Source organism: Enterovibrio baiacu, from assembly GCF_004120195.1.
In the GTDB taxonomy this organism is placed as follows: Bacteria; Pseudomonadota; Gammaproteobacteria; order Enterobacterales; family Vibrionaceae; genus Enterovibrio; species Enterovibrio baiacui.
In genome coordinates this window covers 57,672-100,452 of the sequence record NZ_SCHN01000020.1, presented here as the reverse complement: position 1 = coordinate 100,452, position 42,781 = coordinate 57,672, and the positions used below count along the sequence as shown (strand labels likewise).

Annotated in this window: 40 protein-coding genes (1 of these 40 running past the window's edge); 21 read left to right on the top strand and 19 right to left on the bottom strand. The window is 48.1% G+C overall.

Annotated elements, in window-relative coordinates; translation table 11 throughout:
- Nucleotides 1–229: 229 nt before the first annotated feature.
- On the bottom strand, nt 230–715 hold the full coding sequence (locus EQP46_RS20110) for a zinc ribbon-containing protein (protein WP_129495334.1): 486 nt from the start codon (nt 713–715) through the stop codon (nt 230–232).
- A 107-nt stretch (nt 716–822) separates the two neighbouring features.
- Here EQP46_RS20110 and leuS point away from each other — a divergent pair, with 107 nt between their 5' ends.
- The 12 genes from leuS (at nt 823) to lipA (ending at nt 13,423) form a co-directional block, all read left to right on the top strand.
- Complete coding sequence (gene leuS / locus EQP46_RS20105; protein WP_129495333.1) at nt 823–3,396, top strand: leucine--tRNA ligase; 2,574 nt, start codon at nt 823–825, stop codon at nt 3,394–3,396.
- Nucleotides 3,397–3,440: 44 nt separating this feature from the next.
- Complete coding sequence (locus EQP46_RS20100; RefSeq protein ID WP_129495332.1) at nt 3,441–4,142, top strand: LPS-assembly lipoprotein LptE; 702 nt, start codon at nt 3,441–3,443, stop codon at nt 4,140–4,142.
- Nucleotides 4,139–5,167, top strand: coding sequence for a DNA polymerase III subunit delta (gene holA / locus EQP46_RS20095; protein WP_129495331.1), 1,029 nt, complete (start codon nt 4,139–4,141; stop codon nt 5,165–5,167). The genes EQP46_RS20100 and holA overlap by 4 nt, the downstream gene beginning before the upstream one ends.
- A 131-nt stretch (nt 5,168–5,298) precedes the next feature.
- Nucleotides 5,299–5,616 carry a ribosome silencing factor gene (rsfS, locus tag EQP46_RS20090; RefSeq protein ID WP_129495337.1) on the top strand — a complete coding sequence of 106 codons (318 nt, stop codon included), beginning with the start codon at nt 5,299–5,301 and terminating at the stop codon, nt 5,614–5,616.
- A gap of 4 nt (nt 5,617–5,620) precedes the next feature.
- Nucleotides 5,621–6,091 (top strand): 23S rRNA (pseudouridine(1915)-N(3))-methyltransferase RlmH, encoded by a 471-nt coding sequence (rlmH, locus tag EQP46_RS20085; protein ID WP_129495330.1) that lies wholly within the window; start codon nt 5,621–5,623, stop codon nt 6,089–6,091.
- 3 nt (nt 6,092–6,094) lie between these two features.
- On the top strand, nt 6,095–7,972 hold the full coding sequence (gene mrdA / locus EQP46_RS20080) for a penicillin-binding protein 2 (protein WP_129495329.1): 1,878 nt from the start codon (nt 6,095–6,097) through the stop codon (nt 7,970–7,972).
- Entirely contained in the window at nt 7,969–9,090 is a 1,122-nt protein-coding gene (mrdB, locus tag EQP46_RS20075; RefSeq protein WP_129495328.1) for a peptidoglycan glycosyltransferase MrdB, read from the top strand. Before mrdA ends, mrdB begins: the two co-directional genes overlap by 4 nt.
- The gene (locus EQP46_RS20070) at nt 9,090–9,887 is read left to right on the top strand and encodes a septal ring lytic transglycosylase RlpA family protein (protein WP_129495327.1); all 798 of its coding nucleotides are present in this window, start codon (nt 9,090–9,092) and stop codon (nt 9,885–9,887) included. Before mrdB ends, EQP46_RS20070 begins: the two co-directional genes overlap by 1 nt.
- A 109-nt stretch (nt 9,888–9,996) precedes the next feature.
- Nucleotides 9,997–11,169, top strand: coding sequence for a serine hydrolase (locus EQP46_RS20065; protein ID WP_129495326.1), 1,173 nt, complete (start codon nt 9,997–9,999; stop codon nt 11,167–11,169).
- A gap of 219 nt (nt 11,170–11,388) precedes the next feature.
- Nucleotides 11,389–11,658, top strand: coding sequence for a DUF493 family protein YbeD (gene ybeD, locus EQP46_RS20060; protein ID WP_017011312.1), 270 nt, complete (start codon nt 11,389–11,391; stop codon nt 11,656–11,658).
- Between the two features lie 149 nt (nt 11,659–11,807).
- Entirely contained in the window at nt 11,808–12,461 is a 654-nt protein-coding gene (gene lipB, locus EQP46_RS20055; RefSeq protein WP_129495325.1) for a lipoyl(octanoyl) transferase LipB, read from the top strand.
- Entirely contained in the window at nt 12,458–13,423 is a 966-nt protein-coding gene (gene lipA, locus EQP46_RS20050; RefSeq protein ID WP_129495324.1) for a lipoyl synthase, read from the top strand. The genes lipB and lipA overlap by 4 nt, the downstream gene beginning before the upstream one ends.
- A 200-nt stretch (nt 13,424–13,623) precedes the next feature.
- Here lipA and EQP46_RS24130 read toward each other — a convergent pair whose 3' ends face one another.
- Complete coding sequence (locus tag EQP46_RS24130; protein ID WP_161972878.1) at nt 13,624–15,606, bottom strand: PIN-like domain-containing protein; 1,983 nt, start codon at nt 15,604–15,606, stop codon at nt 13,624–13,626.
- A gap of 402 nt (nt 15,607–16,008) precedes the next feature.
- Between EQP46_RS24130 and EQP46_RS20040 the strand changes: the two genes are divergently transcribed.
- Together EQP46_RS20040 and EQP46_RS20035 are read left to right on the top strand one after the other, a co-directional pair.
- Nucleotides 16,009–17,550 (top strand): YjjI family glycine radical enzyme, encoded by a 1,542-nt coding sequence (locus EQP46_RS20040; RefSeq protein WP_129495323.1) that lies wholly within the window; start codon nt 16,009–16,011, stop codon nt 17,548–17,550.
- 17 nt (nt 17,551–17,567) lie between these two features.
- The gene (locus EQP46_RS20035) at nt 17,568–18,449 is read left to right on the top strand and encodes a YjjW family glycine radical enzyme activase (RefSeq protein WP_129495322.1); all 882 of its coding nucleotides are present in this window, start codon (nt 17,568–17,570) and stop codon (nt 18,447–18,449) included.
- Here EQP46_RS20035 and EQP46_RS20030 read toward each other — a convergent pair.
- The 7 genes from EQP46_RS20030 to EQP46_RS20000 all read right to left on the bottom strand — a co-directional run bounded on the left by EQP46_RS20030 (nt 18,446) and on the right by EQP46_RS20000 (nt 26,006).
- Nucleotides 18,446–19,369: a LysR family transcriptional regulator gene (locus EQP46_RS20030; RefSeq protein ID WP_129495321.1), complete on the bottom strand. Its 924-nt coding sequence runs from the start codon at nt 19,367–19,369 to the stop codon at nt 18,446–18,448. The two genes, EQP46_RS20035 and EQP46_RS20030, sit on opposite strands and share 4 nt — an antisense overlap.
- 133 nt (nt 19,370–19,502) lie before the next feature.
- Entirely contained in the window at nt 19,503–20,771 is a 1,269-nt protein-coding gene (locus EQP46_RS20025; protein WP_129495320.1) for a glutamate-5-semialdehyde dehydrogenase, read from the bottom strand.
- A gap of 52 nt (nt 20,772–20,823) precedes the next feature.
- Nucleotides 20,824–21,981, bottom strand: a complete 1,158-nt coding sequence (gene proB, locus EQP46_RS20020) for a glutamate 5-kinase (RefSeq protein WP_129495319.1) — start codon at nt 21,979–21,981, stop codon at nt 20,824–20,826.
- Nucleotides 21,982–22,086: 105 nt separating this feature from the next.
- On the bottom strand, nt 22,087–22,491 hold the full coding sequence (gene crl / locus EQP46_RS20015) for a sigma factor-binding protein Crl (protein ID WP_129495318.1): 405 nt from the start codon (nt 22,489–22,491) through the stop codon (nt 22,087–22,089).
- Between the two features lie 225 nt (nt 22,492–22,716).
- Complete coding sequence (frsA, locus tag EQP46_RS20010) at nt 22,717–23,970, bottom strand: esterase FrsA (protein ID WP_129495317.1); 1,254 nt, start codon at nt 23,968–23,970, stop codon at nt 22,717–22,719.
- 225 nt (nt 23,971–24,195) lie between these two features.
- Entirely contained in the window at nt 24,196–24,654 is a 459-nt protein-coding gene (gpt, locus tag EQP46_RS20005; RefSeq protein WP_129495316.1) for a xanthine phosphoribosyltransferase, read from the bottom strand.
- A 65-nt stretch (nt 24,655–24,719) separates the two neighbouring features.
- Nucleotides 24,720–26,006 carry an NCS2 family permease gene (locus tag EQP46_RS20000; RefSeq protein WP_129495315.1) on the bottom strand — a complete coding sequence of 429 codons (1,287 nt, stop codon included), beginning with the start codon at nt 26,004–26,006 and terminating at the stop codon, nt 24,720–24,722.
- Nucleotides 26,007–26,929: 923 nt separating this feature from the next.
- On the opposite strand from EQP46_RS20000, the gene EQP46_RS19995 reads away from it, so the two are divergent.
- Nucleotides 26,930–28,390 (top strand): aminoacyl-histidine dipeptidase, encoded by a 1,461-nt coding sequence (locus EQP46_RS19995; RefSeq protein WP_129495314.1) that lies wholly within the window; start codon nt 26,930–26,932, stop codon nt 28,388–28,390.
- 48 nt (nt 28,391–28,438) lie between these two features.
- Here the strand turns inward: EQP46_RS19995 and dinB are convergent, their stop codons facing one another.
- From dinB to bolA, 10 genes are all read right to left on the bottom strand, one after another.
- Nucleotides 28,439–29,500, bottom strand: coding sequence for a DNA polymerase IV (dinB, locus tag EQP46_RS19990; protein ID WP_129495313.1), 1,062 nt, complete (start codon nt 29,498–29,500; stop codon nt 28,439–28,441).
- Nucleotides 29,501–29,674: 174 nt separating this feature from the next.
- Nucleotides 29,675–29,896: a (Na+)-NQR maturation NqrM gene (gene nqrM / locus EQP46_RS19985; protein ID WP_129495312.1), complete on the bottom strand. Its 222-nt coding sequence runs from the start codon at nt 29,894–29,896 to the stop codon at nt 29,675–29,677.
- Between the two features lie 10 nt (nt 29,897–29,906).
- Entirely contained in the window at nt 29,907–30,923 is a 1,017-nt protein-coding gene (locus tag EQP46_RS19980) for an FAD:protein FMN transferase (RefSeq protein ID WP_129495311.1), read from the bottom strand.
- Nucleotides 30,924–31,175: 252 nt separating this feature from the next.
- Nucleotides 31,176–32,399 carry an NADH:ubiquinone reductase (Na(+)-transporting) subunit F gene (nqrF, locus tag EQP46_RS19975; protein WP_129495310.1) on the bottom strand — a complete coding sequence of 408 codons (1,224 nt, stop codon included), beginning with the start codon at nt 32,397–32,399 and terminating at the stop codon, nt 31,176–31,178.
- 31 nt (nt 32,400–32,430) lie between these two features.
- Nucleotides 32,431–33,027 carry an NADH:ubiquinone reductase (Na(+)-transporting) subunit E gene (nqrE, locus tag EQP46_RS19970; protein WP_129495309.1) on the bottom strand — a complete coding sequence of 199 codons (597 nt, stop codon included), beginning with the start codon at nt 33,025–33,027 and terminating at the stop codon, nt 32,431–32,433.
- Nucleotides 33,028–33,034: 7 nt separating this feature from the next.
- Nucleotides 33,035–33,667, bottom strand: a complete 633-nt coding sequence (locus EQP46_RS19965; RefSeq protein WP_017011331.1) for an NADH:ubiquinone reductase (Na(+)-transporting) subunit D — start codon at nt 33,665–33,667, stop codon at nt 33,035–33,037.
- On the bottom strand, nt 33,660–34,442 hold the full coding sequence (locus EQP46_RS19960; protein ID WP_129495308.1) for a Na(+)-translocating NADH-quinone reductase subunit C: 783 nt from the start codon (nt 34,440–34,442) through the stop codon (nt 33,660–33,662). Before EQP46_RS19960 ends, EQP46_RS19965 begins: the two co-directional genes overlap by 8 nt.
- A complete protein-coding gene (locus tag EQP46_RS19955) occupies nt 34,429–35,673 on the bottom strand; it encodes an NADH:ubiquinone reductase (Na(+)-transporting) subunit B (RefSeq protein ID WP_129495307.1) in 1,245 nt (414 codons plus the stop codon). The genes EQP46_RS19960 and EQP46_RS19955 overlap by 14 nt, the downstream gene beginning before the upstream one ends.
- A gap of 3 nt (nt 35,674–35,676) precedes the next feature.
- Nucleotides 35,677–37,017 (bottom strand): Na(+)-translocating NADH-quinone reductase subunit A, encoded by a 1,341-nt coding sequence (locus tag EQP46_RS19950; protein WP_129495306.1) that lies wholly within the window; start codon nt 37,015–37,017, stop codon nt 35,677–35,679.
- A 503-nt stretch (nt 37,018–37,520) separates the two neighbouring features.
- Nucleotides 37,521–37,841, bottom strand: a complete 321-nt coding sequence (gene bolA, locus EQP46_RS19945) for a transcriptional regulator BolA (RefSeq protein WP_129495305.1) — start codon at nt 37,839–37,841, stop codon at nt 37,521–37,523.
- 146 nt (nt 37,842–37,987) lie between these two features.
- Here bolA and EQP46_RS19940 point away from each other — a divergent pair, with 146 nt between their 5' ends.
- From EQP46_RS19940 to EQP46_RS19915, 6 genes are all read left to right on the top strand, one after another.
- On the top strand, nt 37,988–39,115 hold the full coding sequence (locus tag EQP46_RS19940) for a methyltransferase (RefSeq protein ID WP_129495304.1): 1,128 nt from the start codon (nt 37,988–37,990) through the stop codon (nt 39,113–39,115).
- Nucleotides 39,116–39,143: 28 nt separating this feature from the next.
- Entirely contained in the window at nt 39,144–39,716 is a 573-nt protein-coding gene (locus tag EQP46_RS19935; protein WP_129495303.1) for a YajG family lipoprotein, read from the top strand.
- Nucleotides 39,716–40,285, top strand: coding sequence for a peptidylprolyl isomerase (locus EQP46_RS19930; RefSeq protein ID WP_129495302.1), 570 nt, complete (start codon nt 39,716–39,718; stop codon nt 40,283–40,285). The genes EQP46_RS19935 and EQP46_RS19930 overlap by 1 nt, the downstream gene beginning before the upstream one ends.
- Before the next feature lie 14 nt (nt 40,286–40,299).
- Nucleotides 40,300–40,665, top strand: coding sequence for a hypothetical protein (locus EQP46_RS19925; protein WP_017011339.1), 366 nt, complete (start codon nt 40,300–40,302; stop codon nt 40,663–40,665).
- A gap of 48 nt (nt 40,666–40,713) precedes the next feature.
- Nucleotides 40,714–42,102 (top strand): AmpG family muropeptide MFS transporter, encoded by a 1,389-nt coding sequence (locus EQP46_RS19920; RefSeq protein ID WP_129495301.1) that lies wholly within the window; start codon nt 40,714–40,716, stop codon nt 42,100–42,102.
- Between the two features lie 262 nt (nt 42,103–42,364).
- Nucleotides 42,365–42,781, top strand: the 5' portion of a protein-coding gene (locus EQP46_RS19915; RefSeq protein ID WP_129495300.1) for an outer membrane protein OmpK. It continues 369 nt past the right edge of the window; only the first 417 of its 786 coding nucleotides appear in the window; the start codon lies at nt 42,365–42,367; the stop codon falls past the right edge of the window.

Genomic DNA, 42,781 nt, shown 5'->3' with positions numbered 1-42,781 from the left:
GTACTGGGTACTGGGTACTGGGTACTGGGTACTGGGTACTGGGTACTGGGTACTGCAATATTTTTTCAGGTTCAAAGGCGCGGTCAAGCTTTTCGCTTTAGCGCTTTAGCGCTTTGCTTTTCCTAGGGCCTAGGACCTGCTCTTTCCAGTCTCTGCTCTTCCTGCTCTTCCTGCTCTTCCTGCTCTTCCTGCTCTTCCTGCTCTTCCTGCTCTTCCTGCCCTCCCAGCTCTAAGCCGGATACGCCTTGCGACTAAAATGCTTACTGCCGCATTTTATGCAATCGGTAAGCACCCCAACATGGCTATGTTCAGTCTGATTACCGCATTTTTCACAAATCAAAATTCCCAGACCGACCACTTCGCCTGACTGATAAACGCCGTGATGTTGAATGTCTTTCAGCACCTCGCGCCACTCCAGTTGGGTCTTATCGGTGATTTCTGCGAGTTGCTCCCACAAGGTGTTGGCAATGAGGCTTTTGAACAGCTCACCGTCATCTGCACGGTCTTCAGACGCATTATATTGCTCGCTGAACTCCTGCACATCGCGCTTAAAATACGCTTCGATCAGGGCCAATTCATCCTTCGTCATGTCCGATGCGGCTTCAAAATAACGCTCTGATAAATCTACCCAACGTTGTAGCTCTTCGGGGCTGTGCTTTAAAGCGTCGCTAACCCGTTGAACGATCAACTTGTACTCTGCTTTTTGCTCTGACATAGGCCACCTCTGCATTCAACTGTTGTTGCGCCTTCTACCTTTAGTTATTCTATGTCGATTATTCAGATTCATTTTATACCTATCTCACAATTTCCCGGATGTCATCGATGCAAGAACAATACCGTCCTCAGGACATAGAGCCTAAAGTTCAGGCTGATTGGGACAACAACAAAACCTTCGTGGTTCAAGAAGACCCGAACAAGGAAAAGTTCTACTGCCTATCCATGTTCCCGTACCCAAGCGGCCGACTGCACATGGGTCACGTGCGTAACTACACCATCGGTGATGTGATCTCTCGCTACCAGCGTTTGCAAGGCAAGAATGTCATGCAGCCAATCGGCTGGGATGCATTTGGTCTGCCTGCTGAAAACGCCGCTGTTAAAAACAAAACAGCGCCAGCGCCTTGGACGTACGAGAATATTGAGTATATGAAGAACCAGCTAAAACTGCTGGGCTTCGGTTACGATTGGGATCGCGAATTCGCGACCTGTACGCCTGAATACTACCGCTGGGAACAAGAGTTCTTCACCAAGCTTTACGAAAAAGGCCTGGTATACAAGAAGACTTCTTCTGTTAACTGGTGTCCAAACGACCAAACGGTTCTTGCGAACGAACAGGTTGAAGACGGCTGCTGCTGGCGTTGTGATACCCCAGTAGAGCAAAAAGAAATTCCACAGTGGTTCATTAAAATCACTGCGTACGCACAAGAGCTACTTGACGACCTAGACACCCTAGAAGGTTGGCCTGACATGGTGAAAACCATGCAACGCAACTGGATTGGTCGTTCAGAAGGTGTTGAGTTGTCATTCAAAGTGGCAGGCAACCCAGATCTAGAAGTGTACACCACGCGTCCTGACACCCTAATGGGTGTGACGTACGTGGGCATTGCAGCGGGTCACCCTCTTGCCGCACAAGCAGCAGAGACCAACCCTGAGCTAGCAGCGTTTATCGATGAATGCCGTAACACCAAGGTGGCAGAAGCTGAGCTTGCGACCATGGAGAAAAAAGGCATGGATACTGGCCTTAAGGCTATCCATCCTTTAAACGGCCGTGAAGTGCCTGTGTTCGTCGCAAACTTCGTATTGATGGATTACGGCACAGGTGCCGTGATGGCCGTTCCTGGTCATGACCAGCGCGATTTTGAGTTTGCAACCAAGTACGGCTTGGAGATCGCACCAGTGATCTTGGCTGAAGACGGCAATGCACCGGATATTTCTGAAGCAGCACACACTGAAAAAGGTGTTCTGTTCAACTCAGGCGAATTCGACGGTTTGGCGTTTGAAGACGCGTTTGACGCAATCGCGGCAAAACTTGAGTCTGAAGGCAAAGGCCACAAAACCGTTAACTTCCGTCTGCGTGACTGGGGTGTATCTCGTCAACGCTACTGGGGTTCTCCAATCCCAATGGTGACCACTGAAGATGGCCAAGTACACCCTGTACCTGCTGACCAACTGCCAGTGATCCTGCCAGAAGACGTTGTCATGGACGGCGTAACCAGCCCGATCAAAGCGGACAAAACGTGGGCAGAAACGACCTTCAACGGTCAACCTGCGTTGCGTGAAACCGACACCTTCGACACCTTCATGGAGTCTTCTTGGTACTACGCGCGTTACTGTTCACCAAAAGCGGACCAAATGCTGGATTCAGATGCCGCTAACTACTGGTTGCCGGTTGACCAATACGTGGGCGGTATCGAGCACGCAGTAATGCACCTGTTGTACTCTCGCTTCTTCCACAAACTTCTGCGTGACGCAGGCATGGTTGAAAGTGACGAGCCGTTCAAACAACTCCTTTGCCAAGGCATGGTGTTGGCAGATGCGTACTACTACAACAACGAGAAAGGCGCAAAAGTGTGGGTTTCTCCAACGGAAGTAACCGTTGAGCGTGACGAAAAAGGCCGCATCACTAGCGCTGTTGATACTGAAGGTAACAACCTTGTTCACTCAGGCATGACCAAAATGTCTAAGTCGAAAAACAACGGTATCGACCCGCAAGAGATGGTTGACAAGTACGGTGCTGACACCGTTCGCTTGTTCATGATGTTTGCCTCTCCTGCTGACATGACACTTGAATGGCAAGAATCAGGCGTAGAAGGTGCTAACCGCTTCCTGAAACGTATCTGGAAATTGGTATTCGACCACACGTCAAAAGGCGCAGTTGCAGCACTGGATGCTTCTTCACTGAACGCAGATCAGAAAACGCTACGTCGTGAAGTTCACAAGACCATTGCAAAAGTGAGCGATGACATTGGCCGCCGTCAAACCTTCAACACGGCGATTGCCGCGGTGATGGAACTGATGAACCGCCTGTCAAAAGCGCCACAAGAGACCGACACTGACCGCGCTATCCTTGATGAAGCGTTGAAAGCGGTTGTTGTGATGCTTTACCCAATCACGCCGCACATCAGCAACGAGTTGTGGGTAGCACTGGGCGAAACCGACGTAGACCACGCGGTATGGCCAACGGCTGACCAAAACGCAATGATTGAAGATGAAAAGCTGATCATTGTTCAAGTTAACGGCAAGCTTCGTGCGAAAATCACCGTTGCAGCAGATGCAGCAAAAGATGACGTTGAAGCCATGGCGCAAAACGACGAGCACGTTGTTAAGTTCACCGAAGGGAAAACCATTCGTAAGGTGATCTACGTGCCGGGCAAACTGGTTAATATCGTTGCAAGCTAATTGCTTTGCCAACGCCCTTGACCGAAAAGAAAGGGAGTAATTCGGTGACCTCGATCTTTCGTTCTCTCCGAACCCTGCTAGTTGTGGTGGCCGCTTTGGCCACCGCATCTTGCGGATTCCATCTCCGTGGCAGCTACAACCTGCCTGACGAGATTCAGAAGCTTTCAATCACGAGCTTCGATAAATACGGGGCGCTCACCCGTGAAATGAAAACCCAACTTCGCTTGCACGATATCGACATTATCGCGCCTGCAGAACGCATTTCTAATCTTCGCCTAAATGGTGAGTCCTACGGTGAAAGCACCTTGTCGCTTTACCAAAACAGCCGTGTGGCAGAAAAGCAATTTGCTTACTCTGTCAGCTATACGGTGACGGTTCCAGACAAGGGCAATTACAATTTCTCGACATCCCTAAGTCGCACCTACCTTGATAACCCATTGACCGCACTTGCGAAATCTGTGGAAGAAGAGATGCTGGCGCAAGAGATGCGTGTAGAAGCGACAAAGCAGATCATGCGACAGCTTGCTCGTCTGAATGCACATATCGAAGAATTTGAACGCAAAGAAGCGGAAGAGAAAGCACTGCGTGAGCTTTACCAAGGCTTCAGCGAAGAAAAACCCTCCGTCTCTATCGAAACGCGTTTCGATGGTAAAGATGAGCCTCAAGGTAAGCCGTTATCGAGCTATTCAACAACGCAATCAGACGACACAGCCGAAGATAGCGTTGAGGGTGACACCACCCCATGAGGATCTACCCAGAACAACTGACACAACGCCTTTCACAAGGCTTGTGTCAGACTTACTTGCTGTTCGGCAATGAACCCCTGCTCAAGCAAGAGTCTATTCAATCCATACTCAACACCTCGCTTCAGCAAGGTTTCGAAGAGAAACACCGTTTTTCTGTCGATAACCAACTGAATTGGCAAGAGGTCTACGACGTTTGCCAGGCTTTAAGCTTGTTTGCCAGTCGTCAGGTATTGATTCTCACCTTGCCAGACTCTGCGCTGACGGCCGCCCAAGCTAACGCCCTCAAGGCGCTTGAGCCCTTCTTGCATCAAGACATTTTGCTCATCTTAGACGGCCCAAGGCTGAACAAGAAGCAAGAGTCCGCGCAGTGGTTCACGCTGTTCCAAAAAAACGGCTTATATATTCCGTGCAATACGCCAGATGCAAGGCAGCTTCCACGTTTTATTGAGGCGCGTTGTCGTGAGCTTGGTTTGAAGCCAGACCACGAATCTGTGATGCTGCTTGCCCAGTGGCACGAAGGTAACTTATTGGCGTTATCGCAAAGCCTGATGAAGCTTCAACTGCTTTATCCTGACGGAGAGCTCACGCTTATTCGTCTTCAAGAGGCTTTGTCACGACACAACCATTACACCCCTTTCCAACTGACTGACGCCCTCATTGAAGGCAAAGCAAAACGCGCCGTGCGCATTGTGCGTCAGCTTCAAGCTGAAGGCGTGGAGATAACCTTGCTGTTGCGTGTCATTCAAAAGGAGCTGGTTCAGCTTTGTAAGATGCAAGAATACGGCGCATCAGGCATGAGCCTTAATAACCTTTTTGACCATTTCAGAGTGTGGCAAAACAGACGCCCAATTCTGACTGCCGCTTTGCACCGTCTGCCGCAGCCTCAGTTAATGCTGTTGCTTCATCGGCTCGCAGAGATCGAGGTAATGGTGAAAACTGATTTTGACAGCCAGCCTTGGCCAGCACTTTCCGCGTTCGCGATTGAGATATGTGGTCATCCTGTGATGCGTGAACCTGTCAACTAAACGTCAAATCCCAACACGCTGTATTTTATTCCAATTCGCTAGTGTTATAATTTTTCGATCCACAGCCCCAGATTTGGGTGAATCACGAAAACGCCCCACCGGCGATCCGCGACAAGATTAAGGGGAAAGCATTGCTTCCGGAACAACTTCAACACTTTGTTGTCGATAAAGCAGATGACATGAAAGCCGTCGACATCGTTACGCTTGATGTTCGTGAAAAAAGTAGCATCACTGATTTTATGGTGTTGTGCACGGGCAACTCAAAACGCCATGTTGCCTCTATCGCTGAACATGTGGCTGATGAAGCCCATGCTGCGAACATCAATACCTTGGGAATGGAAGGCCAGAACGAAGGGGAATGGGTTGTCTTAGACCTCGGTGATGTGATGCTTCACATCATGCAAGATGAGCAACGCCAAACCTATGAGCTAGAAAAACTGTGGAACTGATTCGATGAAACTGCAATTGATCGCGGTAGGCACCAAGATGCCGAAATGGATCGAAGAAGGCTATAAAGAATATAGCCGTCGATTCCCAAAAGACATGCCGCTTGAGCTGATCGAAATCACCGCAGGTAAACGCGGAAAGAACGCAGACATCGCACGCATTCTTCAAAAAGAAGGAGAAGCGATGTTGGCCGCTGTGCCAAAAGGAAACCGCATTGTCACGCTAGACATTCCTGGGAAACGTTGGGACACCGAACAGTTAGCAGAACAGCTTGAAAGCTGGAAGCTCGACGCACGTGATGTATCTATCCTTATTGGTGGTCCTGAAGGTCTCGCACCAGCATGTAAAGCAGCGGCGGATCAAAGTTGGTCACTCTCTCCTTTGACGCTTCCTCACCCGCTGGTTAGGGTTGTAATGGCAGAAAGCTTATATCGCGCCTGGAGCATTACGGCGAACCACCCTTACCACCGAGAATAATTAATGAAGCACAAGCGTAGTCCAATACGCGATCATCAGGCCGAATCTTCTCTGTTTTTCCGCCGAGCCGTTGTGGCTTTCGGCGGCATCTTTGCGCTTGTCGGTATTTTGCTCTTCAACCTCTACAACATCCAAGTAGAGGACCATGATGATTACATTACCCGTTCAAATGATAACCGTATCAAGGTGGTGCCTGTCGCCCCTAACCGCGGTTTGATTTACGACCGAAAAGGCAAACTGCTTGCCGAAAACCGCCCTGTCTACGCGCTTGAAATCACCCCTGAGCAGGTCAAAGACATTCCCGAAACCATTGCGCGCTTGCAAGAGTTCATGCCGATAAGTGAACGGGAAATTGCCTCATTCGAACGCGATAAAAAACGGACTCGACGATTCAATGCCGTTGCGCTAAAAAACCAACTCACAGAAGAAGAAGTGGCGGTTTTTTCTGCCAACCAACACAAATTCCCTGGCGTTGAAATCAAAGGCTACCTAAAGCGTTATTACCCTTATGGCGACGCCCTCACCCATGTCATGGGCTATGTGGCCAAAATCAACGACAAAGACATCGCACGCCTAGAGCGCGAAGAACGCATCAATAACTACAAAGCGACACGCGACATCGGCAAGCTGGGTATCGAACGCTTTTATGAGAGTGAACTGCACGGCACTGCGGGCTACCAAGAGGTAGAGGTAAATAGCCGTGGCCGTGTGATCCGCACCCTGAAATATGTGCCACCAGAGCCAGGTAAAGATTTGGTGCTGAATCTCGATATCGATTTGCAGCTCTACATTCGTGGCATTTTGGGTGAACGACGCGGTGCAGTGGTGGTGCTCGATCCGAAAGATTCTGCCGTACTGGCGATGGTGTCGACCCCAAGTTATGACCCTAACTTGTTTGTTCATGGTATTTCGGGCCCTGACTACCGCGCTTTGCTGAACGACAAAAACCGTCCTTTGGTTAACCGTGCAACGCTAGGTATTTACCCGCCCGCCTCCACCGTCAAACCTTTCATTGCTGTTGCGGCACTGGAAGAAAAAGTGGTCACCACAAACACCACACGAAACGACCCTGGCTACTGGCGACTGCCTAACTCCAAAACCCGTCCATTCCGTGATTGGCTGGCGTGGGGGCATGGTCGTGTCAACCTCAAGCAGTCCATAGAAGAATCGGTGGATACCTTCTTCTATCAAATCGCCTATGACATGGGGATCGATCGCATCTCGAGCTGGATGAGCCGCTTTGGTTTCGGTGATTACACGGGCATCGATATTCACGAAGAAAGCAAAGCAAACATGCCAACCCGTGAATGGAAAATGGCGCGCTACCGCAAGCCTTGGTATCAAGGGGACACCATCCCTGTCGGTATCGGTCAGGGCTATTGGACGGCGACCCCAATGCAAATCGCAAAAGCCACCACAGTGTTGGTGAACAAGGGCAAGGTAAATCCACCGCACCTTCTCATGCGAACCATCAGTGAAGGCGTGCAGGAGCAAGCGACATTCTCCCCTTACCCGCCGATTGAAAACGTCAAAGACAAATATTGGACAACAGCCCTTGAAGGCATGAAGTTGGTCAACCACGGCAAAAAAGGCACCGCGCGTCGCGCATTTGCAAATATGCCTTACGTCACAGGTGGCAAATCGGGCACAGCGCAAGTCTTTGGATTGGGCGAAGATGAAGAATACAACGCCGATGAATTGGCGGAACACCTTCGAGATCATGCACTTTACACGGGTTTTGCACCGTTCGAAGACCCTGTAGCGGTCGTGTCCATGGTGCTTGAAAATGCCGGTGGAGGTTCAAGCCAAGGTGGCCCAATCGCACGACGCATCTTTGACCATCTCTTGCTCGAAAAAGACAACGAGGAGAAAACCCAGTGAGCCTTTTAGCCTCATCAGGACAGAAAAAGACGATCCTTGATCGTCTTCATCTCGATGCCCCTTTGTTATTGGGTATTCTGGCACTGATGGGCTTTGGCTTGATTGTGATGTGGAGTGCAAGCGGACAAAACGTTGCCATGATGGAGCGGCAAGTTTTTCGTATGTTCCTCTCACTGGGCGTGATGTTTGTGCTCGCGCAAGTGTCTCCTCGGCACTATGAGTTTTGGGCGCCCTATTTGTACATTACGGGCATTATTATGCTCTTTGCGGTGCTGTTTTTTGGTGAAACGGCCAAAGGCGCACAGCGCTGGTTGAACCTCGGCGTCATTACCTTTCAGCCCTCAGAGCTCATCAAACTCGCCGTACCACTCATGGTGGCTCGGTTTATTGGTAAAGAACCTCTGCCACCGCGATTTAGGAACCTTGCGATAGGTTTGGTGCTGGTCTTTGTACCGACGATACTTATCGCCAAACAACCAGATTTGGGCACGTCGATTCTTATCGCTGCATCCGGCATTTTTGTGCTGTTTTTATCCGGCATTAGCTGGCGAATCATTTTTGCAGCAGGTGCCTTGGTAGCAGCCTTCATTCCTGTATTGTGGTTCTTCTTAATGCGCGAATACCAACGCACACGTGTTCGCACCTTGTTTGACCCAGAATCCGATCCGCTTGGCGCTGGCTATCACATCATCCAATCCAAGATTGCAATTGGCTCAGGTGGTATCAGCGGAAAGGGTTGGCTGCTCGGCACCCAATCTCAACTGGAATTCTTACCCGAACGCCACACAGACTTCATCTTCGCCGTGATTGCCGAAGAATGGGGCCTGATTGGTGTTGCCTGCTTACTGGCACTGTATCTGTTCATCATTGGCCGCGGTTTAATGCTTGCTAGCCGCGCACAAACAGCGTTTGGCCGCATGATGGCAGGCAGCATCGTGCTCAGTTTCTTTGTCTATGTCTTTGTGAACATTGGCATGGTAAGCGGGATCTTACCCGTTGTTGGCGTTCCATTGCCCCTTGTGAGTTACGGGGGCACGTCGATGGTGACGCTAATGGCAGGCTTCGGCATTCTCATGTCGATCCATACACATAGAAAAATGCTTTCTAAGGCTCTGTAATGAAAAAATACCTAGTTATCACCGCGATTTTGCTTTCAGGCTGTGCGTCTGAAGATGGGCGATACAGCCTATCCGATGACCAAGCGCCCAAAACCGCACCAACGCTGGCACATATCGAAGATGCACAGCCTCGTTACGAGCCCTATAGCCGCGCAGGAAACAGCAACTACACTGTTCTCGGTAAAGATTATGAGGTGCTTAAAGCGCCTGAAGCATTCTCTGAAACCGGTATAGCATCATGGTACGGCGAGAAGTTTCACGGCCACAAAACATCGAACGGCGAAATATACGACATGTACTCCATGTCCGCTGCACATAAAACATTACCGATCCCAAGTTACGTCGAGGTTGAAAACACCAGCAATGGTAAAAAAGCCATTGTCCGCGTGAACGACCGTGGCCCTTTCCATGAAGGTCGCGTGATTGATCTAAGCTATGCGGCTGCATCAAAATTAGACGTACTAAAAACAGGAACCGCACCTGTAAAAGTGACCTTACTCAAAGTTGACAAACCTACTGACGATACAGAGTGGCAAGGAGCACGATTAAACCGTTACTTTGTACAACTGGTGGCGATTTCTGACCAAGTAAAAGCCACGAAAGCGGCAGAAACATTTTCAAAGCAATTTGATTTGCCGACAGACATTCGCCAATCAGGAAACGTGTACCGCGTTCGTTTAGGTCCATTTTACGACTACGACAAAACACAGAATGCCGCCATGAAAGCGCGCGAGCAGCAAATAAATGAAGCATTTATCGTTGCAGAGCCGATTGCAGGTGAACTGTCGCAAAAATAGAATGTCACTAATTAGTAAGTTGTTGTAACCCTGTCTGACACTTAATCAGCCGATCTGATATAGTGTTGCCAGTTTTGACTAGAGAAATACCAAGTAAGTACCTAAAACTATGAATAAATCATCCTCTTTGTTGCGCTCTTTAGTCTTATCGACTGCCGTTTTAGCATCCGCATCAGCGGTGGCTGCGCCTTCCGTTGTCCCTGATGCCCCGCAGATTGCTGCGAAAGGCTATGTATTGATGGACTACAACTCGGGCAAAGTATTGGCCGAGAATAACGCTTACGAGCGTTTGAACCCTGCAAGCTTGACCAAGATGATGACCAGCTATGTCATCGGCCAAGAAGTAGAGCGTGGCAACATCAGCCTCGAAGACGAAGTTGTTATCAGTAAAAATGCATGGGCGAAAAACTTCCCAGGCAGTTCAAAAATGTTCATCGAAGTGGGCACAACCGTTTCTGTTGCCGACTTGAACCGCGGCATCATTATCCAATCGGGTAACGATGCGTGTGTCGCGATGGCTGAACACGTTGCGGGGTCTGAAGACTCATTTGTTGACCTGATGAATGGTTGGGCGAAAACGCTGGGCATGAAAGATACCCACTACGCCAACTCACACGGTCTTGACCATGATGATCTTTACTCAACGCCTTATGACCTTGCGCTGCTAGGCCAAGCGTTGATTCGTGATGTGCCTGATGAGTACCGCATCTACGAAGAGAAATCATTCACCTACAACGGCATCACCCAATACAACCGTAACGGTCTGCTTTGGGACAAGAGCATGAACGTTGATGGCATCAAAACCGGCCATACCGACAAAGCGGGCTACAACCTTGTCAGCTCTGCGACTGAAGGCAAGATGCGCCTGATCGCCGTAGTGATGGGCACCAACAGTGCCAATGCACGTAAAGCTGAAAGTAAAAAACTGCTTAACTACGGTTTCCGCTTCTTCGAAACCGTTGCACCGCACAAAGCGAACGAAACATTCGTGACTGAAAAAGTCTGGATGGGCGACACTGACCAAGTTGCACTGGGTGTATCTGAAGACACATACGTAACACTGCCACGCGGTAAAGCACGTGACCTAGAAGCAAGCTTTGTTCTAGAGAAAACACTTGAAGCACCTATCGCCAAAGGCGACGTTGTGGGTAAGCTTTACTACCAAGTTGATGGCGAAGACATCGCAGAATACCCACTGGTTGCGTTGAATGACGTACAAGAAGGTGGTTTGTTTAGCCGCTTGATGGACTACATCATCATGTTCTTCAAGAGCTTGTTCTAAGCGTATTCAGTAAGAACCCTAGCAATTTCAAAAGGCAGCCAGCGGCTGCCTTTTTATTTTGATTCTTCGCCCCCATATAAAAAGAAATCACGGGGTTTTACATCATCTTGTTTTCTGTTAACAGGACGATTACTATGCTCCCCAATTCACAAATCGTGATCATAAGCACAAAAGATAGACGCCCTGAGTGAGCATTTGGCGTCAAGCCTGGAGTAAATAATGCAAGAGCAACCAAAACTAAAAGACCTGCTGGAGTTCCCATGTAAATTCACTTACAAAGTGATGGGCTACGCCAAACCAGAACTTACAGATCTGGTTTTGGAAGTTATCCAGCGTCACGCACCGGGTGACTACACCCCAAGCGTAAAACCAAGCGGCAAAGGCACATACAACGCGGTATCTGTCTCTATTACTGCCACTTCTATCGAACAAGTTGAAACGCTGTATAAAGAACTGGGTGACATTGAAATTGTACGCATGGTTCTCTAACCAGCTGTTACCATTCTGAAATACCCTTACTGACGGCGGCTGTTAATTCAGCCGCTGCTCATTATAATGCTAGAGAGAAGACCGAATCATTCGGCTGATCTCAGACGCAGTCCACATCTTTACCAATTCAACGCGAAGCAGGTGCCAATTTGCAGCAGAACCGTCTTATCATCAGACAACTTGGGTTGCAGCCATACGAACCTATCTTGCAGGCTATGCATACGTTCACTGACGAACGCGACAGTGATACATGCGATGAAATTTGGTTGGTAGAGCATGAGCCTGTGTTTACACAAGGCCAAGCGGGCAAAGCAGAACATTTATTGGCAACGGGTGACATTCCCGTTGTGCAAAGTGATCGTGGTGGACAAGTAACGTACCATGGTCCCGGTCAGCAAGTGGCATATATACTGCTCGACCTAAAACGAAACAAAATGGGCGTGCGCGAGCTGGTGACGCATATCGAAAACATCGTTATCGATACGCTTGCTCACTTTGACATCGAATCAAACGCACGTCCTGATGCACCAGGCGTCTATGTGAAAGACACGAAAATATGCTCACTGGGTCTTCGTATCCGTCGAGGATGTTCTTTCCATGGCCTCGCGCTCAATGTAAATATGGATCTTACCCCGTTCTTGCGTATCAACCCATGTGGCTACGCAGGTATGGCGATGACGCAAACTGTCGATCTTGGTGGCCCAGCCTCTTTGGCTGAGTTAAACCCAGTGTTAGTAGATAAACTGACTTCGCACCTCGGTTACGATCAGGTCGAGTCCCTAACAGAAAGCAATCAATTATGAGCAAACCGATCCAGATGGAACGCGGCGTAAAATACCGCGATGCAGACAAAATGGCGCTCATCCCGGTCAAGAACATGCCGACCGAGCAAAAAGAGATGCTGCGCAAGCCAGAGTGGATGAAAATCAAACTTCCGGCCGACAGTAAACGCATTCAAGACATTAAGTCTGCGTTGCGTAAAAACAATCTGCACTCGGTGTGCGAAGAAGCGTCTTGCCCTAACCTGGCAGAATGTTTTAACCATGGCACCGCGACATTCATGATTCTGGGTGCGATTTGTACCCGTCGTTGCCCGTTCTGCGATGTGGCACATGGCCGTCCAAACGCCGCAGATGAAAATGAGCCTGCGAAACTGGCGAAAACCATCAGCGACATGAAGCTGAAGTACGTGGTAGTGACCTCTGTTGACCGTGACGACTTGCGTGACGGTGGTGCGAAGCACTTTGCTGACTGTACCCGCGAAATTCGTGCCCTGAACCCAGAAATCCGTATCGAAACCTTGGTGCCTGATTTCCGTGGCCGTATGGACACTGCGCTTGAGCTTCTGAAAGACAACCCGCCAGACGTGTTCAACCACAACCTTGAAACTGCGCCGCGCCTCTACCGTAAAGCGCGCCCAGGTGCGAACTACAAGTGGTCACTGGAACTGCTGAAGAAATTCGGTGAAATGCACCCTAACGTCCCGACCAAATCTGGCGTCATGATGGGCTTGGGCGAAACCAAAGAAGAAATCATTCAAGTCCTGAAAGACTTGCGTGAACACGGCGTGACCATGCTGACCTTGGGTCAGTACTTGGCACCAAGCCGTCACCACCTTCCGGTAGAGCGCTACGTGCCACCTGAAGAGTTCGACGAGCTGCGTGATATCGCATTGGAACTGGGCTTCACACACGCTGCGTGTGGACCGTTCGTGCGTTCTTCTTACCATGCTGACCTGCAAGCGCAGGGCGTGGAAATTAAGTAAGCGCTGACGAAAAGCTGAACACGAAAACGCCGAGCATTGCTCGGCGTTTTTTTGTTTCTGGTCTGTGGACAAGAGGTAAGGTGTCGTGTCGCTTTAAATAGCATTTGGACATTTTCATGTTAGCGATTGTTATCGAAGTAAATAAATCAGGTAAGCCATGAAGAATATCACTACTGTTCACCATGGCTTTAGATTATCTATCAGTTCAAAGCACATCGGGGATCAAGCAGTTTTCCCTCAGGTAGATTAAGGTATTTATCACCAATTTTTTCATTGATTTTCAACGTTAACGCCCACTCTGGTATAGCGAGTGTCGATGAAACTTCGGCTCTGATCTTTGACGCATTGTAGTTTGGGGTAAACCACAGAGGTTCATCGTCATCAACCACTAGTTCTTTACCCTGGAACATTACTGAATCAAGTATAAAGCTAGATTCCTCACCTTGGCTCATGCTGACGTTAATTGTAATCTCACTCTTTGGTTCCCCTTGGTCGCCAGGTATAAACAACAATTGTTCTTCATGATCTTGTAAATGGTATCTGATAAAACTTTTAGCTTGTTCAAAGTCATCTTTGATTAACAAGCTTAAGATGCTACTAGCATAGTCAAACTTTACATCTTCACGATATTGACAGCTTGAGTCAAAATAAACTTCAAATACCATTCCTGCTAGAATATGATTAGCAATTTCAATTGGGAATATGCTTAGTTTTCTGCGCAAGGAAACCATATATTCACTAGCTTTTTGGGAGTTTCCACAAGCTGCTTGATAAATATTTCTTCCTAAGACAAAACATGAGGAAGGATCGATACTTTCCTTGGCCATCGAGCTTATTTTGGAAATTGCTGGATTCTGCGTATACCAGTTATAACTTTTTAGATCACGTATAATGTCGTTAATTTCTGACGGTGCATCTGCTTGATAAAGGCTATCCTGCAATGCTTCTTGAGCGTATTCAAAGATAAGGGGGAGAGGCTCGGTTGGTTCAGAAGCCTCCTCGGCTGGTTCAGCAGCTTCCTCGGCTGGTTCAGCAGCTTCCTCGGCTGGTTCAGCAGCTTCCTCGGCTGGTTCAGCAGCCTCCTCGGCTGGTTCAACAGCCTCCTCGGCTGGTTCAGCAGCTTCCTCGGTTGGTTCAGCAGCTTCCTCAGTTGGTTCAGCAGCTTCCTCGGTTGGTTCTACGGCCTCATCCGCAGGCTCATTGCTACCTTTAGCAGGGATTATAGTTTCTTGAATATTTATTTGGATAGCACCAGCTAGATTAGTAAAACTTTTTGGGTCAACTTTAGATAGACTCTCTATAAGTAAAGCAAGGCTACAAACAGTGAAATTCGAATGACCTAAATTATTGGAGAATTCAGAAACTAACCGTGGGTCAGCAATTTTAATGACTGGGTTTTTGTTAGATACAAACTTTCTAGCACCACCACTAACATTTGCCCTAAACTTAGGTGCATAAACCCAATCTGATTTTTCATCGTTAGAGAGAAATAGTACATGATCAAAGCTGGCTTTAAGTTCTTTGGACTTGTTCAGAATTTCATACCAAATGATTAGATCACCGAAACGGTTTTCGCCCTTACCTCCATCTTTAAAGCCTGGCGGTAAACGATGTTCAAACCTTGTATCACCTTCTCTATTTGCTTTAGCACACAGCTCTGTAAGGTCGGAATTAAGAACGACTTTAGAAAAGTGTTTTGTGATCTCATTGTGGACATCACCAACTTTAAACTGCGTCTTGAACGCCCGAGTGTACGCATCCAACGATTTGATAGTACCGAGAAATCCATCTAAAAACTGATCACGATCTCCTGCAAACTGAGAGTTGGCTAAAATTTCATCATCCACAAATAAAGAAGCAATCTCATATAGTGCTTCATACATTTTTTTCGCTTTATCAGGCGTTGCGTTGTTATTTTTATTTGTGTAGTCGTCCAGTTTATTGGTGGTTACACGATTTGAATACTCACTCGCAGCCCATCCAGGAAGGAACAGCCGATTATCATTGATGGCTGAATCAGACCAAGTATAGAACTCGTTACGTGCATTTGCGTGAAGCTTATATAAATAGGCGAGAATGTTAGTGTCAAAAAGAATCAGTGTTTTTTTACTATTAACAATATCAGCTATTTTATTGTGGTGCTCATCAATAGTCCTGTCGAACTCGTAGTGACCCAAGTACATTAATTGAACAATCCATATATTAAACAATACTCAAACATCATAACTTATGGAGTCAAACAATTAAACAAATTAGGTAAGCCTCTTATCATAGCAACCTATTGTTTTGAAAGTGATATGTGCCAAGTTTACTAAACGCTAGACCTATTAGAATAAAAGGTTGAGCACCTTTATATAAAGTATGAGGGTAAGCCCGCTAGCTTGGAAAGGGACATTTTTGAGTTACACAGAGCGCAAGCCCAACTACAGCAAGTGCTCTAACCTCTCTCTCCTCCAGTACCTTTCAACACTGCTTCCAAATACCTCGCGGATTTCCATTTTGGAAAAATATGCTTCTTGATTGTTCAATAGTGGCAAACCGGATTCGCGCTTAGAATAAACCCAAATTAAAGTAGGGTCTTTTCCATGAGCAAGCATCTGACAGAACTTCAAGAACGTTTCTACCAAATCATCAACAACCCAACCCTGTCGCCAAAGCAGAAAAACCAATGGCTGGCGTTGGAGGCAGAAGCAAGCCTGCCTTACATGGATATCTCTGACGATATCGAGCAGGCGATGAAAGACGGCGTTATCTGTGACATGTTTGAAGGTCACGCACCGTTCAAACCACGCTACGTACTGCCAGACTACGCAAAGTTCCTGTCTCAGGGTTCTGAGTACCTAGAGCTGTCTCCAGCAGAGAACCTGGATGATGCGCTGAACATGCTGAACATCATCTACCACCACGTTCCGTCTGTGACCAACATTCCGGTTTACGTGGGTCAACTGGATGACGTGCTGATGCCTTACGTGGGCGAACTGTCAGACGAAGAGATCTACCAAAAAATTAAGCGTTTCTGGATCATGCTGGACCGCACCCTGCCAGACGCATTTATGCACGCGAACATCGGCCCGGCAGACAACATCATCTGTCGCACTATCCTGCGCGTAGATGCTGAGCTGAAGCAAATCGCACCGAACCTGACCTTCATGTACGACCCAGCGGTAACGTCTGACGACCTGCTGCGTCAAGCAACCTCAAACATCGTTGAGTGCAGCAAGCCACACATCGCGAACTACCCAATGCACGCTGCCGCGTACGGTGACAAGCGTTTCGGTATCGTAAGCTGCTACAACTCGCTGCCACTGGCTGGCGGTTCTAACACCCTGGTGCGTATGAACCTGAAGCACGCGGCTGAGAAAGCGGAAAGTGCTGAAGACTTCCTGAACGCTGTGCTGCCAACGTACAGCAAGCTGATGGTTGAACTGATGGACGTTCGTAGCAGCTTCCTGCACGAGTCTTCAAACTACTTCAAACACTTCCTGGCAACAGAAGGTCTGATTGAAGAAGGTCGTTTCGCGCCTATGTTCGGTATTTACGGCATGGCGGAAGCCGTCAACATCCTGATGGAGAAAGACGGTCAGTCACTGAAGTACGGTCACGACATCGCGGCAAACGAACTGGGCCACGCTATCTCTGCAAAACTGGCGGAGCAGGTTGAGGCAAACCCTGTGAAGTACGGCCTGAACGGTAAAGCGGTACTGCACTCACAAGGTGGCATCAGCATCGATAAAGACGTAACGCCGGGCGTTCGTATCCCTTACGGTACTGAACCAGACCCAGTGACTTACGTTCACGCAACCGCTGGTCACCACAAATACTACACCTCGGGTATCAGTGACATTCTGACCATCGACGAGACAGTAAAATCAAACCCAGAAGCCATGTTCAACCTGTGTAAGGGTGCGATCAACATGGGCTACCGCGAGTTCACCGCGAACGTTGCGTCAAACGATCTGGTACGCGTAACGGGTTACATGATCAAACTGTCTGATATCGCGAAATACGACGATGAAGGTTCTCGTAAGAACACCACGTGGTTGGGCGCAGAAGCGGCTTGCAACACAGGTATTCTTGACCGCGCACCACGTGTGGTGAGCTTCGAGACCACGCCTGTTTACAAGTAATCGCATACCACCGGAGAATGTCAGTGAAACCGAGTAAGACAAACGCATTGGTCAGCCGTATCCTGACATTCTCTTGTGTCGATGGACCGGGCAACCGCCTGGTCATCTTTTTGCAGGGCTGCAATTTCGACTGCATTACCTGCCACAACCCGCATACCATCAATCACTGCACCGATTGCGGCGATTGCGTGGCGCCCTGCCCTGCTGATGCGCTGTCATTCAGTGCTGAAGGCAAAGTGGTTTGGGATGCCGAAAAGTGCACCCATTGCGATCTTTGCATCGACGTGTGCCCTCACAAATCCAATCCAAAAATTGTCAGCTACAGCTTGGACAACATGCTGGCCTTGGTTCGCCAACACCACTTTTTCCTGAACGGCATTACGGTGTCAGGCGGCGAAGCCACGCTACAACTGCCATTCATCATCGAGCTGTTCAAAGCCGTAAAAGCCGATCCTGCGTTGTCACACCTGACATGCTTTATCGACAGCAACGGTTCATTGTCTCGCGCAGGTTGGGAGCGTGTTGCCCCTTACCTTGATGGCGCAATGATTGATTTAAAATCTTGGCAATCCGAGACGCACCGCTGGCTCATTGGCCGCGATAAACACCGTGTCATTGACACTATCGACTTGCTGGCTGAGATGGGAAAACTGCACGAAGTGCGTTTGCTTCATATTCCGGGGAAAAGTGACTTGGATACGGAAGTGGATGCCGTCGGCGATTACCTCAATACTCTGCCTAAAGACGTAAAGATTCGCCTAAACGCGTTTCAGCACCACGGTGTAATGGGTGAAGCGCTAACGTGGGAAAAATGCAGTGAAAGCGAGATGAACCGCTTCCACGATTTGCTGTTCTCGAAGATCAATCGCCCCATGCAATTGCCGACGATTTATACCTAAACTTCTGCCGTGTCGCCAACCAGTTGGTCATGCAGCCAACGGCACGCTGGGTTGTTCAAACTCACGGTATTCCACACCAAGCTGTACGCCACTTGCCCGTAATCAAACGGTAACGCTTTAGCCACCAGCCCTTTTCCTTGCAGCGCAGTTTCAGCCCAGCGCTTCGAGCACGTAAACAAATACGGCGAATGCTGGCACATTAAGGCTGCCGAACCAAAATCCGCCACCATGGTGGCAATGTTTCTTGCACCATGGCGCTGCGTGAGTGTCTGCTCAAAGTAAGGTTCAGCCAAGTCTTTGTCGATCACACGAATATGTCGATAACTCAGGTAGTTCTCTATCGTCAGCTCACCTTTGGAAAGCGGATGATGGTGATTCATCAAGCAGACCATTTCATCATTCAGAATCACTTTCCACACCAAGTTCTTACTGTGTGTCGGTGGCTGGCTGATGTCATGAGGCAGCAGCAGAAAATCGATCTTCCCGCTCAGTAATGCTTCAAAGCTGAATTGCTCTTTGGTGGAGATCACTAACTGAGCATGGTCACTCAACTGCTGAGAAATGTTCCCAAGCTGAGGGGCGAAAAGCTCAAACGTGCTTTCACGCATCGATAAGGAAAGTGTGCCTGTGAAGGTCTCTGGCGCAAACTCCCCTTGTTGGAAAATACCATTAATGTTCGACAGCACATTGTGGATTGCTGGGCCGATGCTCAATGCATATTGCGTGGGTGCAAGTTGATTTCCAGTTCGGAAGAAAAGCTCATCGTTCAATTGTGTTTTGAGCTGTGCCAACGCCTTGCTCACACTCGATGGCGTGACACACAAAATATTGGCTGTCGCCGTTACGCTATGCGTCATCAAGAGCACATGCATCACGGTTAAGTGTTTAACGCTAATGCGGGAAAGTGTCGCGTAATCCATCTAAGGCCATCGTCATTCAAACAATCACGGCATAGCGTAGCCTTAAACCCTCCCTAGAGGTAGCGATATACAAACGCCATCGACAAAAAAGGCGCTGAATCAGCGCCTTTTACTTCGATAATCCACTTCCCGATTAAGGGCGAGACAGATAATCCGCTTTACCTACCCATTTGTAGGTTGTCAGCTCCTCTAAGCCCATAGGACCGCGAGCATGTAGTTTCTGGGTAGACACAGCAACTTCTGCACCTAAACCGAACTGAGCGCCGTCTGTGAAGCGTGTAGAGGCATTCACATACACGGCAGCCGAGCCTGCTCCATTGATGAAAGCTTCCATCGCCATCAGGTCGTTGGTCAAGATAGCATCCGAGTGGCTCGCATTGTGCTCACGCATGTGGGCTAGCGCGCAATGAACATCAGACACCAATGCCACGCCTAGCGTGTAGCTCAGCCATTCTGTATCAAAATCACCGTCGCCAGCTTCTTGCAGATCCGCCACACTGTTCAGCAATGGCAGCGCCGCTTTCTCAGCAACCACTTTCAACTTGTTGTCATTGAGGAGCGGTGTCAGCTTTTCAAACAATTCGGCCGCAATGTCTTTGTTCACCAGCAAAGTATCCAGTGCGTTACACGCTGATGGACGCTGTGCTTTCGCGTTGATGATCAAATCCAACGCCCGATCGAGATCGGCGGTTTTATCCACGTACATGTGGCTGATACCAAAGCCGCCAATGATCACTGGGATGGTGCTGTTCTCTTTACACATCTTGTGCAAACCCGCACCGCCGCGAGGGATGATCATGTCCACGTAATCGTCGAGGCGAAGCAATTCACCCACCAATTCGCGATCCGGCTTTTCAATGTACTGAACAGACGAGGCAGGCAGATTGGCTTTTTCAAGCGCGGTTTGAATGACCTTCACCAACTCAACGTTTGAGTGAAACGTTTCACGGCCACCGCGAAGAATGCTCGCATTACCGGTTTTCAGGCAAAGAGACGCGATATCAATGGTCACGTTAGGTCGTGCTTCATAAATCACGCCAATAACACCAATGGGCTCACGACGACGGCTCAACGTCATGCCATTTTCTAGCACTTTACAATCCATTTCGCTGCCGACGGGGTCAGACAGAGAAATTACATTGCGCACGTCAGCGGCAATGCCCGCCAAGCGTGATTCGTTGAGTAGTAGACGATCAAGCATGGCATCGGGCAAACCTGCCTCTCTGCCTGCATCAATGTCTTTGGCGTTAGCCGCTAAAATCGCCGCTGCGTTCGCCTCGAGTTCATCAGCGATCACGGCCAGCGCGTGGTTCTTTTGCGCTGTAGGTGCCGTTGCCAATGCATATGCAGCGTCTTTCGCCGCACGTCCCATGCTCTGTAAACTGGTGGTTTGCAGACTCATTTTCGCCTCTATTGCTTCGTCCTTTTCGACTGCGGAACACCCCGCAATCGGATTAATCGGTTACGACCAAATCATCGCAATGAATCGCGACAGGTCCATGTGCATAACCCAGAATATCTTGAATGTCTTGGCTGTGTCGACCCGCGATGGCACTCAAGTCTTTACTTGAATAGCGACAGATACCGCGAGCAAGCTGCTTGCCGTTCTGATCACAGACACGCGCAACCGCACCGCGATCAAACGCGCCCTTCACTGACACGATGCCTTTTGATAGCAAGCTGCTGTGACGCTCAACAACAGCAGATGCTGCTCCGGCATCAATAATGATGTCGCCTGCCGGCGGAGGGCCAGCCAAGATCCAACGCTTGCGGCTTTCTAATGGTGACTCAAGCGGCAGGAAGCGCGTTCCCGCGGGTTGACCGTTCACCACATGCTGAATCACTTCCGGGCGACTGCCCGCCGCAATGGTGACTTCAATGCCCGCACGGCGCGCGACGTCTGCAGCTTGTAGTTTGGTAGCCATGCCGCCGGTACCCAGTCCACTCACGCTGCCGCCAGCCAGTTGATGCAAAGTTTCATCAATGGTGTGTACTTCGCGAATAAGTTCAGCATCTGGGTTTGAACGCGGATCAGCGGTAAACAAGCCCGGCTGATCGGTTAAAAGAAGCAGCTTGTCTGCTTCGGCGAGGATGGCCACCAACGCAGAGAGGTTGTCGTTGTCACCGACTTTGATTTCAGCGGTCGCCACTGCATCGTTTTCGTTTACAACGGGAACAATGTTGTTGTCGAGCAAGGCTTGCAGCATATCGCGCGCATTCAAGTAGCGCTCACGATCATCAAGGTCTGCACGCGTGAGAAGCATTTGACCGATGTGGATGCCGTAAATGTCGAACAGGCTTTCCCACTCTTGAATAAGACGGCTCTGCCCCACTGCTGCAAGCATTTGCTTGTTGGCAATGGTATTTGCGAGTTTGGGATGATTGAGATGGTGACGGCCCGCTGCGATAGCACCAGACGTAACAACAATGACTTGATGCCCTTGACGGATGAGCATGGCGCACTGACGCACAAGCTCCACAAGATGTGCGCGATCGATTTTGGTCGAGCCACCAGTAAGCACACTGGTGCCGAGTTTGACAACGATAGTCTGGCGATCTTGCTTATCGCCAGCATCGGAAGTAACGGATGAAACGTTTTCTTGGCCTGACATGATATTGATAACATAAAAGCAAATGAGCTCTTCTTTTATCAATCCCAGACCAAGATAACAAGCGAATAACGCAATCTCGTTACGATTCGAGACAAATCATCCAATTTATGCAGCAGAACCCAATTTTGGTTGCTTAAGTGTAGGAAGCGCGGTGATTTCTAATTGCAATTCACCTTCAACGAAATCGCAGATTTTCTTGTAAAACGCATCCAGTGATTCCGTGACTTCTTTGCTGCATTTTTTCGGCACATTGTCCGATTGCCACTCACCTTCGGTGTTGAATTTGCCAAACTTGTAGGCGTATTCAAATCCGCCTTCTTTCGGTGTCAATTCCAACCACCATCCCCAAAACTCGCGGCTTTCAGGTGGCTTCTTTGCATTCACACAGGCTGACAAGCAATCGAAAAAGTAACGTTCTTCTGTCGATTTGTTCTGTCGAAGATAAGGCCCAATTTGGGTAAAACGTGTTAGCAGCCTTCCATGGGATAAGGTTTTGGTTTCTTCAGTCATAGCAAGATCCCTCAAGACGAGTCCAGTCTATTTATAATCAGTCTAATTTTGCTTACGTCGTTAGGCGTACTACTCAGAAATAACCATTTACAAAACTCGCCTAAAGTACGCAATGTTGTTTAACACTTAACCTTACTTGTATAACACGCAACCAGCGAAAATTCGTGCTTAGAACCTCATGATTCTAAATTACGTCTTCATTTCGAGACATTGAGCAGATATTCATCACAACGTTTTCTCGAACCATTTCATCGTCTCCACCATTGCCCTGTGATATCCATCGTGAATAGGTTTATTCGGAAGCGTCATCGCTTTACCGCCATGGCTATATAGTGCAGCCAATTGATTGTCGGTTTTTGGGCAAACGGGGTCATTTTCCAAATTTAACGCTAATACAGGCACTTTTGTGCGTCTGCCCGTTAACAATCCTTGGTTTTTAAGCGACAGCGCTTGCAGTTGCGTCAGCATCGAATCTGATGCGCTGCCTTTTCCCATCCGTGATGCAATGGAATCAAGGTACATAGCAGGTGCGGCATTGAGTTTTTTGATGTCTACCAACATGGCATGAAGCATACCGCCAATGGACACACAGGATTTCACACGGTTTTGCTCGACGAACGCCATTCTCACCGCGGCATTCGCCGCAAATCGCACGCCCAGAAAGCCTACGCGATGATGATCAACCCAAGGTACAGAGGCTAACTCATTCAACATGGCTTGATGAAGACGGCTGCTATCTTCTGACAAATTCCAATGTGCGCTTCGACCAATTGAGGGCATATCAATGGTCAGCATCGCGATATTGGCTGGGGCAAAATAGGTTTCAAACAAACGCCAAAGATCGGTCTGCAAGCTATCTAAGCCACCACTGACAATCACCACAGGCAAAGGCGAATCAGTGTGCGGTAGATACAAGAAGCCTTCGAGGGCCTTCCCGTCTACCTTCGCAACCACACTCTTTACTTTGTAGGGCAATTTATCGATGGCTGAATGGAATGCCTTGTTAGCGAGCGTTTCAGCTTGAAGCGCCAAGGTATCCCCTTTTAAATGGGGGTATCCCGCGATGCTGAAATACGTGCTCGTTCTTAGCCACGCATTCGCGGCCGCTTCTTTGCTTCCTTTTTCTTCATACTCTTGCGCAATTCGCTGCTGGCGCATCGCGCACTGGGTCCATTCGTACGCCCAGTTTCCTGAACGGTAGCCCACCACGGTATCAAGTTGGCTGTCGTTGGTTCTGTCATTGTCGGAGGCTGCAATGCGCGCCAAGGTCTCTTCCATCTCAATGGGATCGACACCTTGCCAAACCCATTGAGGACGGCGTAACACACGATACCAGCGGCTATCACTGTCCCCATCAATCGCGTCATGTGATTCTTTTTTCGCTTTGGTGGCGGAGCCTACAATGGTCGATGTTTCTCTGGCGAACTTGTGTTGCTTGAAGAGTTTTACGGAAAGGTTTTCGGAATCGGATGCGCTCACGGAACCACCCCTAATGTCGATGATTTAACTGGCGTTAGTGTAAACCATGACGAGTAGAAAGCGACAGAGCAGTTATCGATATTGCAGCCCCAGAAGGAAGCGAGATGACGAAATAAATCAAAGAACAAATACGAGCAAACCAACGAGAGAAAAAGCGAGGGAATATGGCAGCGACAAAAAAGCCCCTTTCGGGGCTTTTCTTTCAATCATTTTGCTCAGCAATCATTAACGCTTAGCAACAGGCTCAACGAAGGTGATGCCCATGTCCCATGGTTGCTCAATCCAGCAATCCTGAGCAATGTCGACAACGTAATCGTCGACAAGGTGTTTACCCGCAGGTTTCGCACACACGGTCACGAATTTCGCTTTTGGATACATTTCACGGATCACTTCTGCCGTGCCGCCAGTATCAACCAAATCGTCAACAACGATGAAGCCTTCGCCGTCACCTTCAGCTTTTTTGATAACACGCATGTCACGCTGGTGATCATGGTCATAGCTAGAAATACACACAGTATCTACGTGACGAATGCCTAGCTCACGAGCAAGAATCGCTGCAGGTACAAGACCTCCACGACTTACTGCAATAATCCCAGTCCATTGTTCCGCAGGTAACAATTTCTCAGCCAGTTGGCGGGTATACATTTGCATGTTGTCCCACGTGATAACAAACTTGTTGCTCATTTTAAAAAACCTCAGTGGCGACGGTCGCCATTTAACTCACAGATTCAATTGCGGCGTATTGTGTCTTACATAACAAATTTCAGCAAGAACAGCGCAGCTAGAACCCAAATACTAATAGGTACGTCACGTCCTTTACCGCTTAGCGCTTTGATTGCGCAGTAAGAGATAAAGCCTAGACCAATGCCGTGTGCGATTGAGTAGGTCAATGGCATGAGCAAACACACCACAACAACCGGTGCCGCTTCTGTTAGGTCACGCCAGTTAACGCTCACCAAACCAGACATCATAAGAATAGCAACGTAAAACAATGCACCCGCTGTCGCATACGCTGGAACCATGCCCGCAAGTGGCGAGAACATCAGTGCCAACAAGAACAGAATACCAACAACAACTGCAGTCAGACCTGTACGGCCACCCGCAGCAACACCCGATACACTTTCAATGAATGATGTGGTGTTTGATGTACCCAACACTGCACCAACGGTTGTCGCTGTACTGTCAGCCAATAGTGCGCGGTTCAAGCGAGGAAGCTTGCCGTCTTTGTCCATCAGCTCTGCTTTAGTAGCAACACCCACCAATGTGCCCGCGGTATCAAACAGATCCACGAACAAGAAAGCAAAAACAACCGAGATCATGGCAACATCAAGCGCGCCAGACAGGTCCATTTGCATAAAAGTAGGCGCTAGGCTTGGCGGCGCAGAAACAATGCCTGCGTACTCCACATTGCCTGTGATGACCGAAATGGCCGTCACAATCAGGATGGCAATCATTACCGCGCCCTTAATGCCGCGATTGACCAAACCAATTGTCAGGAAGAAGCCCAATGCCGCCATTGCTGGTGCGAATGCTGAAAGGTCACCCATTGACACCAAGGTCGCTGGGTGCGCAACAACGATACCTGAGTTCTGCAGCGCGATAAGCGCCAAGAACATACCGATACCTGCTGAAATGCCCGTGCGTAAAGAGAGTGGTATAGAGTTTATGATTAACTCACGGACTTTAAACAGGCTCAGTGCAATAAAGCAAAGACCAGAAAGGAACACAGCACCCAATGCCACCTGCCATGAATATCCCATTTGGAATACAACGGTGTAGGTGAAAAAGGCATTCAAGCCCATACCTGGTGCTTGTGCTACAGGGTAGTTAGCGACCAAACCCATCACGAAACAACCGATCGCTGCAGCCAAACAGGTCGCAACAAAAACAGCGCCGCGATCCATGCCCGTTTCGGACAGGATTGCTGGGTTAACAAAGATGATGTAAGCCATTGTCAGGAAGGTGGTTAAACCTGCAATAACTTCGGTGCGTATATCAGTACCTTGCTCTTTTAATTTAAAAAGACGCTCAAGCATGGCTTTCGTTCCTTGGAAAGTGAGTGGGTCTGCCAATATTACGCAAACGTTTGGCTAAACGTTTGCGTCTGAATTTGACGCGAATCTTACTCGCCAATTATCGAAATTTCCAGCGTGAATTAAGTCACACTGGCTTCAATTGTTGATGATTCAATCAAAGGCACTTCGTATCGACGATATTTTGCCGCGTGTGCTCAATACTAGAGCCAAAATTCGATGGATAAATGCACAAGTAGAAAAACTGAGAGGTGCATAAAGGAAAGAGAAGGATGCCGATAGCTTTGACAAAAAGAGAGAAAATCAAGACAAAAAAAACGCCACTATCAAAGTGGCGCCAGATTAAAGCGTGGTTTCCAAATTAGAAACGAAATATCTGTATAGCGGGGGATGTATCAAATCATGCAAGTCATATTACTTGCGGGAATACCCGAACGGCGTCGGATATTTAAAATTACCAGTAAACACAGAACCAGTGTTCCAGTAGCGACATGCAGAATTACCTTTCATACGGATTACCTCAAAAAATTTTCGTGAAAATGCAGCTTTAGTAAAGCTCGGTTCCATGGAGACGAAAATTTCGGGCTTATCCTTAAACATTGAAAGCGCATGGCTATGTTCTCGGGCGTCTTGCCCTTTCTTGAACGGTGAGATAATAGACGAATGGTAATTAATTTACAACCACAAAGGAGATCAAGATCACATTTATTACCAACACCCCACACTTTAAGTAATTTAATTACACCAAAACACTGTTTTTCTCCACACCAATCCCTAACGAAAAGCGAAAGGTTTAGCTTCCATCCCGCTTTCATAGTGGTATGCTTTTAACAAAGCATACTTTTACGTTACAAATTCTGAAAATTAATCAGAACTCAGCATAAATAGTATGCGAATTCTATTTCTTTGTTTTCTGGAGAAAGCCAGTGTCTGAGATCAGCCAACTATCCCCGCAGCCTGTATGGCAGTTTTTCGATAAGATTTGTTCTATTCCTCATCCATCCAAACATGAAGAGCAACTGGCTCAATACATCATTGAATGGGCGACACAGGAAGGTCTTGCCGTTCGTCGTGACGATGTGGGTAATGTCTTTATCAAGAAAGCAGCCACCGCGGGCATGGAAAATCGCAAAGGCGTCGTACTTCAAGCGCACATTGACATGGTGCCGCAGAAAAATGAAAACACCGACCATGACTTCACTGTCGATCCTATTCGTCCCTATATCGATGGTGAGTGGGTGACCGCTGACGGCACGACACTGGGTTCGGACAACGGCATGGGCATGGCTGCATGTCTTGCTGTACTTGCATCAAAAGATGTCGAGCACGGCCCACTTGAAGTGCTGCTGACCATCGACGAAGAAGCCGGTATGACCGGTGCTTTCGGTTTACAAGAAGGCTGGTTGGAAGGTGAAATCCTTTTGAACACCGATTCTGAGCAAGAAGGCGAAGTGTACATGGGTTGTGCTGGCGGCGTTGATTCAGCCATTACCTTTGCACTCGAGCGAGAAACGCTGCCTTCGGGTTACGTTGCCAAAACGCTACAAATCAAGGGCCTAAAAGGGGGTCACTCAGGTTGTGATATTCACACTGGCCGCGCCAACGCGAACAAACTATTGGGCCGTTTTTTGGCGGGCCATGCTGAAGAGCTAGGCCTTCGCATTCTTTCTGTGCGCGGCGGTACACTGCGCAACGCAATCCCTCGCGAAGCATTTGCAGACGTTGCCATTCCGGAAGAAAGCGCTGAAAAGCTAGCATCACTGTTCAGCCACTATGAGCAACTGTTGAATCAAGAGTTGAGTGCCATCGAGACAAGCCTGTCACTGTCCATCATGGATGCAGATGCAAGTCAGCAAGCACTTACCTCTTCCGTCCAGCGTCGCATCATTGCAGCCATCAACGCATGCCCAAATGGCGTGATCCGCATGAGCGATGACATTGAAGGTGTGGTAGAAACGTCACTTAACCTTGGCGTTATCACGACCGAGCAATCCACCATGACGCTGCTATGTCTCATCCGTTCTTTGGCGGACAGCGGTCGTAGCTACGTTGAAAGCATGCTTCGTTCTTTGGGTGAACTGGCAGGTGCAGACGTGGCATTCTCTGGCGCCTACCCTGGTTGGAAGCCAGATCCTGACTCGGAAATCATGAAGGTGTTCCGCAGTACTTATGAAGGCATTTACGGCCGCGTTCCTAACATCATGGTTATTCACGCAGGCCTAGAGTGTGGTCTGTTCAAAGAACCGTACCCAAACATGGACATGATTTCGTTTGGCCCAACCATCAAGTTCCCGCATTCACCTGACGAGAAGGTAAACATTGAAACCGTCGGTCTGTTTTGGGAACAAATGGTCGCCATGCTTAAAGCGATTCCAGTGAAAGCATAAGCAATACTTAATCCCCCAATAGCAAAAGGGCACATAATGTGCCCTTTTTTACGACCAATCAAAACTGAGCTGGGAGACCTTACTGTCATCGGTTGCAATCAACCCCACAGATAAGCCAATCAGACGCACCCCTCGCCCGTTCTGTCGCGATAGCGCTTCCATGAGAAGTTCAGGAAAAGCGTCTTCATCATATTTCCACTGACGATGCTCTACCGTCGTTTGCTGAAAATCAGAAAACTTGAGCTTTACGCCCTGCCTCGCAATCAGCAAATCAGGACAGACTCGCTTTAGGCGGGTTTCAAGTTCTTCGTAAAGCGACGTCATCACATCCATGCACTGCGATTCTGTTTGAATATCTTCGGGCAAGGTTCGTTCTACGCCGACGGACTTTCTCACGCGATGGGTTTCTACCTCACGTTCATCAATGCCGTGGCAGCGATTCCAAAGCGATTGGCCAAATTTACCAAAGCGAGAAAGTAGCGTGTTCTTGTCGTAAGCCTGAACGTCCTCGCCCTTATAAAGCCCCATATCATGAAGTTTTGCTAACGTTACCTTTCCTACGCCGGGGATTTTTTCTAGCGGCAATGTTTTAACAAACGCCGCAACATCATCCGGCGTGATGACATACTTACCATCAGGTTTATTCAGATCAGAGGCGACTTTGGCGATGAATTTAACGGGCGCAATACCTGCTGATGCCGTTAAACCCAGTTCTCGCTTGATGGTTTGACGGATATCTTCGGCAATGAGGGTGGCTGAACCTTGGAAAAGTAAGCAGTCACTGACATCCAAATAGGCTTCATCAAGCGACAGCGGCTCTATCTTGTCAGTGTAACGTTCAAAAATGGCGCGTATTTGCTGGGATACACTTTTGTATTTCGCCATTTCGCCGCGTACAACGGTCAGTGTTGGGCACAATTTTAACGCGTGTGCCGTTGCCATCGCCGAACGTACACCAAACTTACGGGCTTCGTAATTGCACGTCGAAATAACCCCGCGTCGCTTTTCTGATCCCCCAATAGCCAGAGGAATACCGCGAAGCGAAGGGTTGTCTCGCATTTCAACAGCAGCATAAAAACAATCCATGTCGATATGGATAATCTTTTTCATAGCAAGAACGGCCCAAACACTGTTTAGATAAACAGTGGTAATTATCTGCTCGAATGCGCAGTGATGCAAGTTTGTCCCCCAAAGAAGCTTCCCCCATGATTCAGTGCGCGCAATACCTCAGATTTCGGGTACAAAAAAGGCCGCACTCGGCGACCTTTTCATCACATGGCGTGATTACAGAATCTGGTTCTTTTTCCACTCTTCTGCTTTCGCTGCGCGCGCTTCGCGCTTTTTGCGTGCGTCGCATGGTTCTGGGCAATCACATTCTTTTTCAATGCCGATAGAGCCAAGACCACCGCAGCTGCCGCTGATCGTTTTTCGTTGAATAATGTAACCGATAGACATGCCCGCAATCACAAGCATGAAAACCGAAAACGTTATCAGATATACAGACATTTCATTACCCTTAACGTGTTAGATACTTTTTAAACGCGTCCGATGCGACTTCTTTGAAGCCATTATCCGTCTTTATGATGAAAAATGCGGCAATTTTTTCATTGTTCGCCAGCGTAAGTGCTTTCTCAGGCCCCATCACCATAAAGGCGGTAGAGAAACCGTCAGCCGTCATACAGGATTTATCCAAGACAGTGACAGACACCAAACGGTGATGAATAGGCTTCGCCGTTGCAGGATTAATCGTGTGCGAATAGCGAACACCATTTTCCTCAAAATAATTTCTGTAGTCGCCTGACGTCGCCATTGCCATGTCTCCAGGGGCAATGATTTCCTGAACGGTTTGTTGATCGTTGCTTGGTTTTTCAATCGCAATACGCCAAGGCTGACCTTCCGCATTCACGCCTTTTAACTGAAGCTCGCCACCAATCTCGACCAGATAGTTATTCAATCCAAGTTCAGAAAGATAATTCGCGATCACATCCACACCGAATCCCTTAGCGATCGAGGAAAGATCGACGTACAGATCAGGATTCGTTTTTATCAACGACATCCCGTCCACAAACAGGTGATTGATCCCCGTCATTGCTCTACGTTCAGCAATTTGAGCGTCGGTTGGTACGCGATCTGGTCGGCCTTCAGGACCAAAGCCCCATAGGTTTACCAACGGCCCGACAGTGACATCGAGTGCCCCATCTGACAGCTTATTAATGCGGATCGCTTCGCTGATCACCGTCGCCGTATCTTTTGAAACAGTAAACGGTGAATCATCTTTGTGCTGGTTAAACTGACTCAGTTCAGACGCCTTACGGTACGTCGACATTTGATCATTCACCAACTCCAGACGCTTATCAATTTCCACCTGAATGTCAGATTCACTCGGCAAGGTGACATCATTTAAAAATTTCACCGAGTAATAGGTTCCCATCGTGGAACCTGTTAAGTGCGTTTGTTTCGGCGATTGATCGCAGCCCACCAGAGCCAATAAGGCGCTAACAATAAGACCGGCAGACAACAGGAATTTTTTCATTACTTAATCCGGTTTAGAAATGAGAGGTATCTGAATGCAAATGGTTGCAATGTTAGCCACGGCACACAAGAGCATTCGAATACCAATCACAGTATATATTTAGCGAACTGAACGGTGTAAATCGAAGAAAAATCAAAATGATTTAGGGTACTTACACCTTGATTAACTTAAATAACTTCTGTGATTGGTATGGTTTTTACGCAAAATGGCTGACCCTAAGGCCAGCCATTGTTCTTTCAGACGTGGTGTAAATTAGCCACCGAAGTCATCAAGTAGGATGTTTTCATCTTCAACACCCAAATCTTTCAGCATGCCGATTACCGCTGCGTTCATCATTGGAGGACCACACATGTAGAACTCACAATCTTCTGGCGCATCGTGATCTTTCAAGTAGTTCTCGAATAGCACGTTGTGGATGAAGCCTGTTAGACCATCCCAGTTATCTTCTGGAAGTGGATCTGACAATGCACAATGCCACTGGAAGTTAGGGTTCTCTGCTTGAAGACCATCAAAGTCTTCCACATAGAACATCTCACGCTTAGAACGTGCACCGTACCAGAAAGACATCTTACGGCTAGACTTCAAACGCTTAAGCTGATCGAAGATATGCGAGCGCATTGGTGCCATACCTGCACCACCACCTACGAATACCATCTCTGCATCAGTATCTTTCGCGAAGAACTCACCAAACGGACCAGAAATCGTACACTTATCGCCTTCTTTTAACGACCAGATGAACGAAGACATGATGCCTGGTGGTACGTCTGGGTTGTTAGGTGGCGGCGTTGCGATACGCACGTTCAGCATGATAATACCGAACTCTTCTGGGTAGTTTGCCATTGAGTATGCGCGGATTGTGTCTTCGTTAACCTTAGACTCATAGCGGAATAGGTTAAACTTGTCCCAATCTTCACGGTACTCTTCTGGTACATCAAAGTCAGCATACTTAACATGGTGTGCTGGTGCTTCAATCTGGATGTAACCACCTGCACGGAAAGGTACAGATTCGCCATCAGGGATTTGAAGCTTAAGCTCTTTGATGAAGGTTGCTTTGTTATCGTTAGAAATAACAGAACATTCCCACTTCTTAACACCGAAGATTTCTTCTGGAAGCTCGATGTCCATGTCAGTTTTCATTGCAACCTGACATGCTAGACGCTCGCCTTCACGCGCTTCACCTTTGCTGATGTGATCAAGCTCAGTTGGCAGAATATCACCGCCGCCCGATTTGATTTTCACGCGACACTGGCCACAAGAGCCACCGCCACCACATGCAGATGAGACGAATACGCCTGCGCCTGCAAGTGCACTTAGCAGCTTGCCGCCAGGTTGTGTAACGATAGCTAAAGAGTCATCGCCGTTTACAGATATGGTGATGTCACCTGATGGTACTAGCTTGGATTTGGCGAACAGAATCACCAGTACCAGAGCCAGTACGATTAGAGTAAACATCACTACACCAAGAATAATGTCCATTGACTATTCCTTATTTCGCGGTTTACCCGACTTACAGTTGAACACCGGAGAAAGACATAAAGCCCAGCGCCATCAAACCTACAGTGATAAAGGTAATACCTAGACCACGAAGTGCAGGAGGTACATCTGAGTACTTCATCTTTTCACGAATACCTGCCAGCGCAACAATCGCCAGCATCCAGCCCACACCAGAGCCGAAACCGTAAACCACAGACTCCATGAAGTTGTAGTCACGTTGAACCATGAAAGATACACCACCAAAGATTGCACAGTTAACTGTGATCAATGGAAGGAAGATACCCAGTGCGTTGTATAGCGGCGGGAAGAAGCGGTCCAGAACCATTTCCAGGATCTGTACCAGTGCCGCGATAACGCCGATGAAAGTGATGAAGTTCAGGAAGCTAAGATCCACGCCTTCAACAATCGCACCGTTTCTTAGTACAAAGTTGTAAATCAGGTTGTTAACCGGAACGGCCACAGACAGTACTACGATTACCGCAACACCAAGACCGAACGATGTTTTAACTTTCTTAGATACTGCCAAGAAAGTACACATACCTAGGAAGAAAGAAAGTGCCAGGTTTTCGATGAAGATCGAACGGACCAGCAGGCTGATGTAATGTTCCATTACGTCCTTACTCCTTCGCTTCTATTTGTTCAGGTTTGAACGTACGTACAATCCAGATCAGGAAGCCGATCAGGAAGAATGCTGATGGTGCCAGAAGCATCATACCGTTTGGCTGGTACCAACCGCCTTCTGAAGTCAGAGGCAGTACAGACATACCAAACAGCTTGCCTGAGCCCAAAAGCTCACGGAAGAAGCCGACAGTAATCAGAACGAAACCGTAACCCAAACCGTTACCGATACCATCAATGAATGATGGAAGTGGCGCTGACTTCATTGCATATGCTTCAGCACGACCCATTACGATACAGTTAGTGATGATCAGACCAACGAATACAGACAGCTGCTTAGAGATGTCGTAAACGTATGCTTTAAGGATCTGGTCAACAACGATTACCAGCGAGGCGATGATCGCCATCTGCACGATAATACGTACTGAGTTAGGAATATGATTGCGAATCGCTGAAACGAACAAGTTAGAGAAAGCAGTAACGAAAACTACCGCAAGCGTCATAACAAATGCTGTTTCTAGCTTAGTGGTTACCGCTAGCGCAGAACACACACCTAGCACTTGAAGTGCAATAGGGTTGTTGTCTAGTAGTGGGCCCCACAGATTCTGTTTAAGTTCTTTAGTGTTAGCCATTGTTCAGGCCTCCTTCACGAACTTTAGCCAGGAATGGTCCGAAACCATTGTCACCCAGCCAGAAGTCAAAGGTGTACTGAACACCGTTACCAGTCAGAGTTGCACCAGACAGACCGTCAACACCGTGGATATCTCCAGGTTGAGCGCCGCCTTTTACGATACGAATCGCTGGTTTACCCTGCTCGTCAAACAACTTCTTACCTTCGAACTGTGAACGCCAGCGTGGGTTTTCGATTTCGCCACCCAATCCTGGAGTTTCACCTTGTTGGTAGTAAGAAATGCCGCCAACGGTGTTGCCATCGGTTTCAACTGCAACGAACGCGTACATCATCGACCAAAGACCGTTACCGTGCATTGGAAGAATGATTTCGCTCGTTTTGCCTTCAGCGTCTTTCACCAAGTAGATTTTCGCTAGGTTGGCGCGACGGCCAATACCACCGAAGTCTTGGTCTGCTGGAAGCAGAATCGACTCAGCTGGATCATTGGCAGCAAGACGTTGGTCATACTTAGCAGCTTCTGCTTCAGTACCCACCATCTCACCCGTTGCCAAATCAACCAATTGCGGTTGAATGAATTTGCCAAAGGCTGCTTGAATGTCACCGTCAGCATCGATGCCGGCAACAGAAAGGATGTTGCGCTGTACGTCTAGAACGGCATTTTTCTCTTGCAAAGGACGCAGAGAAACCGCCGCGAAAGATACCACGACTGAACACACTAGGCTCAGCGCGACAACTACGGTCAGCGTTTTTTTAATGCTATCGTTATTGCTTGACACGAGCCAGTCTCCGTTTGATGTTGCCCTGAATTACCAGGTTGTCGAACAGCGGGGCAAACAGGTTCGCGAATAGAATCGCCAGCATCATGCCTTCTGGGTATGCCGGGTTAACAACACGAATCATAACTGCCATCGCACCAATCAGGATGCCGTACCACCATTTTGCTTTGTTGGTGAATGAGGCTGAAACTGGATCGGTTGCCATGAACATCATACCGAACGCAAAACCACCTAGAACCAAGTGCCAGTGCCAAGGCATGCTGAACATTGGGTTAGTGCTTGAGCCGATGATGTTGAACAGGGTCGCAGTAGCAACGAGACCAATCATGGTACCTAGAATGATGCGCCATGATGCAATACGCATCGCAACGATCATTGCACCACCAATGATGATAGCCAGTGTTGATACTTCACCGATTGAGCCTGGGATGTTACCGATGAACGCATCCATCCAAGAAATCGAGTTACCAGTTACGTTATGAACCAGCGCGCCTTGACCGCCTGCAGCCCATTGGCTCAGTGCAGTTGCACCAGAGAAGCCATCAGCAGCAGTCCAAACCAAGTCACCTGAGATCTGTGCAGGGTATGCAAAGAACAGGAATGCACGACCAGCAAGTGCTGGGTTCAAGAAGTTACGTCCGGTACCACCGAAGATTTCTTTCGCAACAACAACACCGAAGGTAATACCTAGCGCTGCTTGCCATAGCGGAAGCGTTGGCGGAACAATCAGAGCAAACAAGATAGAGGTAACGAAGAAACCTTCGTTAACTTCATGCTTGCGAACCATACAGAAAAGCACTTCCCAGAAACCACCGACAAGGAATACCGTCGCGTAGATTGGAAGGAAGTAGGTCGCACCAAGCATCATTTTGCTTGCCCAGCCTGCGTCGGCTTGGAGCGTGCCACCAAACATCTGTGTTAGCCAGTAGTGCCAGTTACCATCAATGATTGAGGTAAGTTGGTCGCCACTGTACATGGCATTCAATGCCATGATGGTTTGGTTACCTGTGTTGTACATGCCAAAGAACATGGCAGGGAACACAGCAATCCACACCATGATCATGATGCGTTTTAGGTCGATACTGTCACGAACATGCGAACCGCGATGTGTCACTGTACCTGGGGTGTATAGCAAGGTTGCAACTGCTTCGTACAGTGCAAACCATTTCTCGTGCTTACCACCAGGTTCAAAATGCGGTTCGATGTCTTCCAGGTATTTTTTCAGGCTCATCAGTTACCCTTCCTTCTCAATTTGATCAAGGCACTCGCGAAGCATCGGGCCAAAATCGTATTTGCCAGGGCAAACAAAGGTACACAGAGCTAAATCTTCTGAATCAAGTTCCAATGCACCTAACTGAACCATGCTGTCCAAATCACCTGCACAGATGTCTCGAAGTAACATGGTTGGCTCAATGTCCAGAGGCATAACACGTTCGTAGTTACCAATTGGCACCATTGAACGCTCACTACCATTGGTAGTGGTTGTCATGTTGAACAGCTGGCCTTTGAAGAACTGGCTCAGGAACGCACGGGTTACAGAGAACTTGTTTTTGCCTGGAACAATCCAACCAAACAGTTCTTTCTCACGGCCTTCTCGAAGCGCACTCACCTGTAGGTGGAAGCGACCAAGATAACCATGAACACCGCCAGCTTCTGTACCGCTTAGTACGGAACCAGAAATGAGACGGATTTCTCCAGGCATCAATTCATTGTCAGTAAGATCATTGATTGACGCACCGGCTTGTGTGCGAATTAGGCGAGGGTTGTTTACCACAGGGCCTGCCAAAGAGATTACGCGGTCAGTGTAAATTTCACCGGTTAGGAAAAGTTTACCGAACGCAATAACGTCTTGGTAGTTCAGGTGCCAAACTTGCGCTTCCAAGCCTGCAGGGCGAAGGAAATGGATGTGAGTACCAACCAAACCTGCTGGGTGAGGACCGTTGAACACGTGCTCTTCGACATTTGATTGTGAACTACGTGGAAGGCTTGACTCACCTTTACATACGAACACTTTATTGTCAGTTAGACGTGAAAGAACATCCAAACCAGCAACGAATGCTTCTTGCTGCTCATTGATAATTTGCTCTGGATTTGCAGCCAAAGGGTTAGTATCAATTGCTGTAACGAATACAGCTGCAGCCTTCGCATCTACTGCCGGGCTTTTGCTGAATGGACGGGTTCGAAGCGCTGTCCAAGCACCAGACTCAACAAGCTGTTCTACAACAACTTGACGATCTAGGCCTGCAATTTCAGAGGCTTCGTACTTATTGAAAGTGACTTGCTCGTTGCCTTCTACTTCAATGACAACCGACTGAAGAACACGTTTCGCACCGCGGTTTACTTCAACCACAGTACCTGCTGCAGGTGCAGTAAATTTAACGCCAGCGTTCTTTTTGTCTTCAAAAAGAATCTGACCTTTCTTTACTACATCTCCAACGCGAACATGCATTGTTGGACGCATGCCAACGTACTCTTCGCCAAGCAAGGCGACTTTTTTGATGGCTGGGCCATCATTAATCACCTGAGTAGGAGTCCCTGAAATGGGGATATCCAAACCCTTTTTTATTGTAATCATACGCACTTGCACTACATTAACGGGAAAAAGAATTCTGTTATTGCGCAGTTAATACACGACTTTCCACTGTCTGGCTGAACAACGAAATCATTCAACCTTCGCAACTTCCAAATGACTAACCCGCAACATTTTTCAGCGTCGGGCTAGTTTTCAAGCGGTGGATTCTACCATCAACCAAAGTCGCTATTCCACGGCAATCACCGTGATACACCTTGAATTTTCGGCAACTGAGCAAACTATCGCCAATTCTGATTGATAAGTATGAGCAAGTGCACAAATCGGCATGCAAAAACGTTGTTTAAAGAGTGTTACAAGCGTAACAAACTGTAAAAATGTTTATGCATGCATATCGTGTTTCGTCGACACGTAAATCTTTAACATTTGCTCACTTACATTTCACTTCGCAGAATTTTTCATTCAAGTTGTTAACTGCGCGTTATGCATTTTTTACTTTTACCAATAAAAAGGCCGTTTATGCTAACAGCCTTGAATATTGTTCAATCTTACTGGTCTAGTTTTGACCCGCCGTGGCATGGAGGAGAAACTGGGGATTGCCCATTTAATTCGTGCCACTCGCTTTCAGTATATGTATGAATTGCCAAAGCATGGATATCATTTTTCAACTCATCCGCGAGTGCTTGGTTAACCGAACGGTGTCTTGCCAGTAATCGTTTCCCTTCAAAGCCCTGCGTAACAACCGTTACTTTGAAATGGCTTTCTGATCCTGCTGGAACATTGTGCATGTGACTTTCATTGATCACATCTAAAAACACAGGAGAAAATGCTGCGGCCAGTTTTTGTTCGATTCTTTGCTGTACAACCATTGTTCGTTATAGCCCTTATCTTTTTGAAACATCATCGCGTCCCGTCTAATGATAGGCAGAAGCGAAGAGGATTGCAGTATTTGCATCATCTGCGACAATATACGCCATCAATCCCACTCTTTTTCTCGCTTCGCTGGCATCTTTGAATGAAAACCACTTTGCAAATTGAAAGCCTCGCTTTAGCGCTACGACGCTATCCAATCCAAAAGAACGAAACTCTGCAAGCATGGGATGCCGCGGACGAATATTTAATTGAGCATGTTAAAGGCCTCGCGCTGCCCCCGCAATCTCGCGTACTGATCCTCAATGATGGCTTTGGTGCCCTCACTTGTTGGGCCCTCGCGCAGCAATTTAACGTTACAGCTGTAAACGATTCTCTGCTCTCACAACAGAGCATAGAAAAGAATATGGAAGAAAATGACCTCCACGGTGCAACATTGCTGACATCACTGGACACACTCTCTTTTGATGTTGATATCGTGGTTGCAAAACTGCCAAAAAACAATCGACTCTTGGTGTGGCAATTGCAACAAATCGCGCAATTGAGCGGCAAATCACCTTCTGTGGTTTTTGGCGCAAAAGCGAAAGATGTGCACACCTCAACACTCAAACTGTTTGAAAAACACTTGGGTGAAACCCACACGTCGTTGGCGAAGAAGAAAGCACGTCTGATTTTTTGTGAAAAGCACATTCAACTCGAAGCCTTGCCAAACGCAATGACCTCGTTTGATGTGCCTGAATACCAGCTTACGCTATCAAACCACGCGAATGTGTTTTCATCTGAAAGCCTCGATATTGCTGCTTATTTAATGCTCAAGCATCTTCCGCGTAGCGAAGACATAAAACACATTATCGATTTAGGCTGTGGAAACGGCGTTCTGGCGATCCAATCCGCGAAATTGAACCCCCAAGCCAACGTAACAGCTGTGGACGAAAGTCACATGGCGATCGCCTCAGCAAGACACAATTTAGTCGCCCATGGTATTGATCCCTCTCGGTTCGAGTGTCGTGCCAACAACTGTCTTGATGAATTCGAAGAAAACAGTGCCGATCTGGTACTTTGTAATCCTCCGTTTCACCAACAACATGCAGTGACTGATCATATCGCTTGGCAAATGTTTTGTGACGCTAAGCGAGTTCTAGAACCGAAGGGACGCATTGTCGTGATAGGAAACCGTCACCTCGGCTATCATGCTAAATTGAAACGTCTTTTTGGCAATGCAGAGATCATTGCCTCCAACAGTAAGTTTGTTATTGTCGAAGCTTCTAAATAAGTCAGACGCTAAAGGGATGTGTTAACACATGAAAAAAATTCTACTGATATCTGGTCTCGTTTTAGGTTTGAGCGCTTGCTCTACGCCCAAAGAACCGCAACTTACCGTCGCTCCTCAACCAACGATCTCGTCGGTTCCTGCTGTTCAGGGTAAGACGGTGATGGTAGAAAGTCGCGACTTACGTACTGCCCAATTTGTTGCTGTTGTTGATAACGGCCGTAAAAATGTTCAGCCGATCCATGCAACCTCTAACGTACGCATCGTGCTTGAAGACGCGCTTACTCGCCAATTCAATTCACAAGGCTACCGCGTTGCTACCGACAGCAAAGGCAAAGTGCGTTTAGACGTGCTGGACGCATTGGTAAAAGTTGAACACTCTGTGTTTTCTCACACCATGCAAACCAATGTACAGATCCAACTCGTGGCAGAGACAAGCGATAATAAGTTTGTGAAACGCTACACAGGTAAATCCACCATGGAAGGCGCAACCAGCGCATCGGTGGAAGACATGGAAATTGCGTTGAACACCTTGTTAGAAGCCGTGCTTCAAGACATTTCCCGTGACAAGCAACTTGCCACCTTTATGAACGAGAACTTCTAATGAAAAACGTTTTCAAAGCGGCACTGACCGCTGTATTCATGCTTGCCTCGCTATCAGCGTGGGCAGCCAACCCCGTGGTCAATGTCACGACGACTGACGGTAATTTCACGCTTGAACTCTACCCAGATAAAGCCCCTAAAACAGTGGCCAACTTTCTGAGATACGTTGAAGACGGTAGCTATGTCGGCACGCAATTCCACCGTGTAATCCAAGGGTTTGTTGTGCAAGGTGGTGGTTTCGACAAGTCATTTGAGCGCAGACCGAGCTATGAAGAAGTGGTCAATGAATCGAAAAACGGTTTGAGCAATAGCCGCGGCACAATTGCAATGGCACGTACCTCAGACCCAGATTCTGCAACACGTCAGTTCTACATCAACCTACAAAATAACAGCAACCTAGACGGGACAGATTACAAATTTGGCTACACCGTCTTTGGCAAGGTTATTCAAGGGTTTACAACGGTTGAAAAAATCGCGAGCGCGAAAACCGTCACTATCCCAGAAGCGCGTATGCGTGATGTTCCACAGCAGCCTATACTTATCGAGAAAATGACGATTACCACTAAGTAATAGGCCTTGGAGACATGCTAAAACTCGTTGCCGACAATCCGGAAAACAACGACAAGCAGGCAGCTGGCGAACATATTCGACAATATGCGCCAGCGTTTGCTGCTGAGGTCGTGCGCTTTATTATTCGTCAATCTGATTACGACGAATTAAAAGAGTCGGTAAAGCAGCAGTTTTTGGACTGGTGGCAACTGTCCCTGCCCAGCGGCCCCCCTGAGGATCAGTACGAATCGGTTTACTGGTACCTCATTTACCTCATCGAATCTCGACAAGAGCATGAGCTGAGAGGCAATCGCTTCGTGAAGCAACGTGTGCAAGAGTGCGCTTGTTATCTGATCAACAAAGGAAAAGTCCCCGATTTTGCTCGTGGCATTCGACCTTGAAGCACGGTAGCATGGTGATATTCTCTGTTACTCACAAGGACGTCTTTCATGTCCCACGATCCCGCGCAAACATGGCGAGAGACACTCACTAGCTACCTTGATAGACGCCTACTTTGGGTCTTTCTTCTCGGTTGTGCCAGCGGCTTTCCTTGGCTGTTAATCGGCTCCAACATGTCTGGTTGGCTGAAAGATGCTGGGCTTACACGCACAGCCATCGGATTGTTCGGATCAGTGTTTGCCGTCTATGCCATCAACTGGATGTGGGCACCGCTGATTGACCGCGTAAAACTGCCAGTCCTGCACAAACATTTAGGTCAACGACGCAGCTGGATCTTGCTCATGCAGGTCATCATGCTGATCTGTACCCTGAGCATTGCCAATACCGATCCATCGTTTAACCTTTGGCTAACCACCACCCTTGCTTTCACGATCGCGCTTGCGTCATCCACTCAAGACATTGCCATTGATGCCTTCCGGATCGATAGCTTCCAAGAGCAGGAAAAAAACAAACTGCCACAGGCCGCTGCTATGGCGGTCATAGGGTGGTGGACGGGATACAGCCTTCCGGGCTATTTCGCCTTTATCAATGCCGATAGCATTGGCTGGAATGGCGTGTATTACGGCATGGCTGCGTTTGTGGGGTTATTGATCCTTTTCACCTTGTTCGTTGGCGAACCCAATACCAATCGAGAAAAGCTTCAAGCGGAGGCAGAGTCTCGTTATGCCAAGCGCCTCAACCAAGGCGAAAGCAGCATTATGGTTTGGTTTTCCGTCACCATTGTTGAGCCCTTCGCTGAGTTTTTCCGACGCAATGGCGTGCAGGTTGCACTGACCCTTCTGCTCTTTGTCTTTCTCTTTAAAATCGGAGAGGCCTTCCTCGGGCGCATGTCGATCGTGTTCTACAAAGAGATTGGATTTAGCAACGAAGACATTGGCAACTACTCCAAACTCATCGGCTGGGGAGCCACGGTTGTATTCACCTTGATTGGCAGCGCCGTCAATGTCCGATTCGGCGTGGTCAAAGGTCTTCTGATTGGCGGTGTCGCCATGGCCAGCAGTAACTTAATGTTCGCGCTCATGGCGCAACTTGGTCCGAACAAAGATCTTTTCCTTGCAACGATACTGGTTGATAACTTCACCAGTGCATTTGCCACCATCGCGTTTGTCTCTTTCCTCACCTTCCTAACAGGACGCGCTTTCTCTGCCACGCAATATGCGTTGCTGGCGTCCCTTGGAAACCTTGGAAGAACGACGCTGTCGTCTTTCAGCGGCTCCATGGTGGATTGGATAGAGAGCTTTGAATGGTTGAATGGCATTGACTGGCTGAACCCTTGGTCGCTGTTCTTCATCATTACAACGCTGATGGTATTGCCAAGCCTTGCGATGATTGTGGGGCTTCGTCACCACTTCAAACGCCTCGCTGAGTTACAGAAATAACCTAAAATCTGTTGAACCCGTGGCATTCGTCACGGGTAACACGCCTAAGCCCCCTCAAATACAAAACACACGTCAAATATTGAGACTTTAATCTCATATGTAATCCGTTACATAGAGATCTGCATCACAATACGCAAACGGTTGCGGTTACATTGCATTTCCTTTTTTGAACTTTTACATAGAATGGCGCTCGCAACGGCGGAGGTCCTACCATTCGGTGTCTTTGCCACTCCAATCTTAGCGATGTAAAAGAGAACTTAAGATGCGTAAATCAGTAGTAGCACTTGCCGTTCTGGCGTCAGCGGCAGCTGTACCAGCACAAGCTGAATATCATTATGGTTTTGCAAACGTATATGCAGACTACTTGAAGTGGACCAACGGCGATGACCACTTCGGTGGCGTAGAAAATAACCGCGACAAGCACGTTACTATCGGTGCGGAAGCTGGTGCTGGCTTTGATTGGGGCCAAGTTTACGGTTTTTACGAATACGAGAAGCTAGACCAAGGTTCAGATACTCGTAGCCAAGCAGCTAAGTTCACTGTTCACTACAAACTTGTAGATAACATTACTGCATACGGCCAAGTATACGACCTAAAAGACAACGCATTTACCAACGAACAAAACCGTGTTCTTGGTTTTGGTTACCTTGGTCTAAATGGTGAAGGTTGGTCTTTCAAC

Coding starts and splice junctions, on each gene's coding strand:
- EQP46_RS19940 (WP_129495304.1), top strand. CDS start 37,988: ATGAAAACCACTTTGCAAATTGAAAGCCTCGCTTTAGCGCTACGACGC.
- EQP46_RS20065 (WP_129495326.1), top strand. CDS start 9,997: ATGAATAAATCATCCTCTTTGTTGCGCTCTTTAGTCTTATCGACTGCC.
- EQP46_RS19950 (WP_129495306.1), bottom strand. CDS start 37,017: ATGATTACAATAAAAAAGGGTTTGGATATCCCCATTTCAGGGACTCCT.
- EQP46_RS20070 (WP_129495327.1), top strand. CDS start 9,090: ATGAAAAAATACCTAGTTATCACCGCGATTTTGCTTTCAGGCTGTGCG.
- EQP46_RS19920 (WP_129495301.1), top strand. CDS start 40,714: ATGTCCCACGATCCCGCGCAAACATGGCGAGAGACACTCACTAGCTAC.
- holA (WP_129495331.1), top strand. CDS start 4,139: ATGAGGATCTACCCAGAACAACTGACACAACGCCTTTCACAAGGCTTG.
- EQP46_RS19980 (WP_129495311.1), bottom strand. CDS start 30,923: ATGAAAAAATTCCTGTTGTCTGCCGGTCTTATTGTTAGCGCCTTATTG.
- EQP46_RS20000 (WP_129495315.1), bottom strand. CDS start 26,006: ATGCTTGAGCGTCTTTTTAAATTAAAAGAGCAAGGTACTGATATACGC.
- EQP46_RS19935 (WP_129495303.1), top strand. CDS start 39,144: ATGAAAAAAATTCTACTGATATCTGGTCTCGTTTTAGGTTTGAGCGCT.
- nqrF (WP_129495310.1), bottom strand. CDS start 32,399: ATGGACATTATTCTTGGTGTAGTGATGTTTACTCTAATCGTACTGGCT.
- EQP46_RS19925 (WP_017011339.1), top strand. CDS start 40,300: ATGCTAAAACTCGTTGCCGACAATCCGGAAAACAACGACAAGCAGGCA.
- lipA (WP_129495324.1), top strand. CDS start 12,458: ATGAGCAAACCGATCCAGATGGAACGCGGCGTAAAATACCGCGATGCA.
- proB (WP_129495319.1), bottom strand. CDS start 21,981: ATGTCAGGCCAAGAAAACGTTTCATCCGTTACTTCCGATGCTGGCGAT.
- EQP46_RS20025 (WP_129495320.1), bottom strand. CDS start 20,771: ATGAGTCTGCAAACCACCAGTTTACAGAGCATGGGACGTGCGGCGAAA.
- EQP46_RS19930 (WP_129495302.1), top strand. CDS start 39,716: ATGAAAAACGTTTTCAAAGCGGCACTGACCGCTGTATTCATGCTTGCC.
- gpt (WP_129495316.1), bottom strand. CDS start 24,654: ATGAGCAACAAGTTTGTTATCACGTGGGACAACATGCAAATGTATACC.
- EQP46_RS20110 (WP_129495334.1), bottom strand. CDS start 715: ATGTCAGAGCAAAAAGCAGAGTACAAGTTGATCGTTCAACGGGTTAGC.
- ybeD (WP_017011312.1), top strand. CDS start 11,389: ATGCAAGAGCAACCAAAACTAAAAGACCTGCTGGAGTTCCCATGTAAA.
- EQP46_RS19955 (WP_129495307.1), bottom strand. CDS start 35,673: ATGAGCCTGAAAAAATACCTGGAAGACATCGAACCGCATTTTGAACCT.
- EQP46_RS20035 (WP_129495322.1), top strand. CDS start 17,568: ATGTCAGTGAAACCGAGTAAGACAAACGCATTGGTCAGCCGTATCCTG.
- leuS (WP_129495333.1), top strand. CDS start 823: ATGCAAGAACAATACCGTCCTCAGGACATAGAGCCTAAAGTTCAGGCT.
- EQP46_RS20040 (WP_129495323.1), top strand. CDS start 16,009: ATGAGCAAGCATCTGACAGAACTTCAAGAACGTTTCTACCAAATCATC.
- bolA (WP_129495305.1), bottom strand. CDS start 37,841: ATGGTTGTACAGCAAAGAATCGAACAAAAACTGGCCGCAGCATTTTCT.
- EQP46_RS19965 (WP_017011331.1), bottom strand. CDS start 33,667: ATGGCTAACACTAAAGAACTTAAACAGAATCTGTGGGGCCCACTACTA.
- nqrM (WP_129495312.1), bottom strand. CDS start 29,896: ATGTCTGTATATCTGATAACGTTTTCGGTTTTCATGCTTGTGATTGCG.
- crl (WP_129495318.1), bottom strand. CDS start 22,491: ATGACTGAAGAAACCAAAACCTTATCCCATGGAAGGCTGCTAACACGT.
- mrdA (WP_129495329.1), top strand. CDS start 6,095: ATGAAGCACAAGCGTAGTCCAATACGCGATCATCAGGCCGAATCTTCT.
- rlmH (WP_129495330.1), top strand. CDS start 5,621: ATGAAACTGCAATTGATCGCGGTAGGCACCAAGATGCCGAAATGGATC.
- nqrE (WP_129495309.1), bottom strand. CDS start 33,027: ATGGAACATTACATCAGCCTGCTGGTCCGTTCGATCTTCATCGAAAAC.
- dinB (WP_129495313.1), bottom strand. CDS start 29,500: ATGAAAAAGATTATCCATATCGACATGGATTGTTTTTATGCTGCTGTT.
- EQP46_RS20030 (WP_129495321.1), bottom strand. CDS start 19,369: ATGGATTACGCGACACTTTCCCGCATTAGCGTTAAACACTTAACCGTG.
- EQP46_RS24130 (WP_161972878.1), bottom strand. CDS start 15,606: ATGTACTTGGGTCACTACGAGTTCGACAGGACTATTGATGAGCACCAC.